Genomic DNA, 57671 nt, shown 5'->3' on the forward strand with positions numbered 1-57671 from the left:
CATTTGATTTTGACTTCAACCGTTCGAGTTTAGTTGAAAAAGGGTGAAAAAGCGAGCTTAAGATACACTCTGTCCAAAATTAAGGGGTTAATCCGCTGTCACTTGCAAGATACAATTTCAATACCACTATGGTTTCAACTAAACGATCGAAGTGGACGAGGACTTATACCAGGAGGACTGAATTTCAATACCACTATGGTTCCAACTAAACGATCGAAGTGGACGAGGACTTATACCAGGAGGACTGAATTTCAATACCACTATGGTTCCAACTAAACAATAGATGGGTCTTTTGTACTTGTCCGTACACTCGTATTTCAATACCACTATGGTTCCAACTAAACTGGTGCGTTCTGCGGTAGACGCGATCGCCCGCAACGCATTTCAATACCACTATGGTTCCAACTAAACCTGCTGTATAAGTCATCGACTTTGCATTCCAATAGTTCATTTCAATACCACTATGGTTCCAACTAAACCCGTATGTGAACGCCAGTCATCTCAAGCACTTTCATTATAGCAAAAGCCGAAAATGTCTGTGAACCTCTGATAATGCAAAAACCCCGGGAGGTTCACAGACTTTTTAGCGAGTGAAAGCGTCTCGGAGCTGCGACTCCATAACCATTTTCTCATTGCTCCACTTGTGCATCGACGCTCTACGGGAAAAGGCCGCCGCTTCATTCCCTCTTTAACAATACATTGTATATAAAAAGGGTTATCCAAGGCCTTATCTAAACAAATAAATAGACAGTTTCTAAGTGAGCAAACAAAGGTATATCCTATAAAAGAAATATTACAAAGACGACAAGGAGCGAAAACATGACAAATATCCGTTTACACTCAATTTCAAATCCAAACCCAGACAAAAACAAAAATGAAGATTTAGTGAGTTCTTTTCAGAATGTTTATTGGGTATTAGATGGTGCTTCTGTACCAAATGGACTTAAGGTTCCTAGTAAAATTGATACGAAGTGGTATGTTGAACAATTAGATAAAGGTATTAAAAAAGCACTAACCTCCTTTGCCGAACCTTATCATCTTAAAGAGATTCTTCACTATGCTATTCAATACGTACTTGATCATTCTAATCTAAGGGAGTATCGTTCAGTCGCCAATTTTGTTTTACCAAGTAGCACTGTCGCTATGGTTAAAATCAACAATAAACAGATGGAATACCTGGTGTTGGGGGACAGCTATATAGTTACAGATATAAGTGATTCAATTCGCTGTTTCACAGATAATCGTTTAGAAAAGGTCGGTGTGGAAATGAGAAGTGAAATCAACCACCTTTTACAAAGTGGCAATGGCTATCATTCAGACTCAATTAACAATATTAAAATGAATCTGGTAAAATTAGAAGTGTCATCCCGAAATCAAATAGATGGTTACTGGATTGCTTCAGAAAAACCCGACGCAGCTTATCATGCTATGACAGGAACATTGGCAATCAAAACAAAGGGTAAACACGTTTTATTGATGACTGACGGCTTTGCTAGGGCTGTAACAACATTAGACCTTTTCAAATCTTGGGGAGAATTACTCAAGTTCGTGAATAATTATGGGCTTGATAAATGCTTAGATTTGATCAGGAGCAAAGAATCAGCTGATCCTCAAGGACAAACATATCCACGTTTTAAACAATACGATGATGCCAGCGCATTGCTAATCAGCATCAACTAACCACCTACTGATAAAATGCCGGAGGATTGATTTTACTTGGAAAACTTGTTAGACAAACTGGATTTGATCCTCTCTCTGCTGATCAACTTACTACTTATAGGTAGTTGGATTTTCACACAACTCATGGAATGGAGTAAAAAAAGAGTAGTCGCTCGCTTTTTTGGGGCAGAACGTATCACTATCTACTTTCCAGGTAGAAATTTAGGGCGAACAATGCCTGTAATTGCAGCAGAGGATTTTTATGCTGCGTATCATTTGGCCGAATTTCTGCGCAATCATCGTATAGAAGTAAATCTAAAACATATTCCTGTTGACGCAAATATTAATTTCGAACCAGGTTCCATTGTCATCTGTGGTCCTAAATCCTCTCCTAGAACTAAAGAGATTCTTTCTACAGATCCCTATTACAAATTTAAAGAAGAAGGTGGGTTGTGGAAATTTATTGATACAACCACTAACAATGAGCTTCTATCCCCATCTGACAAGCAACCCGCCGAAAATATAGACATTGCCTATTTTGGTAGACTTCAGTTAGGTAAGAATGATCCCAACTTTGTCACAATGATTGCAGGATTGCATGCAATCGGAAGTTACGGAGTTGTCCATTATATAACCAACCTGAAAGTCTTAAAACAAATTGACAATGAAACCGGTAACCAGCGTTTCTCCACACTCATTTCAACATATTATGATCCTCAATCCATGAATATCCTCTCAAGTGGTTTACAAATGCCCTTAAAAAAGCATTAGTTCACCAAATTTGAATTTCTAATTTTTACAATTGTTGCAGAGTAGGATTCCCTATTCTGCAACAACTAACACCCATTTTCTGCAATCTATATCAATAGTAATCCAATCCGCAATCATTTTTCAATTATTTTCCTGATTTAAATTATTTAGGTTAAATTTATACAAAATCCAATACAATCGGGCTATTACTGATCAATCAAATTTCAGCGGCTCTCCTTCTTTTAAGCTACACCATTTAAATCACACGATGTTATTCCTTTTTATTCCAAACAACCTCACTTCGATATATAATGGTGGCAATTAAGGAGGGAGCAATGTATGACTGATTTGTCTCAAGATCTTATTCGCTATATCATAAAAAAGAGACGTAAAGAAAAAAATCTTCGTTTAGAAGATCTAAAAGATCGCAATATCTCTATTGCAACGATTAGTTTTATCGAAAATGGCGAACAAAGAGTTTCACAGGAAAAACTGCACTATTTACTAACAAAATTGAATATCGATCCAGCTTCTTTAAAACATTTGATTGCAGAAGAAGCAGAGAGAATCGAAGAGCTTCGGTTTCAGCTTGACTTTATTGAAGCCTTATTAGACAACAATGAAACAACAATAATTTATGACTTATTACTAGGTACAAAGTTAGAAGACTTTCATCCACTTGCACCACATTTTCACTACCTGATGGGATTGGCTCACTTAAAAAAACAAGAATGGCACAAAGCAGAGCATTTCTTTCAGCGAGCTATATTATTATGCCGACACCATTCACTCAATCCGTCGGATAACATCATTGCTCTATGCTTAAAAGAATTAAGCACTTGCGCGTATCATCAAAATGACTTGGACCAAGCATTGTCCTTTGTTAATCAAGGTTTAGAGGCCTTTCAAGCAGATAAAGAACGAAAAGAGGTTCGATATATTCTGTTAAGTAATAAAATTTTGTATCTGCTAAGAGCAGGACAAACAGAACAAGCGAGTCACTTATTAAACCAGATTTGGCCACTTATCCAAGAAATTGAGTTAACAAGGGTTACCTTGAACTTATATAAGTTCAGAGCCATCTTACTCAGAAAAAGCAAAATGTTCTCGGAAGCCATTGCCTGTTGCAAAGAGGGAATTCGGAAAGGGAAAAAGAACCTTTTCTTGAGTCGTACCTATGATTTGCTTAATGTGTTAGGTAGCATTTATCTACAGCAAAAAGCATATGGTAAAGCTGCTTACTATTTTGAGTTAGTGATTAATAATGACAAAGACGTAAAATTTCCCCGCAGACATATCGATGCTCATACATACCTAGCCATTTTACATGATGGTCAACAAAACTGGAACAAAGCAGAAAAACATTTAGAACAAGCCATCGAGTTAGGCAAAAAGCTAAATGATGCCTATCGTATAACCAAAGCCTACATTGTTCGTGGAAACAACCTTAAAAATCAACTCCATTATGATGATGCAGTTGCTTCATACAAACAAGCTATGATTTTGGCTCAAAATCACCATTACAAATCAATGGAAGCAAAAGCATTGTATTTAATGGCTGAATGTTATGATAAGATGAAAGAAGAAAAAGAATTTACTGATTCGACCAATCTTTTGTTCTTCCTGTTGAAAGAACTAAACTTTAAGGGGGACGAGGATGACATCTTTGACGTTTGCTAAATTTTCTAACAGCAGATACGGTGATGATGATACAGATACAGATTGAGTGAACCTGCACCAAGCAAGGGCTTGGTGCTTTTTATGTATAAAACTTGATCCAACCCCAACTATTTACAATGCACACACCCAAACAGAGACCATTTTATACTCGATAAATAATATCTTGCGACAAACCAACGAAATATAGGTTACAAAACGCACATTTTGTTACGTTGATAAATATAATCTTACATAACACCCATTCAATCACCTCATTAATGACATCCAAACCCCGCGAATCGATGGTCATCCAACTGACTATCAAAAAAAAATTACAGAACATGAGAAAGGTTTTTATAAACCTAAAGAAGAATAGTCCTTATGTGCAGACGGCCATCGGCGGAAACTCCTTTTCCCTACAAGTGAAGAGAATGGATAACAGCGTTGGTGCGCAGGCCCTTCAGCAAGCGGGTTGGGGGAATGGTTTGACTTCAAAATTTAAAAACAGCACAAAGAGCCAGGTCTTTTATGAATAAATACACACGTCAGCTCTACGATTATCATACCTGGGCTAATGCAAAGATGTTTGAACATTTGAAAGAGTTGCTCACTGACCTCTATCGCCGGGAGTTTGAGACGGGATTCTCTTCTCTGTCAAAGGTGTTGTCACACATGTATGCGGCGGATCAGATTTGGTTTGGCATCATGTCTGGCGGCGACATGATGGCGGTGTTGGCGATGGGGGAAACTTTTCAAGAGCAGGCTGAAGCGGCCAGCATGGCTGAGCTGGAAACGATGTTTGTGGCGTTGAGCCAGCAGTATCGCGCATTTTTTGAACGTCAAGGCGATCTGACTCAATCCATCGTGCTTGAACATGCTCATATCGGGAGAATGGAAACCCCACTCTATGAATTGGTGCAACATACTGTCAATCATGGCACCTATCACCGTGGCAACATCATGACCATGTTGCAACAATTGGGGCATCCATTCACCTCGATGGACTATATTTATTATCTGCATGCCAAAGCAACAAACGGATAGCGGCTTCTTCGCCACTATCCGTTTGTTTCACATCCAGGTAAATTTGTTTGGGTCCACTTGGGCCAAAAACGGGGAAACTTCTCCCTGCACATAGAGGAATAGCCGGTGCATGGCCCGTGTGCAAGCCGTGTACAAACGTTTCCGGTCGCTTTCTCTGCTGTAATTCTCCTGCGAAAAGTTGTAAATCACCACCGCGTCAAATTCAATGCCTTTGGCCAGGTACACCGGAAGGATCACCACGCCGGATGCCAACTCCTGGTCTTCTTTATCAACCAAAGTGATCGGCACATGCCCTTGCAGCCTAGCATACGTTTGCACGCATTCTTGATGGCTTTTGCAAATGACGGCCAGCGATTCATATCCCTCAGCTCGGATGGCTGCGATATCTTCATGCAGTTTGCGCGCTAAATCCTCCGGTGCTGCCAACTTTCGCACCACTGGCAACGGCCCTTCCCGATTAAACGGCGTCACGGGTTTAGCATCAGTCAGCAATTCACGGGTAAACGCGACGATTTGCGAAGTGGATCGATAACTACGGTTCATCTCGTATTGCTGGGCTTCTCCTTCAGCAAATAAGCTTGTCATCTGCTCCAAACCTGATTGACGCGTTTGGTGCGGCAAGATGGCTTGGTTCCAATCCCCCAAGACCGTCAGCTTGGCCATCGGAAACAGAGTCCGCATCACTTGCAATTGGAACGGCGAATAATCTTGCGCCTCATCGATCAGCACATACCGGATATCCATATACCGGCGGACGCCGTGAATCAATTCCTGCAAATACAAAAGAGGCGTGATATCCTCATAGGGAATGGTGCCTTCTTGAAAACGGCGTCGCGTATAAGCGCAAATTTCCAGCCAATCTGTAGGGATGTCCTCCCTTTTCGCAAACCGCTCCACCATGCCTTCTACAAAGAGCTGTTGATACACGCCATATACATCAACAAACGCGAGTTGCTTTACCTGTTTGCGAAGCGGCGCGAACCGCTGACGAACCACTTTCTTGCGCAAAGTCGACTCTGCTTTGTGGTGCTCTCCCGGATCAGCATCGCCCCAGATGCTGGACTTGTACGCCCGATAATAATCTTCCTTTTCGAGGAATTCGACTTCCTCTCCTACCCAATCGTCCCAGATGCATTGTTCCGCCAGCCGCTCCAATTCATCTAACAACCAGGCGCGCATCATCTGCACCCGGCTGGCTAATTTGGCATCGGGGGCATGTGTGTAAAATCGCTCTTCCATCTGTTCACGGGAAACCAGCACCCGGCCGTTTAGCATGATATCCCGAAATTGCATACCGTCTTGCTCCAACCATTGTTTGTACCCTTGCAACAAGTGGAAAAAGCAAATAGAAGACTTATACCGAATCCCACTCATGCGGGCGGGTAGCGCTGGATCAGATTCATGGGTGAGCACATGTTCCAGCTGGTCAAATGCGTCTTCGATGTGAAACGCATTTCCCAACCGGTGTTCCGCATACTTTTGAAACGTCGTCTGCTTGATATTTTCTTCACCCAACTCCGGCAAAACATTGGAGACATAGCTCATAAAGACCGGATTGGGCGAAAACAGAAGCACTTGCGAGTGGGACAGCCAAGAGCGGTGCTTATAGAGCAAATAAGCGATCCGTTGCAGGGCGACCGATGTTTTGCCGCTTCCCGCAGCCCCTTGCACAAACACCGCCTTGCTGCGGTCGTCGCGAATGATGCGGTTCTGCTCCGCCTGGATCGTCGCGACGATATTTTTCATCTGTGTGTCGGAGCGTTGACCCAACACTTCTTTGAGAATGGTATCGCCGATCACTGCGCCCATGTCAAATGCCGATAACAGCTTGCCGTCTTTAATCAGGTATTGCCGTTTTAAGTGCATGGTTCCCTGAACCGTCCCCATCGGCGTCTCATATTCAACCGGCCCCGGCATCCCGTCATAATACATGTTAGCAATTGGGGCCCGCCAATCGTAAACCAAATGGGCATCCGTCTTTTCATCAAAATACGAAGCGATGCCGATGTAAATCTCTTCCGTGTTGGTTTCTCCCGCTTCGGTGAAATCCACCCGGCCAAAATACGGCGATTTCACCATGCGCTTCAGCACATGAAAGCGGCGGCGATCCCGCTCTTGTCTTCGTTCTTGTTCAGACATCACCCGCGCTTGCTGGGTGATACTCGCCACCGTTTCCAAGGCGTCCTCCGCAGTGGCCATGTTTACGGTCACATCTTCCCAAAATTCCCCACGCCAGACGCGCAAATCTTCACCTTGGGTAGATAGCTGCTTGCTCAGCTCGGAGATCGCCTCATTCATTTCTGTGAGCACATGTTGTAAACGCCGTTCTTCCAATTGCCATTCCTCTTTGCCTATGGACATCCTATCCACCGCCTGTATTTGCCGAGGCGCATCTTTTCTCAACCCACTTTTCCAGACGCTCCCCGGTCTCAATCTACAAATCAAGGTTTTCACAACAAGTTCGCTAAAACCCATACGCTTCCTTCTAGTACTATAGTTGTAATTTTTTGAACTTAGTATAATATAAAGATAATGAATTCACTACAACTAGCTGATGAGGATTTTTTATGGACTTTCAAATGGATGAACAACTTGTTGAACATAATGGAATAGATGCTTTGAACTGGTCTGCTGAATTTGAAGCATTAGCCAACCGGATTGGTAAACAGTTTCCACGTGTGGAAGAGCGGCAACGTTGTCGCGCTTATCTATTGGGATTGCTGAGTTCTGTTGAACGAAAAAACGGTTGGCAATTAGCTGAGTATACGGGTGTCTCGACTCCATACGGCATTCAGCATTTGCTGGGAAGAGCGCGATGGGACGCTGAAGCCGTTCGCGATGACTTGCAACAATATATGTAAGAACATTTATCTCATCCTGAGGCGGTTGTAGTAATAGACGAAACGGGTTTTCTTAAAAAAGGTCAGAAGTCTGTAGGAGTTCAACGTCAATATAGCGGAACCGCTGGTCGGATTGAAAATTGTCAAATGGGAGTATGCTTAAGTTATGCCAGTCCAAAAGGAGCCACCTTGATTGACCGTAGTCTCTATCTTCCTAAAGCTTGGATAGAAGATCCACAACGTTGTGAAAAAACTGGGGTACCAAATCATACAGAATTTTATACCAAACCTCAACTTGCACGCCAGATGTTGCTCAGCTGTCCGTAGTGGCCCCGACCTGCAGCAAGATTACACGGAATGATACTTGAACAAAGCGCCAACATCATCGTTGGCGCGTTTGCTGGACTGAAAGACGGTGAATAACAATTATTTTTTTATGTTCCGCTTATGAGATTGGCGATTAAGTAGACCGCCACACCCCAGATGATCAGGGCGGAGATTTTGTTGATGACGCCCAAGACCCTGCCGGATGAATCCAACTGTCCAACCAGTTTCCCACACAGGGCCAGTCCAAAAAACCATATCCATGAAACGGCTACACAGGCGAGGCTAAACACCCATTTCTCCATACCCTCATATTGGATGGAACTGGTTCCAATGACCCCGATCGTATCAAGGATCGCATGGGGATTCAACAAGGAAACGGAAGCGGCAAAGGAGATTTGTTGCTTGGTGGACATCCGTTCCGCTTGGCCCCCGACTGGATTGGGTTTAGACTTCCATACGGTCCAACCCATATAGAGCAGGAACAGGATCCCCACCGAGAATAAAATGAGTTGGAGCCATTCGATGGTGAGAATGATGACAGAAACGCCCAACACCGCCAAAGAAATGAGCAACGTATCACAAATCGATGCGGTGAGGATGACTGGCAAGGCCCGGAAGAAGCGGGGTTGGGTTGCGCCTTGGTTAAATACGAACACGTTTTGCGCGCCCAACGGCAAAATAAGGCCGAACGCGAGAATCATGCCATGGATCAATGCTTGAATCATAGGTGAAAACCCTCCAGTTAATTTAAAAAGAACAGGTTGAACCTGTTTCTTCACATTCATCTAATGGAAGCATTAGGCTGGCCGATGGTTTGTGTTGGTCCAGTGAATACAGCGAAGAGCAGATCACACCGGAGCCGAGTAGGTCCGCCAATTGGCGCAGGGCCAGGGTGGCTCGGGATCGATCCTCGGCTTTTGCCCCATCCGCAAAGAAGATAGCGGTGCGGGTCGCCTCGGTTATCTTGGTCGCTTCTGCATCGCGATGATTCCAATAAGCGCAGAGGATGCGCTTTTTGTCGGCATACACCACGGCATCCGCATCCAGTGTGAGAGGAGTCTGCATGCCGATGCCATAAAACAACTCACCCCCCGCGCTCAACCGCAGGATGATTTCATCCCGCACCGTATCCAAATCATACGCGCCCATGCATAGTTGATAGGACAAGGAAATGGCATTGTACGCATCCACCACCGGATGGATCCCAAAGACCGGCTTTTGTTTCACCGCCCGTTTATAAAGGCTTTCAAACGAACACAGATATTTGCTGGGTTTGATGCCCATAGATTGATAAACGGCCCGCCAACCCGTACTCACTTCCTTAGCCCGGTCGTGGTCGATGCGAGTTTCCACCGTGGCGAGATAATCTCGAATCAATTCGTGGTTCACGCGATGCAGGTTGGATGCCAGCATAAAATGAACATTGGCGTCGGGATAGCGCTGGACTATTTTTTCATCCAATGATACATGAAAGGACTTCATTGCGGTTCAACTCCATCTTTCATAAGAGTATGATTGATGGCCGGAAACCCTTGTCCCCATGAGGGCCAACAATGAGCGAAACGCATGGGAACATTCGGATTTGGGGCCATCGGTTATTTGGTGCAAGGTTGCTTAATTCAATTTTGCAAAGCGGCCCCCGATGTCTTCAATGACGGAACGCACCCCCGGCAGCAATGACTTGAAGTATCCTGAACAATGGTGCGCTTCCCTGTATTCAGGCAATTCCATTAAAATCAAATGCGCCTTCCTCAAATTGTAGTGGGGAACGGCAGGAAACAAATGATGCACCAGATGATAATTGTCATGATGCGGATGAATGAGAAATCGTTCAATGGGGTTACCAAACGTATTTCTGCTGGATAAGAGTAAATTTGTGCTTTTTAAACCGGAATGTTCCGCCATTTCCGCCCAATACCGAAGCACCTGAAAGGTTGTTAACAGGGGGACAAACCAGAATAAAATCAAGTCCATCCAAAAGTCAAACAGAATGGAGCTTCCTATGATTACAATCCAGTAGAGAAAGCGACTCCATTTTTCCGTCAAGCTCTCATCTTTGGAAAAGAGGTTCACACAAATTGTCCCATATATGTATTTGGGCACATGAAGCAAAAAAATAGGTTTGACGACATGGGCAAACAAAAACTTCCATGGGTCTTCTTGGGGCTTGTCCAAACCAACTAGCTCATAGCGCTTAGTGTCAGGGTCTTTCTCGGTATCCCATAAATACTTGTGATGAGAGAAATGGGACTTGCAATAAGTGCTGTAAGAAGTGAATACGGGATAAGCGGCAAACAACGAACCGATCCAACGGTTAAGTACGCGGTTTTTAAACAGCAGGGCATGGCTTGCCTCATGCATTAAGTTATCAAACGCCCTCATTCTGCTACCAATGATGAGGATGGACAAGAAGTAGACCCAAACCGAGGGGAAAAGCTTATACATGATGATAGAAAGGGCAATGAGGCCCCAATCATAAGCCAACGCAAAAAAATTGTACCAATTGTTTCTCTCTTGAAGTTTTTGAATCCGTGTTCGAATTTCTTTGGGAAACTGCACTCTTTTGATAGCTAAATCTTCTTGGTCGTGAGCTAGCTTTATAGACCTCATTGTTATCATCTCCTTCAACCTTTAAATATATTATATATTTATAATTTAATAGATCAATGATTTAGACTTTAAAATCAAATTCAAATAATGTTTATTTTGTATTGATTGTCATAACAAACTCATGGATATACATTTTAATGATTTGGATTAAAATGCAACTGTAGTACTAGATTACCCGTTTCTCCGCATTCACAGCACAAAATGGATATGCCGAATGGGGTAGTTTCATTCCCCACATCCGTTACAGGGCCGGCCCTTGTGGCAACGAGATGCACTTGTCCGGTCAAAATCAGCGATTCTTGATATGAGTCTGATAAAGCGACTCCCATTTTGGGTAAGATGACATGAGAGCAACGCATTTGACATCCATTCTGGCAAACACGGAGGCGTTCGCATGAATAACTGCTATGATGTGATTATTGTGGGTGCTGGGCCCGCCGGAATCTTCACTTGCTACGAGTTGACATTGCGGTGCCCGGAAGCCAAGGTCTTGCTGATTGACAAAGGGCACGACATCCACCGTCGCAATTGCCCTATTTTGCAGAAAAAAATTCAGAAATGCCCGCCCGCCGCCGGAAAAAAAGATTTCGCCGGTTGTGTGCCGGCTTGCTCCATCACCAACGGCTTTGGCGGTGCCGGGGCCTACTCCGACGGAAAGTTCAACATCACCAGCGAATTCGGCGGCTGGATGACGGACTATCTGGATGCGGAAACGGTAGTTGAGTTGATTAAATATGTGGATCAAATCAATCTGAAACACGGAGCCAGCGATGTGCTGACTGATCCTCTGACTGAACGGGTGCGCGAGATCGAAAAGCGCGCATACTCTGCCGGACTCAAATTGCTCCGCGCCCAAGTACGACATTTGGGCACGGAACAAAACCTCAAGATTTTGACCAGCATCTATGAATACCTACAGGATAAAATTGAGATGCGCTATCAAACAGAAGTGGCCGATCTGGTGACGGAGAAAGCCGAAGGTGTGCATCATGCGTGCGGGGTCGAGCTTAAGGACGGCACCACCCTACTCGCTGATAAGGTGGTGATCGTCCCCGGACGAGATGGCTCGCATTGGCTAGGCAATCTGCTTAAAAAACGGCGCATCAAAATGAGTGCCAACCAAGTGGATATCGGGGTTCGGGTGGAAACCTCCAACCTGGTGATGGAAGAGATCAACGAACATCTGTATGAGGGCAAATTTATCTTCAACACTTCTGTCGGCACCAGAGTGCGCACATTTTGCTCCAATCCGTCCGGCCACGTAGTGGTTGAGAACCATTCAGGGATCATGCTGGCCAACGGACATGCTTACAAAAACCCCGAACTCGGCAGCAACAACACCAACTTCGCGCTGTTGGTCTCCCATCAGTTTGCCGATCCATTCGACCAACCGACCGAGTACGCCCACGCCATTTCCCGATTGGCTAACCAATTGTCCAATGGCGGGGTGATCGTGCAAAAATATGGTGACATCAAAAAAGGGCGCCGCTCCACTCCCAAACGGATCAAAGAAGGGTTTATCTCCCCGACATTGAAGGAAGCGGTGCCCGGCGACTTGGGACTGGTCCTACCCTACAACACCATGAAAAGTTTGATTGAAATGCTGGAAGCCTTGGATAAAGTCACCCCTGGTATCGCCGCAGAACACACTCTCTTCTACGGAGTCGAAGCAAAATTTTACTCCGCCCGCCCCAAACTAAACCGCCATTTCGAGTCGGAGATTGCCGGCTTGTATTTGGGCGGAGACGGAGCGGGCGTCACGCGAGGATTGGCCCAGGCTGGAGCGTGCGGGGTTTGGATCGCGCGCGATATCGCCAGCAAGTTAGGGTAAGATAAAGCTTTTTAGACCCATATACAAAAGGCCCCGATGAAGGGGCTTTTGTTTTTAAATTTAACCCCCTGATTGTCCTGCCGGCTGGGGAGCACCCCACCACTGCCGGATCACCCGCTCCCATGCCGGGGTATACACTACGTCAATGGAGCGGCAAAATTGTGCATCTCGCACGGGTTTGGTCACCAACGCGGGCATATGCAAATGCTCGGCCATCATCCGCGGCACAAACGAAATGCCAATGCCCCGCGCTACATACATGGGGATGGACTCATTCGCATCCAGCTCCAGTACCGTCTTTGGCGGAATTCCCCACCGTTCGCAACACCTGAGCCATGATTCCCGCATGTCGCACGGTTCTTTGTACACCACCAACGGCTCCGTCAAAAAATCTTGCGGCGCAAGCGACGGCAACTGAGCCAAGGGATGCGAAACAGGCAATACGGCGACATAAGGCTCTTCCAACAGGCGCCGGGACAACATCCCCGAACCGCCGGCAAAGTCCTGCACAAACACTACATCACACATTCCATCCCGCCACTTGGCAATCAACTGGTCGGTGGTATCCGCCACGGTCATCTCCACTGCTTGGCCGCGGGTATGGAGCTCATGGATAAACGAAGGGAGAAAATAGCTGACCAGGCTGGGCAGTCCTCCCATCCGTAGCGGCGCCTCCTCGGCAAACTGCCTCATTTCCCGCTCGATTTGTTCAATTTCCGCCAAAATGGCACGCGCCCGGCTATAAAAGTGCCGGCCCGCCTCTGTCAAGACCACTCCCGTCGTTTTCCGGATTAACAATCGGCATTGCAACTGTTCTTCCAATTGGCTCATCTGCTTGGTGAGAGCCGGTTGGGAAACGAATAACGCGTCGGCCGCTTTGTTCAAACTCCCTTTTTCCACCACGGTGGCAAAGGCATGCAATTGTCGCAACGTAAACACGATTCGCTCTCTCCTGCCTTGCATGAGTGAAGACAACAAAATCCTGATTGGACACGGTTGTCTTATGCACGGGATATAACTTGAGGTTATAACGGTATCTCTTTTTGATCATACCATGGGTTCCCGCTTCCTGATATCCTATTCCTCATCAACACACGAAAGCGGGGATCATCATGACTTGGATCACTTGGCTCGGCTACGCACTTATGTGCATCATCTACGGTACTTCCTTTCTAGCTATTAAACTGGGGCTTGGTGACGGCATGCCCCCCTTCTTGGCGGCCGGCCTGCGCTTTGCCATCGCTGGCGGCTTGCTCTGCCTATTCCTCGGTCTATCCAAACGCTGGCAATCCCTTAACTGGCGAACTTATTTGGAGTTAGCGTGGATCGGTTTCTGCATGACAACGGTTCCCTTCGCCGCGCTGTACTGGGCGGAGCAACATATTGATTCAGGGGAAGCCGCTCTATTGGTAGCGACATCTCCCCTCTTCAGCGCCATCCTCGCCCTGCTCTTCAGGCAGCTCAGTTTTACTTGGACGCTGGTAGTAGGCTTGCTTTTGAGCGGAGGCGGGATGGTGTTCGTCATCGGCGAGACCCCCTCGGCCTTCCAACTCGGCTCTCTCCCGTTTTATGGAAAATTGGCCATCGTCCTGTCCGAATTCATTCACGGACTCGGTGCCATTCACGCCAAACGGCTCATGAACAGGGTGTCACCCGCCACACTTAACGGATGGCAAATGATCTTCGCCAGTTTCGGTCTGTTCGCGCTTTCATTGCTGATAGAAAAAAACGCGCAAGTCGATTTCACGCCGGTTACTCTCCTGTCCCTGCTCCACTTGAGCATCGTGGTCTCCATTGTCGCCTCTGGCCTGTTTTATTGGTTAATGCGCGAAACCAATCCGCTGTTCCCTGTCACGTGGACCTATGTGTCACCGGTGATCGCTGTAGTTGTGGGGGCTCTGTTCCTGAATGAACGCGTCACGCTCGCCCACATCATCGGCGGCGCGTGCGTCCTGATCGGCATCATCGTGATGAATCTCAAAACCAAACAACCCGCATCTGACTCCTCAACCGCATCTCTGTCAAACGCAAACAAGCCGACCAGCGTCTAGGTCGGCTTGTTTTTGCAATGCGGGGCAAAACTCGATTTTAATGCCACCAGGTATTTGGCGCTTACATGCTGACAACAGCAGTGCCACGCTTGGCTTACAACTCCGGTTTGGCCGATGGGCGGGGGGCATGCTTTCGGTTGGACAGATAACTATGGAAAATCATGCCAATCACTACTAGGCCCATGCCCGCCCAAGACCACAGTGACGGCAGTTCCGCTTGCAACCAAACCACTTCCATCAACACAGCAAACAGCACCTCAGCTGATTGCGTCGCCTCGACGGCGGCCAATTGTTGCATATCTCCCTTCACCATATCCGTCGCCTGGAAAAACAGCACCGTGGCCACCACTCCCGAACACATCGCTACCAATAGCGACTGGAAAAGTTGGCTTTCGCTCGGCGCTCCAACCGTCAACCCGCCATAAATGGACAGCACCAACCAAAACGGGAGACTCGCCAGCGTCATGCCCAACACCCGCTGATATGCGTCCAATTTCCCTTCGCAAACCTCCATCATTTTCCGATTGCCCAATGGATAAGCAAATGAGGCCACCAGCACTGGGAGGATTCCCCCGACGATCTCTGTGAGGGAGAGTTGGCGAGCATACTCTAGCTGCATCAGCGCGATCCCCACGACGATCAACATGGAGACACCCAGAGCTAGCCACGGAATCGATTGGCGGACTTTCCGCACGCCCGTCGGCGTCTGCACTTTCTCCCAAAAGAAGGGCGCCAACAAGGTACCAGATATAATCGTCACCTGCCATGTACCGGCGATCAACCAGCCGGGGCCGTATGCCGCCGCAAAGCACATCGGGGCGTAAAACAAACCAAACCCCACCATGCTCCATCCCAGCCAAGGGAGGGGATGAGCCCGCATATGGGCGAAGAGCGGCTTCACATTTCGACGCAAGCCCACGATCAGGAACAAAAAGGGCACCATAAACCAATATCGCAACGACGCACTCCAAATCCAGCTCCCTCCGGACAATTCCATCGCCCGATTCAACACAAAAGTAAACGCAAAAAAGAATGCCGCGATCACACCTAACAGTATCGGCCGCATCTTGCCATCCTCTCCCATCCAAACAAGGTCGCAATCTATTAAAACCAAATGATATAACTCTTTTTTACACAAAAACATTCTACCACACACCTGTGGTAGAATGCCCTATTAAAAAACATTTATAGAAGAAACTGATATAAGAGGACTTAGCTTGATGTCGACGTCGTCGGCAACGGTTGCCGTTTCAAGGCGCCATGTAACAAAAACACCAGCCCGAAGCTAGGAATCGTCAACGCCGCCATCAGCAAGAAAGGCAATTGCGGCGACACAGCGTAGGCATATCCGCACAAGATCGTCAATAGCCCCGTGCCAAGCCCCATCGCCAAGGAAGCGTATGTTCCCTGCGCGGAAGGGATGTATGCATTGGGTACCCATTGATTGACGAATCTCATATAAGCAAAATGAGTCAAGCCGAACGTAATTGCATGCAACACTTGCGTGATGATGAACACCGTTGCATCGGGAAACAGGTAAATCGCTCCCCAACGAACGACGGACGACACCGCAGCAATGAAAAACATCACCGCAATCGGCACGTTGGCCATAAACCGGTCAGCAACATAGAAGAACCCGATCTCAGCGACAACTGCCACAATCATGATCAAGCCAATCTGGGAGTTATCAATCCCCAGCTTCTGCAGATAAACGACACCATAGCTGTTATATGCGGCATGTGCCCCTTGCAGCAAAATGCATATCAACAGGCACCAAATGAAAGCACGTGACTTGAATAGCTTGCGCATGGACACGTTGTCCCTGGTGGACGCTTTTGTGGCGAACTGGTTGGACACCCCGACAAAAGAGTGCAGATATACAATGATTAGTCCAATAAACAAAACATATAGGGTGCTAGCATCCCCCAGCCGGGATGTAATCCAGCCCGTCACATACAGGCCGACGATGTATCCCACCGAACCCCACAAACGGCTTCGTCCATAATCAATCTGTTTCTCTTTGGCCAACATGTTGGCGATCGTTTCATTCATCGGCAATAACACCGGATATGTCCAAGCAAACAACACGGTCAGAACCAAGATGGGCACAAAGCCTTGAAATGGAATAAATCCGAGCAAGATGACCGCCGACAAGAAAGGAAGCCATCGCGCCAGCTGAGACAAAGGGGCCACGCGGCATAAGGCTGGATAACCATACAACGTGGACACAGACCGCACAATCAGACTGAGAGAGACAAACCAACCGGCTTCTTCAATCGAAAAGCCTTTCGTCTTAAGCCAAGCTGTCCAATATGGAATAAAGACACCCCAGGTGAAAAAAAACAAATAAAATTGCACTGACATGCCTGCTTGTTTATTCATTCCTCCAACTCCCCAAACAGATAAAGCCGACCCAACATATTGGGTCGGTTGTTTTATATATTATGATCTGTCATCAGACCACATCTGTTATTTTGGTGATACTGAATAATACTCTTCCAAGACAATGCCTCTGCTCTTGATCTCTTGGGCTATTTCCTTGCCGACATAGCGAATGTGCCAAGGTTCGTATCCATAGCCGGTCACATCTTCTTTCCCTTTAGCATAGCGAATGATAAAACCAAATTCGTGCGCATGGTCCGCCAACCAACGTCCTTCCGCTGTTGCGGCGAACGACTCGACCAAGCGGAGTCCCACACTGCGGGCCGACACGTCCATCGCCAAGCCAGTTTGGTGCTCGCTATGACCAGGCACAGCGTTATATTTGGCTGTGCTCTCTTTCCCTTTTCTCCTTAACGCCGACTCATAAGTCGCTTGTTGCCTTTCATAAGAACGGTACCCTGATACGGCAACCAACTCAATCCCTTGTTTTTTTGCCGCGGCGAACAATTGCTCCAGCGCTTGGGCTGCCTCTTTGCGCATCAACTTCTTCTCGTCCTTGCCCCATGAGGAAAACGGCACATCGGGCTGCACCAAGTCGGCGGGCTTATACCCCGACGGCAAAGCGCGTTGTTTATTGACCAACACCGCCAGCGAAGCCGGGTCAGACGGAATCGCAATCACCTGTTTGGCTGGCGGTTTGGACACAGGTTGATCTTCCGGTTTGGCTTGTTTGGTTGCCGTCTCTTTGGAAGGGGTTGGCGTCGAATCGTTAGCAGCCAGTGATCCCCCGCAACCGCCCAAAAGAAGAGCCGCTCCTAACATCAAAGTAGCCAGGTGAATCGATTTTTTTGTCTTGCGCACTCTCTCCCCTCCTACGTAACGCATATTATCTCAATCAATGTAAACCTCTCTTACCTCTCTCTGGAGAACATGGCTAAGGTAGAGCGAAACTCATCTTCCATACCCTTCATGCGCCAAGCGCGTGCATGCGGAAAAATTGGCTCCGCTCATCAACAGCATTAAAAAAAACAATTTCGTTCTAAGCTATTTCAAAACCATCTTATGGACAAAAATAACGAGAGGACCGTGTTTTAACACGTTTCCCCATTCGCTTCTCGTCCATCGACGATCGAGACGACATTTGAAAAACACGACGCAAAACATGCCTGTGATTCTCCAATATAAAATAATAACTTAAAATGAGCAGAGATATAAGGGGCAATCCCCAACGTTAGCAAAATAACCATATCTTCGGAAAAGCGAAAGCTATCTTGTTTGCCCATTAAGATTGTAGAAAGAACTTGAAGCAATCGGAAATATTTGCCACCAACAGCTGGATAAGACCTGGTCCGAACAGGCCCACCCACATTCCGAACAACATGTATCCATTCATCATTTATTTGGTTCATTTCAACATATAAACCCAATAAAACCTTTTTATAACAAATTCATGCTTACGGGACCAAATGCCCATACTTATGAAGAAAGAAAAAATATTTTGTCCACCTGGCATAAACACAATGAAAAAAATATGTTAAAGTAATGGTGTAAACCGCGTCATGACAGCGCTTGCATGCGATTCATTTGTCCATTCACCATGGACAAATGTTTACGAACAAAAGAATACCCGGGACTTTGGAGGGATTTTATCGTGTCAAGCAAGGTATTATCACAATTCTTACAGGAAAATTTACAAGAACTGAAAGAAAAAGGACTTTATAATGTGATCGATCCTCTGGAAAGCGCCAACGGACCTGTGATCAAGATTGATGGACGGGAATTGATCAACCTCTCTTCCAACAACTATCTGGGTCTGGCCACCGATCCGCGGCTTAAAGAAGCGGCCATCAACGCGATCGAAACATACGGGGTCGGTGCTGGTGCCGTTCGGACCATCAATGGTACCCTCCAACTTCACGTCGAGCTGGAAGAAACCCTTGCTGCTTTCAAAAAGACGGAAGCAGCCATTGCCTACCAATCTGGATTCAACTGCAACATGGCAGCGATTTCAGCTGTAATGGACAAAAACGACGCCATCTTGTCTGACGAGTTGAACCATGCTTCGATCATTGATGGTTGCCGCCTCTCCAAAGCGAAAATCATCCGTTTCAACCACTCCGACATGGATGACCTGCGCCAAAAAGCGAAAGAAGCAAAAGAATCCGGCCTTTACAACAAAATCATGGTCATTACCGACGGTGTCTTTTCTATGGATGGGGATATCGCCAAACTTCCGGAAATCGTGGAGATTGCCGAAGAATACGATCTCATCACCTATGTGGATGACGCACACGGCTCCGGCGTGTTGGGTGGTGGCGCTGGTACAGTCAAACACTTCGGCCTGTCTGACAAAGTGGATTTCCAAATCGGCACCTTGTCCAAAGCAATTGGCGTAGTCGGGGGATATGTGGCTGGGAAACGAGAACTGATCGATTGGCTCAAGGTACGCAGCCGTCCGTTCCTGTTCTCCACTGCCTTGACGCCAGGTGATGTGGCCGCGGCGAAAAAAGCGATTGAAATCCTGATGGACAGCACCGAACTGCAGCAAAAACTGTGGGATAACGCCAATTACCTGAAACAAGGCCTGAAGGAGCTGGGCTTTAACATCGGCGACAGTGAAACACCGATCACGCCTTGCATCATCGGGGGCGAAGTGGAAACGCAGGCATTTAGCAAACGCCTGAACGAAGAAGGCGTTTACGCTAAAGCAATCGTGTTCCCAACCGTACCACGCGGAACCGGACGGGTGCGCAACATGCCTACTGCCGCACACACCAAAGAGATGCTGGATCGCGTCTTGGAGATCTACGCCAAAGTGGGTAAAGAAATGGGAATCATTTAATGGTTTCACAACGCAGCAATCCTTAGCACTTCATTAGATGCAAGTCACCTGATGACAAATCGTTCCATTTGGTTGGAGGAAGACTTATGAAAAGAATCCTTGTTACTGGAGCCTTGGGGCAAATCGGATCAGAACTCGTTATGCGTTTGCGGGAAATCTATGGCGCAAGCCATGTCATCGCCACTGACATCCGGCGGACGGATAGTCCCGTTGTGGAGTCAGGCCCCTTTGAGATATTGGATGTCACTGATGCCGAAGCGATGTACGCCGTCGCCAAAAAACGGCAGGTGGACACCATCATCCATCTGGCAGCATTGCTGTCAGCAACCGCCGAAGCCAAACCCCTCTTGGCTTGGAATCTAAACATGGGCGGATTGGTCAACGCCCTCGAAGTAGCTCGTGAGCTGGATTGCCAATTTTTTACCCCCAGCTCGATCGGCGCCTTTGGCCCTTCCACGCCCAAAGACAACACTCCGCAGGACACCATTCAGCGTCCTACCACCATGTATGGGGTCAACAAAGTATCTGGCGAATTGTTGTGTGACTATTACTACCATAAATTCGGGGTGGATACCCGTGGCCTCCGCTTTCCGGGACTGATATCTTATGTGGCTCCCCCCGGCGGCGGCACGACCGATTATGCGGTGGAAATCTATTATGAAGCGATCAAGCAGGGCCGGTACACTTCTTACATCGCACAAGGCACATACATGGACATGATGTATATGCCCGACGCCTTGAACGCCATCATCACCTTGATGGAAGCCGACGCCGCCAAGCTGAAACACCGCAACGCCTTCAATGTGACGGCGATGTCCTTTGAACCGGAAGAGATTGCCGCGGCCATCCGCAAGCATATCCCCTCCTTCACCTTGGACTATGACGTCGATCCAGTGCGCCAAGGAATCGCCGAAAGCTGGCCCAATTCCATCGACGCCACGGCGGCCAAGGAGGAATGGGGCTTCAAAGCAGCTTATGATTTGGACAAAATGACAGCGGACATGTTGCAAAAGCTGAGTGAAAAACTCACTCCCGCCAACTTGCACCCGTCACGGTGACATCAGAAACAGCAAAAAACGTCTCCCCAGATAGATGGGGAGACGTTTTTGTTATGATTGCATTCCCAGCGGAATGATATAAGCGACCATCATGGCAAAGTGGACACCGGAACCGGCAGAGATAAACAGATGGAAAATCTCATGAAACCCAAATTTTTGGGGAAAGAAGTCAAATATCTTGGTGGCATAAATGATAGAGCCGATGGTGTACAACACACCGCCCACGATCATCAAGATGATTGCCCCTAGCGGTAGCACTTCCACCAGTTTAACAAAAGGAATCACCGCGATCCACCCAAGTGTGACATAAAACGCAGTCGACACGTAACGCGGAAGGTGGATGAAGGTAATTTTCAAGACAATGCCTATGACGCACATCACCCAGATCACCGTTAACATGACCGTTCGCCACAGCCCGTCCAACCCATGGTAAAACACCGGAGTGTAGGAACCGGCAATCAGCAGGTAAATGGCGCAGTGGTCGATCTTCTTCAGGATCAGTTCCTTTTTCGGCGTCGTTTTCACCCAATGATAAATCGAACTGGCAGCATACAGCAAAATGAGGCTAACTCCGTAGATGGTCATGGTGATCAAGGTGGAGATGTTTTCCCGGCTCAACAAGATCAGGTAAACCAAGCCGACAACCGCCGCCAAACAGGTGACAAAGTGGGTCCAGGTATTGACGGGTTCTTTCATTTTCAACGCATTCCACATATTCGAATCTCTCCTTGTAAAGGACGTGCCTGGCAACTCAGGTTGACGGGTAGAGGTAGCAGAAAAACCATGTCCTGATACGCGGCCGCCACTACCAGTCCCTTTTCTTTTGGCGCGCCGACAAGAAACGATAGCCGGAGACGGCCGTTTCCAACGCGAGGCGCCGGGCAGGTGCTTCCCAATCATCCCCCAGCATGGCAGCGATTTGTTCCAGGCGGTAGTACAAGGTTTGCCTGTGGATGAACAAAGATTTGGCCGTCTGCTGTTTTTGCAGGCCAGTTTGAAAGTACACTTCCAAGGTGCGCACTAAGTTCGTCTTATTTCTAGCGTCGTATTGCAACAACGGGCCCAAGTGAAGGTCGACAAAAGATTGCACCGCCGCCGTGTCCATATGCAAAAACAGTTGCCACGCCCGCAACTTCTCATAATGGATCAGCGTATGCGTACCCATGACGGCGCTCCCTTCCTCATCACCCTGGAGATCATCTTGAGGCACTTCGTCCATGGACAAAGCCAAACAGGCCTCTTCCCACGCCTTAGCCATCCGGTCAAGATGGTCAAGCCGATGGCTGACCCCCACTTTCCATCGGGTCGTCAAACGCGGATGAAGTCGACGGAATTGTGCGAACAGCATGTCAAACCCTTTGTCAACGCGAGCGATAAAGGGATCAGCAGCAAATGTTTGCTGTTCGGCGAGGATGATCGCCAAGCGGTTCTCCACTGGAGCCACCCAGACTTTGATCCCTTTCTGCTCAAACACATGCTGCATCATGCGGATCAGTTGCACCAAAAACACTCGCCCCAGTCCACTCTCATCCGCAAACGTCCACTCGTCTTGGCTCAGCGCGCACAGCACGCAATTTTTCCGTTTCTCAAACACCCCGAGCAGGCTCGACGGCACCTCGCCCCGCTTGCCGCCTACCAAATCGACCATCCACCGCTTGCCTTCTTCCAGCTCCCACTCTTCGGACAAAAATTGGCGCAAATACTCTTGGGCGATGGCGATCATCACGCGATCGATGATCAGGTTCAAATACTCCGTCAGCTTGCGGGTGGTTTTGATGTAAAGTTCGCCGATGTTCACTTCTAACACCGTGATCGGGCGGCGAAGCGTGTTTTTCTTTATCGGCTTTTCTGTTTCGGGGTAGATGAACGTCTTGCCCAGATAATCTTCAATCCAGACCACAAAGCCGGTTTCCTTGTGCAGTAGTTGCAGGATTTTTCTCAACCCCTGCGGTTGCAAAGTCAATTGCAAAAATTGGGTCGAGATGCGCTCCAGCGACAACAGCTGGTCTTGATGCCGCGCGATCAGCCAAGTGTGGATGTCCTGCGTGATTTCCACGAATGAGACTGGCTCCTCAAAGATGATGATGGGAAACTGGCGCTCATCGGCAAAGCGCTTGACCGCCTCCGGAATGACGACGAATTGGTGGATCATCTCAATCGACAATGCGGCCACTTTGCTTTCAACGAGCTCACGGACATAATCTAGCTTCAACTCTTTCTCCTCTCCTAGCCCTACCCCAGTCATCAGCACCAACTCCCCGCCTTTGACATAGGAAGAGCCGTCAAGGATCTCCAACACATGAACCCAGCGAACGGCGCGGTTAAGCCCGCCTTGCCCGGCAATGACCTTTGCCTTTTGAAACAAGGGGCGTTTTAACATTTCTGCTACGGTGAAAGAATCGAGGATATTCATCTTATCTCACCCCCTTGCCACTTGATTATTTCCGTCATAAACCCAATAACCCTATTGTAAAGAACTTTGCTGTGAAATGATAGTGATGACCGGCAACTCCATCACCTTTTCCCATCGCTTCTCGCAAGGCAGAGGCGCACACCGGCAAATCACAAAAAAACAAGAGAGGCGGCATGTTCGCCACCTCTCTTGTTTATCTGCATGTGGTGTTTTAGGAGTGAATCGGTTTTTCATTAATGCAAGACGGATTCTTTGCGCAGGAATTCTGCCAACTCTTGGAAAGGCAGTCCATGAGCTTCTGCTACCGCGCGGCAAGTCAACACGCCATCCAGTATGTTTACCCCTTTGGCGAGGGCTTTGTTTTCGGAAACTGCCTGTACTACCCCTTTATTAGCGAGCTGCAATCCGTATGGTACCGTTACGTTGGACAGGGCCAGCGTGGAAGTGCGGGCGACCGATCCCGGAATGTTGGCCACCGCATAATGCAAGACGCCGTGTTTCACATAAGTTGGGTTGCTGTGTGTGGTAATGCGATCAACCGTTTCAATGGAACCACCTTGGTCGATGGCCACGTCCACGATCACCGATCCTTCTTCCATGCTTTTCACCATGTCTTCCGTCACCAACCGCGGTGCGCGCGCACCAGGGATCAGCACGGCGCCGATCAGCAGATCCGCTTTTTTGACTGCATTGGCCAAGTTGTAAGGATTGGACATCAACGTTTTGACCCGTCCTTGGAACAGATCGTCCAATTGGCGCAGACGCTCAGCGCTGATATCGAGGATGGTTACACTTGCGCCGAGGCCCACTGCCATTTTCGCAGCGTTGGTACCTACAATACCGCCACCAACAATCACTACTTCCGCAGGCAACACGCCGGGCACGCCGCCGAGCAGAACTCCTTTGCCGCCTTTCGCTTTCTCCAGGAATTGGGCACCGATTTGGATCGACATCCGTCCTGCCACTTCACTCATCGGAGTCAACAGCGGCAATGAACCGTTGTCCAGCTGGATCGTTTCATAAGCGATCGCCGCCACTTTGTTGTCGATCAGCGCTTTCGTCAACTCCGGTTCCGCCGCCAGGTGCAGGTAGGTGTAAAGAATGAGGCCTTCACGGAAATAACCGTACTCTTCCTTCAACGGCTCTTTCACTTTCATCACCATTTCAGCCGACCATGCCTCTTTGGCGCTGGAAACGATTTTCGCACCCGCTTCCTTGTACGCTTCATCGCTGAATCCGCTTCCCAGACCAGCGCCTGTTTCCACCCACACTTCATGACCTTGGCCGATAAAGGCTGCTACGCCGCCCGGGGTCAAACCAACCCGGTTTTCGTTGTTTTTTATTTCTTTAGGTACACCAATGATCATCGCCATCACCTTTACATTCAGTATGATAAAATAAAGTATAAAACCAAAGGAAAACGATTACATTAGACAACATGTATAAACTCAAGCCATTTCCCTTCAACATCCTGCCAACGTCACCCATTTGACGCGCAAACCTGCTATGATAGAGTTGGTTTATTCATACCAACCAATGTCCATTCCATTTCTATCAATGCACCCGCGCTGCCCGGACGGTGACTAGGGCGTGTCTGATGAATTGGGCAACGGCTCCAAAAACCATTTTCTTATTCGCTTCACTTGTTCTCGAGAAAAGGTTTTTCCGCCACTTCTTCCCCACCAACTTGATTTGCCAGACACATCCTAGCCAGTGGCCGCGCTTGGAATGGGCATCGACTCTTGTAACACGCACCATAGGTCATTATCATCGTTGTTACGCATCTTAGGAGGAGACCTACATGAAGGTACTAGGTGTTGTCTTTAAAGATCGGATCGATCTGAAACTCTTTTTCGTCGTCATGGAAAACCAAGTTCATCTGGAAGTGTGGGACATTCTACACAACTATCACTTTGAGGCGTTGGATGTCTGCCATACCCTGCATGAACCCCTGACGTTTGATCAAATGCACGAGATGTTGCAGGACATGTCGCACAAATTTGATGAACTTTATCCCGACTATCTTGAAAAATTGGCGGCGTTGTAGTAGCGAGAATAAGAGAGGCTAGCTTTTGGGGTGAAGAGAGGTGGCCGGGCATCAAAAACCATTTCCCAGCCGCTCACGGAGAGGTTATCCATCAAAAAACCGGCTCGCAAGACAAACGTCCGAAAGCCGGTCAGTTACAAACGGATTCTTATTTTTTGAACATCGATTTCAACACAAACGCGACATTGGCCGGACGCTCGGCCAAGCGGCGCATGAAGTAGCCGTACCAGTCGTTGCCATAAGGCACATACACCCGCATCGTGTATCCTTCTTTAGCGAGTTCCAGCTGTCTTTGCACCCGGATGCCATACAGCATTTGGAATTCAAACTGCGAGAAGGGTATATTGTGCTCTTTCACAAACTTTTTGACGTGTTCAATCACGTTATCATCATGAGTGGCGATAGCTGCGTAATTCCCGTAAAGAAGGTGTTTCTCGATGATCTTGATGAAATTGCGATCCACATCTTCTTTGGCCGGGAAAGCCACTTCTGGAGATTCTTTGTACGCACCTTTCACCAAGCGCAGGTTTGGCTTAAACTTGTTCAACTCATCGATGTCCTGCTCTACTTTGTACAAATATGCTTGCACGACCAAGCCCACGGTTTCACCGTATTCTTCCCGCAACTCACTAAAAATGTCCATGGTGATTTGATTGTGTTCGTAATCTTCCATGTCGATCCGCACAAAGTTGTTGAGGCGTTTGGCGCAATCAAGAATGCGGCGCATGTTTTTCATGCACAGTTCTTTCGAAATGTCCAAACCCAACTGCGTCATTTTTAATGACAGATTGGACTTTACACCCGCTTCTGCAATCGCTTCCAAAGTACGGATGCAATAATCAGCCGATTCGATTGCTTCTTCTTCACTAAATACGAATTCGCCTAAATGGTCCAACGTCGCAACAATGCCTTTTTCATTCAGCTCTTTGACTGTGGAGATCGCCGCTTTGATGGTTTCACCGGCCACGAATCGGTTCGCCCCAAACCGAAGCCCCCATTTTTTAGCCGCTTTATTGGCTACTTTGTTTTTTGACAAGAATAAAAACATATCCCGCATCAATTGTTCCATCATAATCTCCCCTTGTGCCTTTCCTGTTTTAGTAATAAACAATCTAGCAAAAATCATACCAACTTATTTTCACAGGATTTGGCGGCCATTTATTCACTAAATGTACACAAAGGTGTTCAATCACTTGCACATCTATGTTTAATCGATTACACTTTTGTTCATGATTATCAACCCGGCACTGGGTAGGAGGAAACGCCATTGTTACACGCGGAAACGATTTTAAACACCTTGTTGGACATGGTCAGCGAAGCGATCACCATTGTCGACACAGACGGGACGGTGCTTCACTGGAACAAAGCCGCAGAACAGCTGTATGACATTCCCGCGGCAAAGATCGTCGGCAAAAACATATCGGACTTCAGCTGGAATTCCCTCATGATTTCACGCATGTTGGAAGAAGGGCAACCAATTCAGGAGGCCTACCATGAACCACGCCCCGGCGTGTACGTCTTGGTGAACACATCCCCTATTTTCCGAAACGGCACCATGATCGGAGCCATTTCTTGCGAACAGGATGTGACCAAATTGGTCCGCTTGGGGAATGAATTGTTTTCCACCACTTCCCAGCTCCACACTCTGGAAGAAAAAATCAGCCAACTGGCCTCTGCCCCGGACCCTTTCCACCGCATCAAAGGAAACGGCCCGGCCATTTTGCAAGCGGTGCAAGTGGCTCGCCGCGTCGCACCAACCGACGCGACCGTGCTCATCACCGGCGAATCGGGGGTCGGCAAAGAGTTGTTCGCCCATGCCATTCATCATGGTAGCCAACGGGCCAAACACCCCTTTGTCGCCATCAATTGCGGAGCGATCCCGGCTTCCCTATTTGAAAGCGAGCTGTTCGGCTACCAGGGGGGCGCCTTCACAGGCGCGGATCGAACAGGAAAAGCGGGCAAGCTGGAGTTGGCACATAAAGGAACCCTGTTTTTGGATGAGATCGGCGAACTTCCCTTGGACATGCAAGTAAAATTGTTGCGCGTGTTACAAGAGAAACAATTTTACCGCGTGGGAGGAACCGAACCCGTCAAAGTGGACATCCGCATCATCGCCGCCACCAACCGGAATTTGGAAGAGCGCGTCAACGCGGGCGCTTTTCGTGAAGATCTCTTCTACCGCCTCAATGTGGTGTCAATCGAAGTGCCTCCCCTCCGCGATCGGATCGAGGACATTCCCGAATTAATCCAATTGTTCGCCAGAGAAATCGCTGTGCAATACGGCAAGCCCAATCCTGAATTCAGCCCGGAAGTACTGGTTACCTTAATGAACTACAATTGGCCCGGAAATATCCGTGAGCTTCGTAACATCATCGAACGGCTGGTAATCCTGACCGAAGATGGACCGATCAGCCGTGAGCATTTGCCAACCGCCGTGCAAGTACCCCGTCTCCATGCTGAAGCACCACTCCCCCCTACTCTCCCCAGCGGCATGGGGGAAGAAACCTCCGAATATCACGCGATACAAAATGCACTACGCACCACTTACGGAAACAAAGCGGCTGCCGCCAAGTTGTTAGGCATTTCCCGGGGAACGCTCTACAACAAAATGAAAAAGTACGGGTTGCGATGAGGCTTGTCCATCACCGCACAAAAACCAGCCGCCCGCTTCATTCCGGACGGCTGGTTGCCTTTTGTCAAAATGAAAGAGACATATCCATAGAAATATCGAATATATAGAAAGAAATATCGGTGCTTAGAGGTGAGTTCACTTTCATGATCCGATCGACCAACGAAAGGCGTCAGTCAGGGCAGGCCAGTTGGACTGCTGAATTTGCCGCTTGGTTCCGCGCATTGGAAAAAAGCTTCCCTAAAGAGCGTCGTCTGTTTGAAGACCCTTTTGCTGTGCGGTTTATTTGCACCCCTTTGCAAGCGGCCACCCAGTTTGCCCGCCTACCCTTCATTGGCAGAATTGTGCCGATGTTGCTGGATCGCTTTGGCCCCGGTGCTCGAACCTCAGGGGTGGCTCGCACCCGCTTGATCGATGATCACCTGACCCATGCCTTGGAACAGGGCATAAACCAAGTGGTGATCTTAGGATCTGGCTTCGATAGCCGTGCTTACCGCATCCCGCGCATGCGAAACGTGCGGGTGTTTGAAGTGGATCAACCGCACACGCTCTCCGCCAAGCGAAAAAAGCTGGCCGGCTTGCTCGGCCAATTGCCCACAAGCGTGACGTTTGTCGAAACCGACCTCAATGTGCAGCAATTGGAACGAACCTTGAGCGCCGCCGGCTTTGATCCGTCCCAACCCGCTTTTTTTATCTGGGAAGGCGTGACCCAATACCTGACTGAACAAGCGGTTGACAGCACTCTGCGCTTTATCGGCACCACCGCGCCCGGCAGTTTTCTGCTGTTCACCTATGTGCACCAACACGCCATCAAGCAGTTGGCAGCAGACAAAAAAACACGGCGCATCCACCGGTTGTTGGAACGTATCGGAGAACCGTGGACATTTGGGATGCTTCCCGAACAGTTGCCTGCTTATCTGGAGGCACGCGGATTGGTTTTGGTAGAGGATGTCAATGCCGTCACCTACCGGCGGAGATATCTAAACCCCGAAGGCCCTCATCTGGCGGGTTACCCGTTTTACCGCGCTGCCTTGGTACAAGTGAAGCAACGGGAAGCAGAGCCGCAGATCCGTTTTTTCCGCACCTATTTCTCTTAGCTCCTCGCACCCGGCATCACCCTTATCACTTCCACCTCCGCCTGCGCCAATCTCTCCTGCCACTCCTCGGGCACATCGTCGGCAATCAGGACATCGATTTGTTCCAACGGGCACACTTTGAAAAATAGTTTTTTGTTAAACTTGGTGCGATCCACCAACACAATCACTTGTTCTGACTGAGCAATCATTTGCCGCACCACTTGCCCATCATCTTCACTCGGAAAATAAATGCCGTCCTCGGCCACTCCGCCCCCTCCCATAAAACACTTGTTAACATGGTATTCCTGCAACTTTTTTACCGTGCCCACCCCGTACAAATAGCGGCTGTGCGCATGGAACACGCCCCCGAGCAAATGAACGGTCACTCGCTCTTTCGTCGATAGAATATCGGCGATGTCAATGGAATTGGTCACCACGGTCACCTCTTCCGCCTGCAACGCTTGAGCGGCGTGTTGAACGGTGGTGGAGGTATCCATCAGCACCACATCCCCATCTTTGATGTGGCGGGCCGCCTCCGCCCCGATCCGACTCTTTACTTCACTCTTCAAATCGAGCCGTTCCTTGTAGCTTTCGATCTCCTTTTGCACCACGGGTAATACCGCTCCACCCCGTGTCCGGATGATGGCGTTTTGTTCGCTTAATTTCACCAAATCGCGGCGGGCCGTATCGCGTGAAACACCAAACCGTTCACAAATCTCCTGCACACTCATACGCTGATGTTCTTTGAGATACCGCATGATGGCGACCAATCTTTCTTCTTGGTACATGAAATCCTCCCGCTCGATCAGTATTCTTACGTAAATATAAGCATATTTAAGTTATATGGTCAAATATATTATAATTTCACTTACAATTACTTATAAAGCGTTTTGCTTGACCGCTTTCGCTCGGGGTATAGTGGTACAAAGAGAGAGACGGAAATTGATGAACGGGGCGATAGCGTTACTCCAGCATGCGGGAGGCGTGATATCGCCGCCGTTCATCCCTATGTCATCTGCTGTGGCGCCTGACTTATTGCGCGTTCAGCGGATTTTTTATTGAGTCTTGATCAACCGCGCCAATTCAGCATAAATGGCCACGATCTCATCCAACTTCATGCGGACCAACCCGCTGGAAGAAGGGGCCACAAACTCCTGCACCCCTGGAATGACGGATGATTCCTGCAATCCCCATGCGGCGCTTTTCTTGCCGCTATATTGGAGGTACACGCCTTTGCCCACGAAGCAGACCACTCGAGGGCGCCAGTCCGCAATCTTCTGCATCAGCCGAAGTCGCCCGACGCGGTATTCCTCTTTCGTAATCTGGTCCGCACGCTGGGTCGGACGCTCAACGATGTTGGTAAAGCCATAACCCAGCTTTAACAACTCCCTGTCTTCTTCCGCACGGTACAACCGCGGGGTTAATCCCGACAAGTGCAAGATTTTCCAAAATCGGTTGTGCGGATTCGCATAATGATGCCCGGTTTCCCCCGATTTAAGACTGGGGTTGAACCCGACGAACAAAATATCCAAATCGGGAGCCAAGTGGTCAGGAATAGCGGTTGGCAATCCCGCTCACCTCCGTTAGCGTGTTTCTTCGCGCTTGGCTCAGCTGTTTTTAGCGAACTGGCTCCCGCGCGCACTCATATTATGGCACAACCGTCAGTCACCGACAAAAACCCCGCCGCGGCGCAATGGAAAGGTGATACACCGAAACGAACCACCCGATTTCGTAATTTCCGTGATGTCGATTTCATACACTTCCAACCCCGCTTTCCCCAACTCTTCATTGACACGTCTGTTTTGCGGCAAGCTGATGATACGTCCCTCACCTAGCGACAGCACATTGGTCGCCAGCCGAAACTGCTCTTCTTCAGTCACCTCGATCAATCGATAAAACCGGCGCAACGTTGCCAAGGACTCGATATCAAAGGCATCCACATACACCAATGCCACCCCTGGCGCAACCACATTCAAAATGCAGTCCAAATGCAGATACCGTGGTCGCACGGCAATAGCCGAAACCTGGTGGTGGGGAAACCATGCCTGCAACTCGTCCACCACCTCGGGGGACGTGCGATTGCCAACGCCAACCCAGATCTGGTGGCCGTCTATCATAATGTCTCCCCCTTCCAAGCTTCCACTCTGTACTTTGGTAAATGGGATGACCTGTTTGCGAAGCCAAGCTTCTAACGCTTTCTCCTCCCCCCGCCGAATGGATTGCTCCATCCTTGACAAAATAAGGCGATTCCCAATCACCACGCCGATATCCCGAGTAAACACTTGTTCAGGAAGGGTGGGTACAGGCGACAACAACTCCACCCGGATGGACATATTAACCAAAAATTCAATAAATTCGTTAAATTGCTTGGTTGCCCGCGCCACATCAATGTTTTCCCGGAAATAATGTTGTTGCGTATGATTGATCACTTCTTTAATGGACATATAAGCAGGCGGACACATCAGCACCTCCTGCAATCGGTCATACTCGCTTTCACAATATACAGACCGCTCGATAAAATCACCCTCACGTTGTCTGCTTTTTGTGGTCGCCATCGGCGGTGTTCACTCCTTTCCGCTTCTTTGAACAGCCAACCATCCATCCCACCGGCCGCTCGCTTAACAGACGCACAACCGCATCGGCTGAACCTCTGTACTAGGTTCAGTTCCCACTTCATTTGCCTTTCAAACAGCCTGTCCCGTGTGATAGGCAAGGAGTGGTGCCCCTGCGCAAAACAGCCCTTGCGCCGGTATCGATACCAAACGCAAGGGCTGTGTTGGTCAGACGTTCAAACGGTAACCGGCCCCCCACACGGTTTCAATCAACTGCGGGCGGGAAGGGTTGGCTTCAATTTTTTCACGCAATCGGTGCACGTGCACCGTCACGGTGGACAGATCAGCAGTCGCATCCACGCCCCACAGCCGGTCGAACAAATTCTCTTTGCTAAACACCTGGTTGGGATGGTTGGCAAAGAAGCACAACAGCTCAAATTCTTTGCTCGTCAGAAACACTTCCCGCCCCCTGACATAAACGCGGTGTGACGATTGGTTGATGACCACATCGCGCAGGTGAATTTCCTGCTGCTGTTCTTCCCGTTTGGCCAAAAGGCGTTCATAACGCGCCAGATGCGCTTTCACCCTGGCGACGAACTCACCGGGGCTAAACGGCTTAGTAATATAATCGTCGGCACCGAGGCTAAAGCCTTTAATCTTGTCGATATCCTCATTGCGAGCGGTCACCAACAAGATGCAAACGTCTTTTTCCGCCCGAATCCGACGGCACACTTCGAACCCGTCGATGTTGGGCAACATCAGATCCAGCACAATCAAGTCATAATCGGCGCCCAGTGCGGCCTGCAACCCCTTGTGCCCCGAATGCTCCACCTCCACCTGAAAGCCGTTCACCTCTAAATAATCTTTTTGAAATTGCGCAATGCTGGTGTCATCTTCAATGATTAACACTCGTTTCACCATGTTCACCTGCCATCGGTAGGGTGAAGAAAATGCTTGTTCCCTTGGATTTTTCACTCACAGCCCAAATCCGCCCGCCATGCCCCTCCACGATCTGTTTGGCGATCGCCAATCCCAATCCGCTCCCCCCGGTCTGGGAGCTACGGGAAGGCTCAGCACGATAAAAGCGTTCAAACACCCGAGACAGACTAGGCAGCTCGATGCCCGCGCCATTGTCCTTCATTTCAATGGTCGCCTTACTGTCTCCACAAGTGACGTTGATGGCCAACCACTTCTCTTCTTTGTCCCCATACTTCACACTGTTGTCCAGCACATTGCCCAGCACCCGGGCTAGTTTTTCCGGATCGGCCCACACGTAGATTGGTTCCGACGACCAGTCATGGCGCACGACAAACCCCGCTTTGGCCAAATCAACCGCCCGTTCTTCCAGCACATCCCGCAAATAAGCTTGCAGATGAATCGATTGAAATGAAAACGGGGTTTGCTTTAAATCCAATTTGGAAAATAACGCCAATTCATCAATCATGCGATCCATGTAGCGTGCTTTGGAGGCGATCGTCGCCAAATATTGTTCCACTTTGTCAGGCGAATTGGCCACTCCGTCTCGAATACCTTCCACATAGCCGATGATGGAGGTGATGGGGGTTTTCAAATCGTGAGAAATGGACGAAACCATTTCCTTACGGCTTTGTTCAGTCTGCACTTGTTGTTCGACTGAATCTTTGAGTTTCGATCTCATCTCTTCAAAAGCGCTGGCCACCCTGCCAATCTCGTCCCGGGCCATGGGCGCGATGCGAAAGTCCAATTCCCCTTCCTTGATCCGGTTGGCAGCCTGCTCCAAATGATTGAGCGGACGGATGACACTGCGAGAAACCAGGTAATACACATACCCATTGCTACCGACAAACAAAATCAGCAATATCACCAAAAAGAATGGCAGACATTTGCGAACCAACTCGGTGAAAGGATTGACTTTCTTCAGCAGATACAAACTGCCGTCTCCTTGATCGGGACAATCATAATCAAATTTGACAAATGAATAATATTGCCCGTTCACTTCCAAGGTATCGCGCACCTTGAGATTGGCCGGTTCGTATGGTGGCAAGACCTGGGCGACCTGTTTGTCTTTCAATGTGGGCGACTGGTACAAAACGGTTTGCCCTTTGCGTACAACCAAAGCCATCTTCACCGAAGCCAGCCGTTTTTTCTCCAAATTGTGCCATACCTGCTTTTTTTCGAGCAGATCTGGCTGTTTCTTGGCCATGTATTTTAAGTCGAGATACAGATTTTCCTCTTGAGCGCTGAGCGGTTTTTGCGCGATGTAGTGGGTGTAAAAATGGCTCACACCGGTGATGTCCCCGGCCAACGCCACCATGCTCACCAAGACGCCGGACACGAGCAGCACCAAGGAAAGGATGAATATGGATGTGAAAGTGAGCAAAAACCGGAGGCGCAGTGAGGTGTTCTTCAACTTCCCCTTCCCCCTTTTGCGACGGACAAGGTCTTTATCCGCGACTTGGTTATTTCCCTGCCATCATACCCGCGCATGGATAAAAAACAACAGAAAACATTGTACAAATGCCCATATCATTGTGTCGAAAAGATGAACAAATGAGGTTGCCAGATGGTGCGGCTCGATCACGTAACCATCGGCTTCATTGACTATCCCAAAGCGAATCTCTAAAATAGCCAGTGAGAGTATTCGTGTCAGTCGGAATGACGCATGACCAAGCGAACCCCTACCACAGCCAAGCTGCCAGGGAGTCGCTTTCGTCTACAAATTCATCATTATATCGCACGCACAGATTGGTGGGAAGTGAAATGAAAGTGAAAACAGACAATTACACCCCCTGGATTGTCGGCATTACCATCCTGCTCAATTCCGTCATTGCCCTGCTTTTTTTTATGCCTAAGTATGATGGGCTCTCCCATTTGGATTTGACGTTTTTACCCGCGCTTAACGCCGTCTTCAACAGCTTCACCACGTTGTTTCTGTTGGGGGCGCTGATCTTCATCAAGCGGAAAAACATCACCATGCATCGTCGCTTCATCTTCGCGGCGTTCACCAGCACCTTTTTGTTTTTGATCACTTATGTGTTCTATCATCTCAATGCCGAATCGACCCCCTTTGGCGGCGAAGGCGTAATCAAGGTGATCTACTACATCGTGCTGATCAGCCATATCGTGCTGGCCGCGCCAACCGTGTTCTTGGCGCTGTACACGGCGGTGTTCGGTTATAAGATGGATGTAGAAAAACACCGCAAAATCGCCCGCTACACCATGCCGATTTGGTTATATGTGAGCATCACCGGCGTGCTCGTCTATCTGATGATCTCTCCATATTATTGATGCAATTAAACCCGCCTTCCCATCTCGTCAGAAGGCGGGCTTTCCTTATTCCATCCCTGTCGGTACAATCCACTGTGCCACGTCATCCCAAACGCGCTCCGGCGACGGCCCCACAGCCAAAGCGATGTGCCCATCGGGGCGGATCAACAGTGCACCCCCTTGCTCCAGACCAGCCATGGCGTGGATCACGCCTCCGCCATCATGTACGGTGCATGAGCTTGAGCCATCCCAGCCAATCACCTGCACACGAACCTTGTCCCCATAGCAGTCCACTATGTTTCTCTCCAATTCCACCCACTGCTTCTCCAGCACGTCCCCCGATTGATTCCCCGCAAACAAGAGAAGGGTGTAACCGGTATCATGCAAGAGATCCCAGAGGCGCACCTGCACGCCATTCACATTCAGCCACCCGGCAGGCAAGCGATCTCCGGCTCTCAGGCTGCCATCGCTTCGGTCTGGCCGTCGGTCGCGCACGATCGGGCTGTTTCGGTAAGAGTGGGAAAGTTGCGCCAGCCCGTTAGCCATCTTCTCTTGCCGCTTTCGACTGGCAGCTGCAAGCGGTACCAACCAGTCGCGTATCCCCCTGGCCACGGGGTTTTGAACAAGCATCGCCCGCGTCGCTAGCGCCGTCAACTGCACAATCCGTTTGCCGATCGGCTCCCGCTCCGCCTCATAACTGTCCAATAATGACACTGGTGCCTCTTTCTTCACCACCATCGCCAGTTTCCAAGCCAAATTAAAGGCGTCTTGGATGCCCGTATTCATTCCTTGCCCACCGATGGGCGAGTGGATGTGGGCCGCATCCCCGGCCAAAAACACCCGTCCTTGGCGATAATGTTTCGTTTTCCGTTGATTGATACTAAACCGCGACAGCCATGTGGGTTCAAACACCCGCGCCCGCCCGAGGCCACATCGCGCTAAAGCATGTTCCACTTCCGATAAGGTCACCTCTTCCTCCGCTGATGGCAGGTCGAACACCAAGCGGTACCGACTCTCCTCTCGCATCGGGAAAATGCCGACAAATCCCCCTTGCACCCAAAAGGCATGTAATTCATCCCGGGGCAGATCAACATCCAGACCGACATCGGCCAAGGCGAACCGCCGTGCAAAAGCACTCCCATCAAACGACATACCTAACTGGTGGCGCACCGTACTATGCGCACCATCACAACCGATCACCCAATTGGCGATCACTCGCTCCTCCTTACCGTTTCCCGACCGCAACGTGGCCTCCACATGCTCCTCATCTGTAGATAACGCCACCAGCTCGACTCCGCGCTCCACCCTGATTCCCCACCGAACCAATCGCTCCAACAGTGCGATTTCTGTCACCGACTGCGGCACAATCAACAGAAACGGGTATTCACTGTGAAAAAGCGGCGCCAGCTCTAGATGAACAAGGCGTTTTTCCCGACTAAATACATTTACCCCTCTTACTTTGTTCCCTTGGTCTACAAGCGATTGGCTTATTCCAAACTTCTCGAGTAGCTCCAACGTCCTGGGCACCACACCCAGCGCTTTGGAATGAATGGAAGGCGCCAGGGCGCGATCAATGATCCGGCAATGCACCCCTTGCCGAGCCAGTTCATTGGCTAACGTCAAACCAGTAGGGCCAGCACCGACAACCAGTACCTCAGTGACATGTGCGGATACCGCTTCTGCCATTCCCCTCATCCTCTCTTTGGGTGAAAATGCTTTTTCCCTTCAGACACATTCCACCGCCATCGCTTTCATCGCCAAATCGACAACCGCTTCGATCTGTTGCGATGATGGGGCCTGTGGCTGAGTAGCAGGCGCAAACAGCCCATCAAGCAACACATACGTAAGTAAGGGACCGACGAACATCCGCGCCGCACTCTCTGCATCAGGAAATTGGGCCAAGCCCCGCTCCTTCGCTTGCCGCATCAAGCTGGAAACCCGTTTCAACATCTGCTCAGGTACCGTGGTTCGAAACAATTGGCCCAAACGTGGAAACCTTGGAGATTCGGAAATGATGACCCGCACCAGCGCCAAATACTCAACCTGCATCAGACTGGTCACCACTGCTTCGGCGATCTGTTTCAATGCTTCCCGAAGTTGCGTACGATCCGCCAATGGCTCTGGCAGCGCAAAGAATCGCTCCTGCCCCAGATTTTGAATAAGTTGCTCTAACACATCGACGAGCAATGCCTCTTTGCCGTCATAATAACCGTATAGCGTCTGCTTAGAGACACCCGCTTCTCTGCTGACGGCATCCATGCTTGTAGCGGCAAAGCCCAACTCCAAAAACAGCTTTTTGGCCGCTTCACAAATCTGATTTTTCTTTGCTTGGGCGCGCGGACTGAGTGGACGTTCCATGAGGCACCTCCAATCAAACTAGACTGTACAGTTTTATTATACGATAATTCTCAACATTACGCACCTCTATTACAACATCCGCAACCGTAGCATTGACAACGATCGATTTACGTAATAAAATATTTTTACGTAATACAATTGTTTTGAGATGGTGATCCTTTGAAACAACCAATTCGCGAAACCTATGTAGTTGAATCTCCTGAGCAAGCCTCTGCGCTGATGAACCCGCTACGAGCCGAAATCCTGTCTCATCTGAAGGAACCTGCATCTGCGACAGAGGTGGCAAAGCTTCTCCGCGAAACCCCACAACGCATCAACTACCACTTGAAAGCATTGGAAAAAGTCGGTTTGGTTCAACGCATGGGCACCCGGCAGGTGCGCAATTTGGTGGAAGTGCTTTATCAAAGCGTGGCCCGCACTTTTATATTGTCCGAAGCATTGTCCTATGGAAAAAACACCCTAAAAAAAATGAAAGATCAAGGTTCCCTGCTTCATTTGATCCACACTTCGGAACGGATCAAAAAAGATGCTTTGGCCTTGATGGAGCAAGTTGACCAAGATGAAACCGTCCCCAGCGCCTCCATGCACATGCAAGTCTATTTGCAAGACGAAGCGGAGCGTCAACAGTTTGTGCAAGATTATGTGGAGCTGGTCAAGCAATTGATCAGCAAATACCAGACCAAAGCGTCGGGTTCTCACCCTTACCAAGTGTTGCTGGCGGTGTACCCCGACCTTGACCCCGGGAGTGATAAAAGTGAATAAAGCACAGGAGCAAACATCTCCGCACCAAGCGGAAGAAAAGCGCGACGCAACCATCGTTTGGGAACATCGCGCAACCGGCACCAACGGGCAACAAGTTGTCCCCTTTCCCATCCAAAGAGAAGCGCTCCATGAAGAGCGGACCATTCGGCAAGCAGATGCAGTCGCTACCATCCGCATCGTCTCTTCTGGGTTTGGGGGCGTGCGCGCTTCCGCCTCCCCCCGCGCGATGCTATCCGCAGCTTAAAGCGCCCCTGTACCGACAAACTCCGCATGGATATCATTCCATGCCATCCCCATGCTTAGAAAGGCGGAAAAATCATGCACATTCCATATGTGGTTGAACAGACGAAAGTGGGAGAGCGGTCTTATGACATTTATTCACGGATGTTAAAAGACCGGATTGTATTCATCGGTTCAGTCATTGATGATGCATTGGCCAATGCCGTCATTGCCCAGTTGCTGTTTCTAGCCGCCGAAGACCCCGACAAAGACATCCATATGTATATCAACTCCCCCGGCGGTTCCGTCTCAGCCGGCCTCGCTATCTATGACACAATGCAATACATCAAACCGGATGTATCCACCATCGCCATCGGATTCGCCGCCTCGATGGGCACAACCATTTTGGTCGGCGGGGCACCGGGGAAACGGATGGCTTTGCCCCACACCGAAATCATGATCCACCAGCCTTGGGTGCAACAGATTCAAGGGCCAGCATCAGACATTGAAATTCGGGCCAAACACATCTTGCACAGTCGGGCTGTGCTCAACGGAATTTATGCCGAGCGTTGCGGCAAGACACTTGAAGAAATCGAACGGGATACCGATCGCGACAACTACATGACCGCAGATGAAGCCTTGCAGTATGGAATCATTGACAAAGTGATTCAACCAGGGAGCATGAAGTCGGCTTGATCCTGCGCAACCAAAAAACCCTACGGTCACCTATGCCGCAGGGTTTTTCTCTTCGTTGCCCCCAAAAGCCACATCGTCTCGTCCCGTCCTCAATTTGCGGATAGGATGGGAGCGACGTCACCAACCACATTTGGCGCCTGCCCAGCTTTCTCTCCCATCAGCAATGCACTGGCAGAAGCCTCACAGAGATACACTTTCTCCGTGTAACAGCGCAAATGCGAACGCCAATGAGCCAAAGCATGCTCCCAAGCGCGCTTCGCAAATGGATCATCGGCCATGAGCGCAAGTGGAATACATAAGTTCAGCAGGCGCCCTTCGATCAAGAAGCGGGTAACCCCGGCCGGATACACTTCTTTACGCATCACCGTTTTCATCACGTCTTCCAGATCACAGACGGCATGCCGTATGCAAACCATCTTTTCATCTGGATACACCCCTGTCCCGTAAGGCAAACGGATCACTTTAAACCGGCGGCTGTAGTTTTCCACCAAGCTCCGCCACAGGGACAAACGCTTCCCCGCCGCATTCTCACCCGCAGGCAACAGCAGGGCATAAGGCTTGCGCTGGCGAATCAGCGTGACCACCACTTCCTCGTTGGCCGCTTCCATTTCCGGCACGCATCGCACCTTGGCCTCGTTCATCCAGTCATCAAGCCACTCTCCGTCAGGTACCACATGATCCCATGCGGAAAGGGAAAGATGTTCCCGCTCGATGATTTGCACCGGTGCATAAACACAACCGAGACGGCGCAACGAAGCCAAGCGGTGTGCCCCGTCCAAGACCAGGTATCCCCCGGCCATCGGAGTGGCCAGAATAGGATGGCGCAGCATCCCTTCTTGGCGGATGCTGTCGCATGTCTTTTGCAATCGCCCCGGTTCATGTGCTTCATGAAGATGCAAATCTTGGATCGGAATGCGCTCTAACGCGGCTATGATGTCCATACTTCCCCCACCTTTCCCGTCACGCTCCACTCGTTCTCTGACGGACGAACCCAGACATGAGCGGGATGGGGATGGCTGAGGAAATCGTGGTGGGAAATCGACCAACTATAAGCACCCGTATATTGAAATGCGATCCAATCCCCAATCCGGATACGGCTCACTGGCACTTTTCTGGCCATCACATCTTTAGGCGTACACAATTGGCCTACCACCGTCACATCCACCGCTTCCCACTCCTTTCTGGCAAATGGGTATACCCACTGCTCCACAGGCACGATCTCAAAGGGATGGTTATGCTGCCAGGACGAAGGCAAACGGAAGTGATGCGTCCCCCCGCGGACGACAGCGTAACGTTCGCCATGGTTTTCTTTCAAATCCAGCACTTCAGTTACATAATAACCACAGGAAGCTGTCAAAAACCGCCCGCACTCAAACATCAACTTCCAATTTTCCGGCACTTCGCGCTCTACGAACTCTGCCAATAGCGACACGAACAAAGACCAATCGAATTGCTCTTCCAGCGCTTGGTAGTTGACCCCGATGCCGCCACCCACATTTAGCCTCGTGATCTCCAATCCGTAATCTTCCGCCCACTGTTTGGCCTTTTGCACATAGATACGCAACAGAGAGATATGATTCGATTCATGCAAGTGATTGGAGATGGAGTGGAAGTGGAACCCTTCCAGCCGCACATGCTCGCACCGGGCCAACTGCTTCATGACTTCCGGCACTTCCCGCTCATTGATTCCAAACTGGGTAGGGCGGCCAGCCATATGCAATGTGGCCGCATCTGGAAACGGGCCCGCCAAGTTGATGCGCAATAAGATGGACACCGTCGCAATCATCTGTCCCGCCAGATGTTCCAAACGCATCAGCTCATGCATGCTCTCCACATGGACCAGCTTCACGCCAGCTTGTATCGCCTCCACCAACTCTGCATCCGTCTTGCCCGGCCCGCCGAAGATGATCGGAATCTGGCCATCCACTTGTCGTGCCTTTTTCACTTCACCTGCCGATGCCACTTCAAATCCCCGTACCAATGGCGCCAACTCCTCCAAAATAGGGCGTTCGGAATTGGCTTTCATCGCATAATACATCTCACATCGTTCAGGGAGTTGCGACACCACCCCGCTCACATGCGCCCGCAAACGATCCAAGTCATACAAATACGCGCACACCGGTTGGCCGCTGGTCTCTTTCAGCTGCGTGAGAATCGCTTCCATCTGCTTATTCATTGCTTTTCCACCTGCACTTGATCAACATATTCACTGAGCTGCGCTTTCAAAGCCCGGTAAAAGATCCCCCGGTCGTCGCCCACTACGAACACGCGAACCCCTTTGTCCCACCATCCCTGCCGATCAGCCTTGTTCCTTGGTATGGCGCCATACGGAACCCCGTGGTGAACGGCCCGTTCATGCAATGTCCGCAATGCTTCCTTCACCTCTGGATGCTGGGTTTGCCACGGCACTCCCAAAGAACCCGACAAATCAGCGGCCCCTTCCAGCACGAAGTCGATGCCTTCCACTGATAAGATCTCATCCAAGTGTTCCAAAGCTTCCTTGTCTTCAATCATTGGGACAAACATCACTTCCCGGTTGGCTCGCTCCATCACCTCACGCAGATCATCCGCGCCAAAGCGCGCATTTCTGCCTCCGTTCAAACTGCGCTTGCCTTTGGGCGTGTAGTAACAGGATTCCATGGCCTCCATCAGTTCCGCCCGGTTTCTGACATGGGGAACAACCACCCCTTGGGCGCCAGCGTCAAGCACTTGCAGGATGACACCCGGCGAACGCTCAGGAACGCGCACCAAGGGCGTAATCTCAAACACCTCCGCAGCGCGGATCATATGTTGAATCGTCTCCGGATTGGTCAAGGTATGCTCCATATCAATGATTACAAAATCATATCCAGCCGCTGCGATCATCTCCACAGTCAGCGGCGAAGGGTTGGAACAAAACAAACCGTACACGGGCTCGCCACGAGCAATTTTCTGTTTGGTGCGGTTAATGAATCGCATGGTTTTCCTCCTGTCGGCGAATGTCCGCCAGTGGATTGGGCACAGCGTGGACACGCAATTCTGTGTCAGGATAAAGCCGTCTTTTGGTTAACTGCTCCACTTCGATCGTCTCTGTGTAAAGATCAAACAAGCGGTATCGCTCTGCTTGGTCGGGAAACGACTGCATATACGCTTGAATGGTCTGGTGAACCAAGCCCCAGAACGCCTCCTCCGCCAACCCGTAATGCTTGTCCAGGAACAGCGCCAGCTCACCCAAGTTAATGAAGAAAAAGGCATCCAGCATAAAATCTCGTACCTGCAACACATCATCGGTTTCAATGAAAGAGTTGCGGTTGACGCGAGCATGGTATTCAGGGGTTCCCTGCAATGCGGGACACCGCTCGGGTTCGGTCAAATGCTGGCGCGAAAAGCGAAGGCCGTCATGGAAATCCTTTAAGGCCAACCGCTCCGGCATACCATCTTTTAAGACCAGCACAATGTTTTGCGCGTGGGATTCCATCGCAATTCCATGGGCATACAACAGATGAACCAGCGGCAACACACTGGTGTGGAGAAGTTTTTTCACCCACGCTACCAGTCCAGACTGCAGAATATAAATATCGATAAACGGTTTGCCATCCACATCCAACGCCGTCAACGCGTTGAACGGAATAGCTCGTTCACCCGGAAGTAGTTTGAACTCCAAGCTCTCCCGCCAAATACAACCGATCACACCATAAGTGTCAGCCTGCAACAATTCCGGCGCAGGTGGATGATAAGAGAGCCCCGCCACTTCCTTTAGCAAAATCAAGCGGTGTTCATCACGCAAATATGGATCTCGGCTGACAATCCCTTCCAGCCACAAGGAGATCGGCGCAGCGTTTTGCACCGTGTGTGGGGCCAAAATTCGCCCGGTGGAGGTGTTTACGATGCTGAGCGCCAACTTGACATATGGCTTCTCCGGATGTGTCCGGTTGGCCAGGGTGCGGATGGACTGTTGCGCCCCGTATTCTTCCGTCGATTCGCCCAAATACAGAATAGACCCGGCCGCAAGATAATCTTGAAGATGATGCACGATGTGCTTCTCCCATTGCCACGGATGCACTGGCACCATGATGTATTCCTCAGGTCGCCGCCCTTTGGCCCGGATCTGCGCCTGCATCTCTGCAAAACGCTCTTCTCCCACCTGCTCCATCATAAATTGGTCTGGATCAGCCTCTCCAAATGACAGAAGCGCCTCCTCCCGCTTCACGGCCAGCCACACCAGTCGGATGCCTTCAGCAAACTCCGGCCCGTACCGCATATTGTCATCAAAGTCAAACCCGATACGCGACTTGTAGGACGGGTGATACGGGTGGCCATCCATAATCCGGTGTTCCAAGCGATTGTAATCCGATCCTGCCAAAACCAGCCCATCCCGGTGCCGGACGAATTGGGCCACACTGTCCTTTAGCCACGTCTGTTCCAACTCACGGATGAATTGCACCAGTTTGCTTTCGTCTACTTCTTTCAAGATCGGGCGCAAATCAAGTAAAAACTGGCGCAAAGAAACGGCTTCCCCTTCCTCTTCACCTAGACGGCGGCGCACAGAGCCAGAGGTCATGCGGATGCGCCCAAATGTTTTTGTCCGCATACCCCGAAACTGATAGCTCACCTCTTGCCCGTCTTCCTGCTTTGTCTCAATCACATATAACCGTTCTTCTCCTTGGAGCCGTTCGCTACGGCAGGGAATCACCTTTTCATAGACCAGCGACTCCACCAGCTGCCGGAAGATGCGGCGGCGTACCTCGGTGGCTAGCGGCGATTGCAACGCTTCGTCCAACCAGGCATAGGATACATTTTTCATTTCGCCTTCACCTCGCTGTGCATGGGGTTGATCAAATCCAGATAAACGGCCGAGTCGGACCGGTTTTGGAACCGGCTGAGCAGATTCGCTTTGGCCCGAATGACAGGCGCTCCCAACAATCTCTCCAGCACTTGGCGCATAAGCGGGGAAGCAACCTCTTTCTCCCGTTCCAGGCGACCGCGCACCACCGCCCACGCTTCTCGTTCACACCAGCGTCCATAGTACGCGATAACATGCAAAAGATGGCCCAAGTGATTGGTGATCAAATAATATTGCAGTCGCTCCCATGCCTGCTCTCCGGAGTAGAGAACGGGGCTGTCTGGGGCAATCGCACCATCGTAATACCCTTTGGTCTCAGCCAAGTCCCGGTTGATGCTGATCCCTTCCATATCCCGCACATAAAAATGATCGGGCCATCCCTGTTCCAAATGAAGCAATGAATTCTGCACGTGGGCTTCCAGGCTAACCCCTTCATTGGCAAACAGATCTAGCGCCGGAAGGAACACCACTTCCACATACTTTCTCAGCCAGGTTGCCAGATGCTCCGACGGGATCGGCCCTTCCGACACCCCAACCGCCTGCCGAATCGCCTGCAAGAGCGGCGGTTCACTTTGGTTGGGCCAACATTCCAGCAGGGAAGCCACCACCAACGGCGTGCGCCCTTTGGCCAAATCAGGATTTTCCCGCAATAGCACATTGAAGCTGGCTGGCGAATACTCTCCTCCCAAGTCTGCCGGAGGGTTGAACCGGATCGCACCCGCCTCAGCCAACACGGACATGGACGCATGTGGCCACGCTTGGCGCAACACGGCCATCACGCGACTGGCATCAAGGGATCGCTTCACTTGTTCCGCCGTGTTTTCCCTCACAAAATGGGTGATACGCACATGAAGCGGCAATTTGAACGAATAAGGATAGCGGGCGCTCCACACCGTCCGCACTGACGAGGTAGGATACACCTCCGGTCCCAGCTGGCCTAAATCGATAATAAAACCTTGTTCCAGTCCCGTGCGCCAAGCTAAAAACCGCCGCACATATGCTGCCTGCCATGGATGCATCGGCAACAGACGGTAGCCCTCCGGAATGGCACGAGCGGTGCGCTCAGCCACATCCGGCGGCAAGATGGACGCCTTGGCCGGAGCTGTTCCCTCCGTCCACTCTTCATCGATCCAGTCCGGGTGGAGCGCGAAAAAGTGCAACGGAAAGGACGCTTGCAATTCAGGGGCGAATCGCCGCAAATCTTCCGTACTGAACCCTTCTGAGCTTTTGGGCGTGGGGTGAAAAGGATGTCCGCTCAACAGGCGCTGTTCCATCCATTTCAGCCTTTCTTCCGGGTGCAAATCCCATCCGTCCCGCACCCCATGTGCCAACGCGTGTTCAAGATAGAGAGCCGTTTTTTCGATGCTGTTTTGAATCTGGGCCAACAGTTCGGCAACAGGCTCCGCCTCATCCTCTCCGGCCAGCTCCTCCACCAACCAAGTGATTAATTGGGTGGCGGATGGTACGGGAGTCACGCGCTGATCTGCGTCCGCAATCCAAAACTGCTTTCCATACCGGTGGTGGCCAAACACCGATGAATATGTAACGATTCCCAACAATTTCGCCCGCCGTTTCGGCAGAGGCAAACTCAGCCACGTCGCTCCCGGCTCCTGTGCGTCAATCCAACGAACAAGTGCGTCATCGCTCTCAGCGAAAAGGGACGCATCGCCCCGTTCCCGGATGAAGGCGTTCAAAATGCGTTCCACTGTTTGATGTTCTGCAATCTGATACAGATTTGGTTCCATCTCCGTCTACCTTTCTATTGATGATGCGATCAGCTCACCTGATCATTGCGCGATACAAAGGGCAGATGGAAAGTCCGGTCCGAGTTTGTCGGTCTGCCGCCTGCAACCACGCACGCGCCCAACACAAACAAGCTTCCCATACAAAAAAGCACCGTCGGCAAAGATAGAAATCCGGTTAGCCCGGCCCCGGCCAATGAGCCCATGACTTGCCCTCCGACCAAGCAGCTGTTCGTCAACCCGATGTTCATCCCTTGGTCTTGGCGGCGGGATGAACGGCTCACTTGAAAATATACGGAAGGAAGCAGTGCCGCAAAGCAGAGCCCCTGCACCATTCTGAGTGGGATCAACCACGCCGCAGAAGTGGGTAGCAGCTGGAGCCAAATGCTGATCCCGCAACCCAACGCAGCGACAAAGAAGTTGAGCCGCACCGGTTTGTGATCGTTTTGTTTCCCCCACCACGGTGAGGCTACCATCGTCGCCAACCACATCACCGCCTGCAACACGCCCACCCATGTCGCGGCGCGCTCCCCTCCATCGGTCATGCTTTGTACATAAGGCGCAAAGATCACCGTCAAACCATAGATGCCGGATTGCACGCAAATCCCGGCCACAATAAAGGCTCGCGTTTCTTTCTTCTGCACAAGCGATCGCAATGCGGCGAAGAGAGGGAGACGAGGCTCTGCTTGATTGGCGGTAGACGCGCCCTTGCTCTCGCGCAAGAGCCAAGCCGCTACCAGAGCGCTGACACCGGTCAAAGCCGCCATCGCTACAAACAGGGTCCGATAACCGAACGTATCAGCCAGAACCCCTCCCAACAGCGGGCCCAGAAAAGAGCCGGCCGCGGTCGCCCCCTGCAAGCTTCCCAGCGTCTTCCCGTTTTTTCCTTGCGGCGCCTCCGCACTGGCAAAAGCCGCCGAAGCGTCCACCACGCCGCCAAACGCTCCTTGCAACAGCCGACATAAAAAGAGTTGCAAAGGCGTCTGCGCAAACCCCATGAGCAGAAGACTGAAAGCCAGTCCCATCAACGCCCGAACCACCATCATTTTACGGCCGATCCGATCGCCGATCCGCCCCCAGAGCGGGGAAAAGATAAACATGGTTAGCGCCGGCGCCGCCAAGCATAGCCCCATCCAGCCATGCTGGGCGCCGGTATGTCCACCCAGTTCTCCCAGATAAAAGGGGAGCAGGGGCACCATCACCGTCAAGCCGGCGGTGGAGACGAACTGTCCGGTCCACAACGTGACAAAGTTGCGCTTCCAGGCAAGTCCGTTCATTCCATCACCCCTCCCACCGCAATGGGTTGGCAATTCTTCCTTGGCCTGACGGCATGCTTCCGCCGCCGGTGCCCTCCCGGCGCAACAGGGGAGCGATAATCTCCTTGACCGGCCAATGTTCGGCTTCCAACAACACTTCAGCCATCTCCGCCATCACCCCGGCCGGCGCTTCCTGTTTGATAGCCCGCTCCAATTCCTGCCGGATCATGAGCCACCCTTCATCCTCGGACAGCCATCCGCACGCGGCAAATGCCTGCAAGATCGACGCCAGATTTACTTGGATGCCTAACGTCTGCAAATAGGATAAAAAGTCGGCCGCTGTACCCAGGATCAGCGTGTTTCGCGTGTTGGGCTTCACCGTGTATGGAACAGGCGGCAGGCCGGCGTGCTCCATCCATTCGGGATAGACGCGTACCGTGTCATGATCCCGCAACAACAGTTGCTTAAGCTGTCCCTGTTCAAACAGGAGAATGACATTTTGCCCGTGCATCTCCGGCAGGACGCCCACCTTGGCAAACCACACTGCACGCCCGATGAAAGCTTGACAGATGTCACGGAACAAGGCTCGCCCGTCCGTCTCTTCCCGTTGATGCAATAAATGCTCGATCAGTGGAGCCTCTCCCCGCTTCGTGAACACCGCGAGTGCAGACATCGGACAAACCACATCCGCTTCCAGCATCGTTTGCGGATACCGCCGCACCAAACAGCCGAGATGACCCGGTTTGTCAGCAAACAGATCTTCACCGGGAGCAGTATATGCCACCCAGCTTTCCTCATCGCAGACGGCCACGGAAGGGGTCGCTTGCGCCTCGCCCGCGCAAAGCCGCTCCACCATTTTCTGCCCTTTCACCCCGTTTTCCAAATAGCGCGGCGGCATGATCCGAATGGCACCCAACGCATACACACCTAACGGCACTTTGACGTGCACAGTCGGATTGTGTAGCGGAATCAAGCTGCGCACCGAAGAACTCGGCGTGAACTGCCCTAGCCCAGACGCCACTGGAATGATAACCTGCTCCGCCAGCTCATGTTCAAACACGCGAGGAAGCACATGCTTCATCTGCCAAGGGTGGACGGGCATCAAACAATAGTCCGCGGGGGACAGCCCTTTCGCTTGGAGGGAACGAAGCAAACGCTCTTGTTCGTCCGCAGTCAACAGCTCGGTGTAAAGCGGGGCTTTCCCTCCATCCCCCAGGAGCACCCGGTCGTTGCGAACAGCGACCCAGTCCAACCCGAACACCTGCCCAAACTCCGACCCATACAGGGAATAATCGTCTTTGTCCCACCCGTTTTTCACTCGGGAAGTAGGGTGGAAAGGGCGATCCCGCAAGGAAGCGTAACGTTCAGACTCCCGCAAGCTCACGATTCCCCTCGTCGTCTCCAGTGCCGTCGAAGCTTGTGAAGAAAGGATGGTCTGCTCAACTGCCAATTTCAATTCGTCACAAAATCCAGCCAGATTGGGGAAGGGATCATCCTCCGCTTCCTCGGCCAAAAGCCACACGTATTCATCCATTTCTAGCAAGCGAACGCCGGTTTCCCCTTCTTCCGGCCCCGCCAACAGAATGGGCGGACGGCTGAAACGGTAAGATTGAAAACGGCTGTCTGGAATTACGCGAAAATGCAAGGTTCGGCCATCTCGAAGCGGAAACGCAAGCAAGCCCTCCGCTTCAGCTAAAGTCAGACCAGCCTGATCCAGCACTTCCTGTGGATCGCGAAGTAGCACGCTTCGACTCCTCATCCCCATGAAATCCTCATAGATCAGGGCATTTACCAAGTCGGTAAACACTTGTTCCTCCGCATCGGCTTTTCGTGCAGCATGGGGGGTATCTGAAAGCTTCATTGCCTCTACGTCCTTTCCCGTCCAATCATGTTGTCATTTCGTTTGCTATCCTAAAAACGTCCCCGGTTGCGTCCAGAACAGCCCGTCAACCGGGGAAACGGCGAAAAATCTTGCTTTGATGAGCGCCTCGCCGCATGCACGCTTACCAAGCGTCTAGTAAAGGCTCAATTTGGTACCGATCTGCTTTTTGACTGCCTCATGATAAATTTGTTCTGCGCAGGCGATATCCTCAATGGCCATCCCCATCGGATTGAGCAGGATGATCTCATCGTCGCTCTCCCGTCCGGGCTTTCTCCCCACCACGATTTCACCCAATTCTGCATGCAATTGTTCACGAGAGAAGCGCCCTTCCAACACGAGCTGATTGATCACTTTTTTCTCTCGGTTGCTTTGCTCCCAATCGTCCACAACCACTTTGTCCGCTTGCAAATAAACTTCTTTATGCACATCCATGATGGAGACGTTGCTGATAAACGCCCCTTTTTGAATCCAAGCAAACGGAATGTAAGGCTTGTCCGCCACGGTGCAAGTGATCACCACTTCCCCTTGCTTGACTGCCGCTTCCACCGTGTCGCAACATTTGACTTCCACTTCCGGTGCTTTCTGCCGAATCGCCTCGGACAATTTCACCGCGGCCTCTGGGAATACATCATAAAGATGGATGGTTTTGATTTGGGGGAACTGTTCGATCATCGAGAACAATTGCATTTTTGCGATGACGCCGCATCCAATGCTCGTCACATGGGTAAAGCCTGGCTTGGCCAAATGTTTGGAAGCAACAACTGTCACGGCCGCCGTTCTCATCCCGCTAATCAGGCTTCCCTCCATCACGGCGATGGGGTAGTTGGTTTCGGGATCATTGAGGATCACCAACGCACTGGCCCGTTCCAAGCCGCGTTTTTTGGGGTTGTCGTGCTTGCTTCCAACCCACTTCAACCCGGAGATACCCGGATTTCCGATGTGCGCCGGCATGGCGATGATACGGTCAGCGATATGACCGTCAGCACCCTGTGAGCGAAGATATGGCTTTAGCGGTTGCACGAAGTTCTTTTCCGCATGCAGGGTGAGAGCCCGTTCAATCGCCTCTACATACAGATTGGAATGGTCTCCGCCCAGCTCTACAATGTCTCGCTTGGACAGATACAGCAGTTCAGGATGTTGCGCATGTGTCATGTTGAAACACCTCTTATGTTTTATTGGTTTAAGTGGTTGGCAAACGGTCAACCCAGTCCTCGTCGTACACCATGTCCAGATACCGGTCTCCCCGGTCGGGCAAAATCGTGCAGATGCGGTATGGTTTGGGCACAGTGGGAATCAGCTTCTTAATCGCGGCGATCACTGAGCCAGAAGATCCCCCTGCAAAAATACCTTCATGGTACAACAAGTCCCGGCACCCCTCGACCGACTCCCGGTCATTGACATGGATCACATCGTCAATTTCTTCCCTGACCAGTATCTCAGGAACGCGGCTGGAGCCGATACCCGGTAACTCGCGGCGCTTCGGCGGCGTACCGAAGATGACAGAACCAACTGCATCCACGGCGATCACTTTGACATCGGGATACGTTTCTCTCAGCCGTCTAGCGCACCCCAAGATGCTACCGCTCGTGCTCACCGCCGCAATCAGGCAGTCCGGCGCTTGAGGCAGCTGTTCCGCCATCTCGCTTCCCGTTCCATAATAATGGGCCTGCCAATTCCGTTCATTGGCATACTGATTCATCCATACCGCATTCGGAATACTATGTAACAACTCTTGCACGCGACGGATTCGCGTCTTGAGATAACCGCCCTGATCATCAGCTTCTGTCACCATCTCGATCTTGGCGCCCAACTGACTTAAGATTTTGAGATTGCTTGGCGCCGTTTTGGGATCGACGACACAAGTGAATGGCAAACCGTACACGCGAGCCACCATCGCGATCGCCACACCTAGATTGCCAGAACTGCTTTCGATAATGTGCGAATCGGCGGTGATGGTGCCGTCGCGCAACCCTTGTTCAATCATGAAGCGGGCGGGACGGTCTTTCATGCTTCCTCCCGGATTCATGTATTCCAGTTTGGCAAATACCTCCACACTGGTTCCCGCAAAGAGCCGCCGCAAACTAACCAACGGCGTATTCCCCACGCACTCGATGATTGACGAAGGGAGAGCCTTGTTCTCATCCTGTTTATGGATGGAGACGGGCATGTGTCTCACCCTTTCTGAGATGATAATGATTTTCAATAACAATACTAAATGATAATCATTATCAGGTCAATCCATTTTGTAAGAATTAATCGCATTATTTTATATTCCTGGCAACGACCCAGTTGGCGCCGCTTTCCTCCGCTTCCCTACATACGACCGGCGCCCGTATATGCATCGGACGCCGGTTGTTATACCGCGCTTACTCCTCTATCAGTTCGGCCACCCCATTCACATTGAGGTAGACCTCTTGCGCAAAATCTTTCCGTACCTGCCGCATCAAGTCCAGCAAGCCCGGAATTTGAGTGAGCGAGCGGAGCGCCACGGTGAATTTTTCATTTTCATCTTGGTAAAGACGGTTCTCTCCACCGCCATATTGGTTAAAACCGATGACCTTCTGAACAAAAGTCTGCGCAATCTGCGGCATAAGCCGCTCTTTTTTGTTGTTAAGCGTGAAGTAGGAGAACAAGCGACCATATCGAAGTTGTAATATAGCATGTATGCGATAAATTGTATGACTAATTATGGCGCAAGTGAGGTATACTATGAATAAGGAGTATCAGATCAAGTTTCATTACGTCGAACATCCAGACGGTTCGGTGCCGACCGTTCAACTGATTCGGGACATCGTCCATTTAGGGAAAGAAGACCCCTTGTTTGCTCGGTTAGCCAGACATTTCCGGTATGCGCTATCCACGATCGAACTACGCGGGGTGCCCGATTGGAACATCCAAAACTTTTCCTATGAGTGGACGATCCCAACAAAGAATGGTTGGACGGTTCGAGTGGATCCCTTAGTCAAACGCTTGAACCATGCGTACCCACTCTATGAACTCAGAATCAATGAGTGGCGGCACCGAGGACAGGAAATCCTTATCCAACACATTTATTTCGTGAATGGCATGATTAAACGAGAAAAGTCACCGGCGCGATTCGAGGAGCTGATCGCAGAAGCGTTACAAATATATGAGTCATTTAAAACCAATTGGAGTAAGGGGGAATAAGCATGAAAGTCAGTGACATGAAACATGAAGACCTGATGCGGGAACTGGATGAAGTACCTGGCGTGAAAGAGTTCATGGAGAGTTTCCCTGTATTAATAGCCCACCAAATCATAGCCCGCCGCATCGACTTAGGCTGGACACAAGAAGAATTGGCCAAACAGGTGAAGATAGTAACAGGTGATTCCATGCCGCAATCTACCATCTCCAGAGTAGAAGGAGCATCTCCTGGTATCAAAGCGGAAACGTATGAAAAAATCTTACGTACCTTGGGGATGAAAAAACTGATGATCGAGTTTGAAGATTGCCCGGATGCAGCCCAAAATGAAATTCATATCCGGTCTGGCTCATTTGCATAGCGCGCATACGACTTTTTTTGTATGTAAAAAACGGCCTTGATGTAGGCCGTTTTGTCTTCTATTATCAATCCTTTAACCCCAACTTTTTTAACAACAATTCATGTTCATTAGGGTATCTGGCTTTTATAAATTCGATTAACAATTCATCCTACCGATGACGGGCACAATCCTCAGAGCAGGTACGCCCCATCATCGTCGCTTCTATATCCGGAAAAGAGGTAAACCTATAATATCCGGCTTCTTCTTTACTGGACACCTTTTTATTGCACCAGTCACATTTAAATGACCATTCTTCTTTTCGATCTAAGCCAAATTCCGTGTAGTAGTAAACAAGCGAACCGTGCCGATTATAACGGTTACTAAAATCGAATCCGTCATATGAGAAATCTAGAACTAAATTATGCTGACTAATGATCTCGTCTACATCGTCCAGTTCATAGAACTCAAGTAATTTCTGAATGATCTCTAGTGCCTGCTCTTTTCCGATAATGTAGCGTCGATCAGTCATGAAAACGTCTGAACCCTTTATCTCAATAAAAATGGGCCTCTCTGGTTGCTTCCACTTCTGCGACAAATAATCACCCCCATTTGATTTTATTAGAAACATACGTCAATATCACGTGACAATTAGGAAAATAGAATCAAGGTATGCGCTACATGCAACTTTGCACTAGTTCGTTTATGTGCGTCCAAAAATGGTTAAATCTCATGTCAGTCAGATAGTTGACATAAAAGAAGAGACTTCTATGAGTCTCTTTGTTTTGCATATGTAACTGAATGATTGCTTAAGATATTGTATTTTTCAATCAGAATTGGATCGAATGCTCATTTCCTTGGAAGGGCTTTTAGATATGATGTTGAACAGGAGGAATATGGAAATACCCTCTGAAAGGATGAGAAAAGTGACAATACACCTAGACGAAATGAATCTGCTCAGTCCTCCATTCCGTAACGATTTAACAAGGATCACGAACAGCCTAACGAAAAGGCGTATTATTTGGAACTGGCCCAAAGACAAAAAGCGCCTTCAACGTCAGCTGTACAAACATGATGTATGCACTGATAAAGAGTTTATGATCCATCTAGCCTCTTATTTCAATGAAATCAAGCCCCTTCTTCTACAATCCTATCAAGAAGAATACCCAGGTGAACATCCAACTCCATCCCAACTAATCAACTGGATGAGGGATTGCATGATTGTCTCCAAGCTTCTTGGAAGAAAAAAAGAACTGAAGACATGGATTGAAATCATCGATATGTGTGAATGGCTACAAGAAGATAAATTAATGAAAATTTAAAAAAGGTTGGGGTTGATCATTGGCTCTCGAAAACATAGCCCGTCTGGTAAAACTTGTGGATTGTACCATATAGTGGTGGGACGATTGACAAATGGCCTGTATCTGATCGCCCCATGTAAAAGTGACAAAAGAAACCTCATCCGATCTTAAAAGAAGCAACATTTCCTATGAGCTAATAAAAGTAAAAGAACCGTCGCAAAGACCGTTCTTTTACTTTTGTTTTCTTCGATTGTTCCCAGGCACCACTGTCCCGAATAGCTGGCTTGCTCAGCTGATCGGCACCAAGTGCCACGTCAACGGCTCTGTTGACAGATGAACCCATTTCCTGTGTGAATGGGGTGGTTGGAGCCAATTCCAATATCCCAAGCAGCCTGAAATGACGTACAGATTGTCCCCTTTCTGCTCAAAGTGCCAAACCGTTGACTCCCGTTCCTTGTCAAGAACCAACCAACGCTTCAATCCCCTGACCCAAGTCACCGACTCTTCCTTGTCCAACATTAGCGCTTGGATGCGATATCTGGTATCATCAAACCGATGAAGCCTGATCGGCGTCCCCCCAACGGATCAGACGCGTAATTCAGCAACACCGCTTGCTCCCAGCCAGACATTCTTTCAAAAGTCAACGGCCTTTGGCCATTGTTTCCAGGGACCAATTTATACATTTTGCTTGTGTCAATCCCATTCGACGACCCATTCATTTGTTTGTTCTCCACTAATTGCAATGACATTGGTCAACTCACCTCAAATTCCGTTAATACAGATAAGTTCTTCATCATCTCAATATATCATCCATCTTTTTCCATTAATTTGTTACCAATTTATTTCATTTCTGGTTTGTGACACGATCTGGATCAGGGCTTAGAACGAAAAAAGTATTGGACACTCGTGACAAACGCTTTCATATCAGCTAGGCGCATGTCGATACTAATAACGGAAGTCTGTGCAGCAAACAAATTTACATTTCAAATAAAAATACATGTTTTAACTCCAGCAAACATACGATTCGCAACGTCATGTAAGTCAATGGCAATGAAATCAGCCTTTCCCCTTTTATTCATCTCAACGTTAGGAGTATAATATTTACAAATAGTATGATAAAATTTGAAAGGAGGGAGGGATGTGACGATTCGAGCCAAACATCGGAAACGGTATAAGCTCGTCCCGTGCGCGATGGCCCCCGATGGGCAAATCATCTCGCCCGAAGAAGCGGTGCGCGGCAACCTGTACCGGTGCCCCGAATGCAAAAAAGCATTGAGCCTGCGCTTTAGCAAATTGCAAAACCCCTATTTCGCGCACACGAACAAAATCAAGTGCAAACTGGAGCATTCGTCAGTCGTCCTGGCCAAACATGTTCTCCATTTGGTGTTGACCCGTTGGATGAAGGGAAGCGGTGATCCTGTAGAAGTGCAACCCTTCTGCGAAAAACGTTACGAACTCCCACGGGAAGAGATCCATCAAATCAAACTGAATCACGGCATTCGCATCCACCCCAAACGGACGCTCCACTCCCATCTCTCCCTGCTTGATCAGCACGGTTATCCCATCTTGCACATCGAAATCCGGGATAAGCCCAGAACCCGGCACATCAAACATCCCTCTTGGCTGGAAGTCTCCGCGGAAGAAGTCTTATCTAATCCCTACCTACTTTCATCACTCAACCCATATACGAACTTTTCAACATCCATTCCAACCCAATTGAACTTATTTGATTTCGCTCCGCCCTATCCTTCATTGCCTAGCCACCACTAAACACGACTTTGCCTTTCTATTAGAGGAGTGCCGTGTCATCGGCTCATTATTTTGATCGATTCTGGTGAAGGAGGTGATGCAGCAAGCAGGTGAACCTACGAGTGATTTCGCAAGTCATCGGCAAATGGAACATCCTTTTCCCAATGGGCAATCGTTGTCGCGTGCGCATAACACGGTTAGGAGGGCTTGCTTGGAAGAAATCAGCAAACGAACCAATGCATCACTAGGGTGTGTCTGATGAATAGGTCAGCGGCTCCAAAACCATTTTCTCATTCGCTTCACTTGTGCATCGGCGCTCCTCGAGAAAAGGTTTTTCCGCCGCTTCTTCCCCACCAACTTGATTTTCCAGACACGCCCTAGACAAAAAGAAAATACATGCAAAAACATCGATGAAAAAAACATGGCTTCATACCATAACGAATGGGGAGATTTTCATGAATAGAAAAATGAAATCATTTGCAATCACAACAGCGGCAACCATCATTTTCTCTGTTGGCATGTGTCACACCGATGTTGCCTTGGCATCCGCAAGCAAAACAAGCATCGAACGGCAAACGCAAGCCCTTAATCAAGTAGAAGTAAGTGCTTATTACGAATCGATCTGGATTGCTGGTGGCAAGCTTCTCCGTTTTACTGGCAATCCAGACAGCCGGATTGACGGCACGCTTTATTTGATTGACAACCCTGACCTTCCACAACAGCCAGGCGGCAAATATATCGCTGTTCAGTTTTATGACAAAACCGGCAAGCTGGCGTACGAATTCAGACATGATGTGACCGACATCCCCGACACCGGGAAAGAGCGGTATGTCCACTATTACGAAAAAGTGAAAGGCAACTACAAAGTGAAGGTTGTCGCGCACAACTTGGGCTTTGACGGTGTGCTCGCCCATTAAGTTCCGCTACACTGAAACAGCAGAAATAAAAAACCCTTAAAAGCATTCAATCCCTTGCTTTTAAGGGTTTTATTATGCCCGCAGCTACATTGGGCGCTTGCTCTGCCGCGGATTAACTTATTTTCTGCTGATGCTTTTCAACGATCTGCACCAATTTCGTATAAAAAGCCTGACATGGGCAAAGCCTGCTATTATGCGCTCTGGTCGCACTAAGATAAAGGATGGGGGATGGCATGCGAACCCGCGTTGTTAACTTGGAAGGAAGACTCTGCACTAGGGTGTGCCTGGCAAATCAAGTTGGTGGGGAAGAAGCGGCGGAAAAACCTTTTCTCGAGGAGCGCCGATGCACAAGTGAAGCGAATGAGAAAATGGTTTTGGAGCCGCTGGCCTATTCATCAGACACGCCCTAATCGAAGAACTCAGCCAAATCGGTATTCTGATGACAGTGGTCTTGGTCGGCCTAAAAACCAGCATCGGCAAAGGGAACCGGGAGTCGCGATGAACTCATTTTGACCGCCGCAACCCCCTAGCAGTCGGCACAGGGATGATGAAATCGGCACTTTGGCGCGGATCGTTTATCTCCAGCGGCAAGACGGGTGCCAAGGGTTTTCACGACAGAAGCGACGACGGTCACGGCGGCAAGACGGATGCCAGGGGTTTTGGCGGCAGAACCAGCTTTGGTATTGATCGATGTTGGCTTCCTCTTCCAACATCGCTTCTAACTCTTCCCATTCACCCATCTCTTCGTCATTCAGCATATCTGGATAGAAATCCAACAAATCCATGTTTTATCCCTCACTTTTTGTCATTGTGTAATTGTCATGAAAAATATATGTGGCACTTTCCTATTCCTCTCTGGGTGAATCAACCATTTACTCTATATTCAGGCCGATGCCCTACCGAACCCACATGTTCCGGAAACATTCACAGACCTCGTCCGATTCACCCGCATCCATTGCATATGATGAGATTGGAACACGTTCATGATCAAAGGAAGTGGCAACCCAACATGGAATATGAAACGCTTTATGAAACTTACAAACCCTTGCTGATCTCAGTCGCTTACCGGATGGTCGGCACGCTCGCGGACGCCGAAGATTTGGTTCATGATGTGTTTGTGAACATCCAGCGCAACGATGTCGGACTGATCCGCCATCCGCAGGCTTATCTCATCAAGTTGATCACCAACCGCTGTTTGAACTTCTTAACATCCGCGCGCCAAAAAAGGGAGACCTATGTAGGGCCATGGTTGCCTGAACCCCTGCAAAGCCCAGGCGACCACACAGACCCGGCGACGGAAGTGATCCAGCAGGAAACCATGGCCTACGGCTTGCTGGTGATGATGGAGCGGCTCTCGCCCGTAGAACGAGCCGTGTTCGTGTTACGGGAAGCGCTTGGTTATACTCATGCCGAAATCGCCCGTGTCTTGGGCAAATCAGAAGCCAATTGCC

The 57671-nt window shown here is 49.8% G+C and carries 55 protein-coding genes, 1 pseudogene and 1 CRISPR repeat array (1 of these 57 running past the window's edge); of the genes and pseudogenes, 23 read left to right on the forward strand and 33 right to left on the reverse strand.

The annotated features are described in order from the left end of the window. Positions 1–114 precede the first annotated feature (114 nt). A CRISPR array of direct repeats spans positions 115–479; the repeat unit is 30 nt; unit sequence ATTTCAATACCACTATGGTTCCAACTAAAC. Between the two features lie 340 nt (positions 480–819). The 4 genes from CLV36_RS15290 (at position 820) to CLV36_RS15310 (ending at position 5112) form a co-directional block, all read left to right on the forward strand. Beyond that, the gene (locus CLV36_RS15290) at positions 820–1680 is read left to right on the forward strand and encodes a protein phosphatase 2C domain-containing protein (protein WP_022738368.1); all 861 of its coding nucleotides are present in this window, start codon (positions 820–822) and stop codon (positions 1678–1680) included. 36 nt (positions 1681–1716) lie between these two features. Next, the gene (locus tag CLV36_RS15295; protein WP_022738367.1) at positions 1717–2430 is read left to right on the forward strand and encodes a hypothetical protein; all 714 of its coding nucleotides are present in this window, start codon (positions 1717–1719) and stop codon (positions 2428–2430) included. 318 nt (positions 2431–2748) lie between these two features. Next, a complete protein-coding gene (locus CLV36_RS15300) occupies positions 2749–4089 on the forward strand; it encodes a helix-turn-helix domain-containing protein (protein WP_106343248.1) in 1341 nt (446 codons plus the stop codon). A gap of 507 nt (positions 4090–4596) precedes the next feature. Continuing rightward, positions 4597–5112, forward strand: coding sequence for a DinB family protein (locus CLV36_RS15310; RefSeq protein WP_106343250.1), 516 nt, complete (start codon positions 4597–4599; stop codon positions 5110–5112). 27 nt (positions 5113–5139) lie between these two features. Here CLV36_RS15310 and helD read toward each other — a convergent pair whose 3' ends face one another. Next, complete coding sequence (gene helD, locus CLV36_RS15315; protein ID WP_106343251.1) at positions 5140–7473, reverse strand: RNA polymerase recycling motor HelD; 2334 nt, start codon at positions 7471–7473, stop codon at positions 5140–5142. A 206-nt stretch (positions 7474–7679) separates the two neighbouring features. Between helD and CLV36_RS17745 the strand changes: the two are divergent. Continuing rightward, positions 7680–8264: pseudogene (locus CLV36_RS17745) on the forward strand (IS701 family transposase); the annotation flags it as partial. A 122-nt stretch (positions 8265–8386) separates the two neighbouring features. Here CLV36_RS17745 and CLV36_RS15330 read toward each other — a convergent pair. From CLV36_RS15330 to CLV36_RS15340, 3 genes are all read right to left on the reverse strand, one after another. Continuing rightward, on the reverse strand, positions 8387–9004 hold the full coding sequence (locus CLV36_RS15330) for a LysE/ArgO family amino acid transporter (protein WP_022738361.1): 618 nt from the start codon (positions 9002–9004) through the stop codon (positions 8387–8389). Between the two features lie 22 nt (positions 9005–9026). Continuing rightward, entirely contained in the window at positions 9027–9761 is a 735-nt protein-coding gene (locus CLV36_RS15335; protein WP_022738359.1) for a B3/B4 domain-containing protein, read from the reverse strand. Between the two features lie 132 nt (positions 9762–9893). Continuing rightward, positions 9894–10889: a fatty acid desaturase family protein gene (locus tag CLV36_RS15340; protein ID WP_054096117.1), complete on the reverse strand. Its 996-nt coding sequence runs from the start codon at positions 10887–10889 to the stop codon at positions 9894–9896. Between the two features lie 394 nt (positions 10890–11283). Here CLV36_RS15340 and CLV36_RS15345 point away from each other — a divergent pair, with 394 nt between their 5' ends. Continuing rightward, positions 11284–12720, forward strand: a complete 1437-nt coding sequence (locus tag CLV36_RS15345; RefSeq protein ID WP_106343252.1) for an NAD(P)/FAD-dependent oxidoreductase — start codon at positions 11284–11286, stop codon at positions 12718–12720. A gap of 60 nt (positions 12721–12780) precedes the next feature. Here CLV36_RS15345 and CLV36_RS15350 read toward each other — a convergent pair whose 3' ends face one another. Further along, positions 12781–13659: a LysR family transcriptional regulator gene (locus tag CLV36_RS15350; protein ID WP_181353101.1), complete on the reverse strand. Its 879-nt coding sequence runs from the start codon at positions 13657–13659 to the stop codon at positions 12781–12783. Between the two features lie 173 nt (positions 13660–13832). On the opposite strand from CLV36_RS15350, the gene CLV36_RS15355 reads away from it, so the two are divergent. Next, positions 13833–14771, forward strand: coding sequence for a DMT family transporter (locus CLV36_RS15355; protein WP_106343254.1), 939 nt, complete (start codon positions 13833–13835; stop codon positions 14769–14771). A gap of 94 nt (positions 14772–14865) precedes the next feature. Here CLV36_RS15355 and CLV36_RS15360 read toward each other — a convergent pair whose 3' ends face one another. The 3 genes from CLV36_RS15360 to CLV36_RS15370 all read right to left on the reverse strand — a co-directional run bounded on the left by CLV36_RS15360 (position 14866) and on the right by CLV36_RS15370 (position 17975). Then, the gene (locus tag CLV36_RS15360) at positions 14866–15837 is read right to left on the reverse strand and encodes a DMT family transporter (RefSeq protein ID WP_106343283.1); all 972 of its coding nucleotides are present in this window, start codon (positions 15835–15837) and stop codon (positions 14866–14868) included. A 146-nt stretch (positions 15838–15983) separates the two neighbouring features. Further along, positions 15984–17153, reverse strand: a complete 1170-nt coding sequence (locus tag CLV36_RS15365) for an MFS transporter (protein ID WP_106343255.1) — start codon at positions 17151–17153, stop codon at positions 15984–15986. An 87-nt stretch (positions 17154–17240) separates the two neighbouring features. Continuing rightward, positions 17241–17975, reverse strand: coding sequence for a M15 family metallopeptidase (locus CLV36_RS15370; protein WP_425436590.1), 735 nt, complete (start codon positions 17973–17975; stop codon positions 17241–17243). Positions 17976–18804: 829 nt separating this feature from the next. Between CLV36_RS15370 and CLV36_RS15375 the strand changes: the two genes are divergently transcribed. Both CLV36_RS15375 and CLV36_RS15380 read left to right on the forward strand, forming a co-directional pair. Further along, positions 18805–19995 (forward strand): glycine C-acetyltransferase, encoded by a 1191-nt coding sequence (locus CLV36_RS15375; protein ID WP_022738349.1) that lies wholly within the window; start codon positions 18805–18807, stop codon positions 19993–19995. Between the two features lie 86 nt (positions 19996–20081). Next, positions 20082–21053: an L-threonine 3-dehydrogenase gene (locus CLV36_RS15380; RefSeq protein ID WP_102991775.1), complete on the forward strand. Its 972-nt coding sequence runs from the start codon at positions 20082–20084 to the stop codon at positions 21051–21053. A 51-nt stretch (positions 21054–21104) separates the two neighbouring features. On the opposite strand, the gene trhA is transcribed toward CLV36_RS15380, so the two are convergent. The 3 genes from trhA to ald form a co-directional block, all read right to left on the reverse strand. After that, positions 21105–21767 carry a PAQR family membrane homeostasis protein TrhA gene (trhA, locus tag CLV36_RS15385; RefSeq protein WP_245888390.1) on the reverse strand — a complete coding sequence of 221 codons (663 nt, stop codon included), beginning with the start codon at positions 21765–21767 and terminating at the stop codon, positions 21105–21107. 91 nt (positions 21768–21858) lie between these two features. After that, positions 21859–23466: a PucR family transcriptional regulator gene (locus tag CLV36_RS15390; protein WP_106343257.1), complete on the reverse strand. Its 1608-nt coding sequence runs from the start codon at positions 23464–23466 to the stop codon at positions 21859–21861. A gap of 233 nt (positions 23467–23699) precedes the next feature. Then, positions 23700–24833, reverse strand: a complete 1134-nt coding sequence (ald, locus tag CLV36_RS15395) for an alanine dehydrogenase (RefSeq protein WP_106343258.1) — start codon at positions 24831–24833, stop codon at positions 23700–23702. 434 nt (positions 24834–25267) lie between these two features. On the opposite strand from ald, the gene CLV36_RS15400 reads away from it, so the two are divergent. Further along, on the forward strand, positions 25268–25513 hold the full coding sequence (locus tag CLV36_RS15400; protein ID WP_106343259.1) for a hypothetical protein: 246 nt from the start codon (positions 25268–25270) through the stop codon (positions 25511–25513). A gap of 148 nt (positions 25514–25661) precedes the next feature. On the opposite strand, the gene CLV36_RS15405 is transcribed toward CLV36_RS15400, so the two are convergent. Further along, on the reverse strand, positions 25662–26582 hold the full coding sequence (locus CLV36_RS15405) for a proline dehydrogenase family protein (protein ID WP_102991771.1): 921 nt from the start codon (positions 26580–26582) through the stop codon (positions 25662–25664). A 198-nt stretch (positions 26583–26780) separates the two neighbouring features. Here CLV36_RS15405 and CLV36_RS15410 point away from each other — a divergent pair, with 198 nt between their 5' ends. Further along, a complete protein-coding gene (locus CLV36_RS15410; protein ID WP_022738340.1) occupies positions 26781–28145 on the forward strand; it encodes a sigma-54 interaction domain-containing protein in 1365 nt (454 codons plus the stop codon). A 143-nt stretch (positions 28146–28288) separates the two neighbouring features. Then, positions 28289–29239 (forward strand): class I SAM-dependent methyltransferase, encoded by a 951-nt coding sequence (locus CLV36_RS15415; RefSeq protein WP_106343260.1) that lies wholly within the window; start codon positions 28289–28291, stop codon positions 29237–29239. On the opposite strand, the gene CLV36_RS15420 is transcribed toward CLV36_RS15415, so the two are convergent. From CLV36_RS15420 to CLV36_RS15440, 5 genes are all read right to left on the reverse strand, one after another. Beyond that, positions 29236–30006 carry a DeoR/GlpR family DNA-binding transcription regulator gene (locus tag CLV36_RS15420; RefSeq protein ID WP_022738338.1) on the reverse strand — a complete coding sequence of 257 codons (771 nt, stop codon included), beginning with the start codon at positions 30004–30006 and terminating at the stop codon, positions 29236–29238. The genes CLV36_RS15415 and CLV36_RS15420 overlap by 4 nt on opposite strands. A gap of 267 nt (positions 30007–30273) precedes the next feature. Beyond that, positions 30274–30786: a mismatch-specific DNA-glycosylase gene (locus CLV36_RS15425; protein ID WP_022738337.1), complete on the reverse strand. Its 513-nt coding sequence runs from the start codon at positions 30784–30786 to the stop codon at positions 30274–30276. 93 nt (positions 30787–30879) lie between these two features. Continuing rightward, a complete protein-coding gene (locus CLV36_RS15430) occupies positions 30880–31773 on the reverse strand; it encodes a dimethylarginine dimethylaminohydrolase family protein (RefSeq protein WP_106343261.1) in 894 nt (297 codons plus the stop codon). Between the two features lie 225 nt (positions 31774–31998). After that, positions 31999–32688 (reverse strand): response regulator transcription factor, encoded by a 690-nt coding sequence (locus CLV36_RS15435; protein WP_181353102.1) that lies wholly within the window; start codon positions 32686–32688, stop codon positions 31999–32001. Beyond that, positions 32666–34159: a sensor histidine kinase gene (locus CLV36_RS15440; protein ID WP_022738333.1), complete on the reverse strand. Its 1494-nt coding sequence runs from the start codon at positions 34157–34159 to the stop codon at positions 32666–32668. Before CLV36_RS15440 ends, CLV36_RS15435 begins: the two co-directional genes overlap by 23 nt. A gap of 350 nt (positions 34160–34509) precedes the next feature. Between CLV36_RS15440 and CLV36_RS15445 the strand changes: the two genes are divergently transcribed. Further along, entirely contained in the window at positions 34510–35037 is a 528-nt protein-coding gene (locus CLV36_RS15445) for a DUF420 domain-containing protein (RefSeq protein ID WP_022738331.1), read from the forward strand. Positions 35038–35082: 45 nt separating this feature from the next. Here CLV36_RS15445 and CLV36_RS15450 read toward each other — a convergent pair whose 3' ends face one another. Further along, positions 35083–36702, reverse strand: coding sequence for an FAD-dependent monooxygenase (locus CLV36_RS15450; protein ID WP_181353103.1), 1620 nt, complete (start codon positions 36700–36702; stop codon positions 35083–35085). 39 nt (positions 36703–36741) lie between these two features. Next, complete coding sequence (locus CLV36_RS15455) at positions 36742–37374, reverse strand: TetR/AcrR family transcriptional regulator (RefSeq protein ID WP_106343264.1); 633 nt, start codon at positions 37372–37374, stop codon at positions 36742–36744. Positions 37375–37533: 159 nt separating this feature from the next. Here CLV36_RS15455 and CLV36_RS15460 point away from each other — a divergent pair, with 159 nt between their 5' ends. The 3 genes from CLV36_RS15460 (at position 37534) to CLV36_RS15470 (ending at position 39051) form a co-directional block, all read left to right on the forward strand. Then, complete coding sequence (locus tag CLV36_RS15460; RefSeq protein ID WP_106343265.1) at positions 37534–38136, forward strand: ArsR/SmtB family transcription factor; 603 nt, start codon at positions 37534–37536, stop codon at positions 38134–38136. Next, on the forward strand, positions 38129–38380 hold the full coding sequence (locus tag CLV36_RS15465) for a hypothetical protein (protein ID WP_106343266.1): 252 nt from the start codon (positions 38129–38131) through the stop codon (positions 38378–38380). The genes CLV36_RS15460 and CLV36_RS15465 overlap by 8 nt, the downstream gene beginning before the upstream one ends. Before the next feature lie 74 nt (positions 38381–38454). Continuing rightward, positions 38455–39051 carry an ATP-dependent Clp protease proteolytic subunit gene (locus CLV36_RS15470; protein WP_181353104.1) on the forward strand — a complete coding sequence of 199 codons (597 nt, stop codon included), beginning with the start codon at positions 38455–38457 and terminating at the stop codon, positions 39049–39051. A gap of 89 nt (positions 39052–39140) precedes the next feature. Here the strand turns inward: CLV36_RS15470 and CLV36_RS15475 are convergent, their stop codons facing one another. The 10 genes from CLV36_RS15475 to CLV36_RS15520 form a co-directional block, all read right to left on the reverse strand. Beyond that, positions 39141–39992 carry a ParB N-terminal domain-containing protein gene (locus CLV36_RS15475; protein ID WP_106343268.1) on the reverse strand — a complete coding sequence of 284 codons (852 nt, stop codon included), beginning with the start codon at positions 39990–39992 and terminating at the stop codon, positions 39141–39143. Continuing rightward, positions 39980–41215 carry a type III PLP-dependent enzyme gene (locus tag CLV36_RS15480; protein WP_106343285.1) on the reverse strand — a complete coding sequence of 412 codons (1236 nt, stop codon included), beginning with the start codon at positions 41213–41215 and terminating at the stop codon, positions 39980–39982. The genes CLV36_RS15475 and CLV36_RS15480 overlap by 13 nt, the downstream gene beginning before the upstream one ends. An 8-nt stretch (positions 41216–41223) precedes the next feature. Further along, a complete protein-coding gene (locus tag CLV36_RS15485; protein WP_022738320.1) occupies positions 41224–42009 on the reverse strand; it encodes an HpcH/HpaI aldolase family protein in 786 nt (261 codons plus the stop codon). Continuing rightward, positions 41996–43834: an IucA/IucC family protein gene (locus tag CLV36_RS15490; protein WP_106343269.1), complete on the reverse strand. Its 1839-nt coding sequence runs from the start codon at positions 43832–43834 to the stop codon at positions 41996–41998. The genes CLV36_RS15485 and CLV36_RS15490 overlap by 14 nt, the downstream gene beginning before the upstream one ends. After that, the gene (locus CLV36_RS15495; protein ID WP_106343270.1) at positions 43831–45618 is read right to left on the reverse strand and encodes an IucA/IucC family protein; all 1788 of its coding nucleotides are present in this window, start codon (positions 45616–45618) and stop codon (positions 43831–43833) included. Before CLV36_RS15495 ends, CLV36_RS15490 begins: the two co-directional genes overlap by 4 nt. Before the next feature lie 29 nt (positions 45619–45647). Continuing rightward, positions 45648–46892 (reverse strand): MFS transporter, encoded by a 1245-nt coding sequence (locus CLV36_RS15500; protein WP_022738316.1) that lies wholly within the window; start codon positions 46890–46892, stop codon positions 45648–45650. A gap of 4 nt (positions 46893–46896) precedes the next feature. Further along, entirely contained in the window at positions 46897–48732 is a 1836-nt protein-coding gene (locus CLV36_RS15505) for an IucA/IucC family protein (protein WP_106343271.1), read from the reverse strand. 153 nt (positions 48733–48885) lie between these two features. Beyond that, positions 48886–49905 (reverse strand): 2,3-diaminopropionate biosynthesis protein SbnB, encoded by a 1020-nt coding sequence (gene sbnB / locus CLV36_RS15510; RefSeq protein WP_106343272.1) that lies wholly within the window; start codon positions 49903–49905, stop codon positions 48886–48888. 28 nt (positions 49906–49933) lie between these two features. Further along, positions 49934–50920 (reverse strand): 2,3-diaminopropionate biosynthesis protein SbnA, encoded by a 987-nt coding sequence (sbnA, locus tag CLV36_RS15515; protein ID WP_106343273.1) that lies wholly within the window; start codon positions 50918–50920, stop codon positions 49934–49936. A 199-nt stretch (positions 50921–51119) separates the two neighbouring features. Next, a complete protein-coding gene (locus CLV36_RS15520; protein ID WP_102991750.1) occupies positions 51120–51344 on the reverse strand; it encodes a hypothetical protein in 225 nt (74 codons plus the stop codon). Positions 51345–51462: 118 nt separating this feature from the next. Between CLV36_RS15520 and CLV36_RS15525 the strand changes: the two genes are divergently transcribed. Further along, positions 51463–51921 (forward strand): hypothetical protein, encoded by a 459-nt coding sequence (locus CLV36_RS15525; protein WP_106343274.1) that lies wholly within the window; start codon positions 51463–51465, stop codon positions 51919–51921. A gap of 2 nt (positions 51922–51923) precedes the next feature. Continuing rightward, positions 51924–52277, forward strand: a complete 354-nt coding sequence (locus CLV36_RS15530) for a helix-turn-helix domain-containing protein (RefSeq protein ID WP_102991748.1) — start codon at positions 51924–51926, stop codon at positions 52275–52277. A 148-nt stretch (positions 52278–52425) separates the two neighbouring features. On the opposite strand, the gene CLV36_RS15535 is transcribed toward CLV36_RS15530, so the two are convergent. Further along, a complete protein-coding gene (locus CLV36_RS15535) occupies positions 52426–52851 on the reverse strand; it encodes a hypothetical protein (protein WP_106343275.1) in 426 nt (141 codons plus the stop codon). Between the two features lie 328 nt (positions 52852–53179). Between CLV36_RS15535 and CLV36_RS15540 the strand changes: the two genes are divergently transcribed. Beyond that, a complete protein-coding gene (locus tag CLV36_RS15540) occupies positions 53180–53575 on the forward strand; it encodes a hypothetical protein (protein WP_146130657.1) in 396 nt (131 codons plus the stop codon). Between the two features lie 267 nt (positions 53576–53842). Here CLV36_RS15540 and CLV36_RS17035 read toward each other — a convergent pair whose 3' ends face one another. Together CLV36_RS17035 and CLV36_RS15545 are read right to left on the reverse strand one after the other, a co-directional pair. Further along, entirely contained in the window at positions 53843–54052 is a 210-nt protein-coding gene (locus CLV36_RS17035; RefSeq protein WP_146130658.1) for a hypothetical protein, read from the reverse strand. Between the two features lie 20 nt (positions 54053–54072). Further along, positions 54073–54303 carry a hypothetical protein gene (locus CLV36_RS15545; protein WP_106343277.1) on the reverse strand — a complete coding sequence of 77 codons (231 nt, stop codon included), beginning with the start codon at positions 54301–54303 and terminating at the stop codon, positions 54073–54075. 391 nt (positions 54304–54694) lie between these two features. Between CLV36_RS15545 and CLV36_RS15550 the strand changes: the two genes are divergently transcribed. The 3 genes from CLV36_RS15550 (at position 54695) to CLV36_RS17470 (ending at position 56630) form a co-directional block, all read left to right on the forward strand. After that, positions 54695–55324 (forward strand): competence protein CoiA family protein, encoded by a 630-nt coding sequence (locus tag CLV36_RS15550; RefSeq protein WP_106343278.1) that lies wholly within the window; start codon positions 54695–54697, stop codon positions 55322–55324. A 434-nt stretch (positions 55325–55758) separates the two neighbouring features. Continuing rightward, complete coding sequence (locus CLV36_RS15555; protein WP_106343279.1) at positions 55759–56220, forward strand: hypothetical protein; 462 nt, start codon at positions 55759–55761, stop codon at positions 56218–56220. 233 nt (positions 56221–56453) lie between these two features. Then, a complete protein-coding gene (locus tag CLV36_RS17470; RefSeq protein WP_181353105.1) occupies positions 56454–56630 on the forward strand; it encodes a hypothetical protein in 177 nt (58 codons plus the stop codon). A gap of 165 nt (positions 56631–56795) precedes the next feature. Here CLV36_RS17470 and CLV36_RS15560 read toward each other — a convergent pair whose 3' ends face one another. Continuing rightward, positions 56796–57005 (reverse strand): hypothetical protein, encoded by a 210-nt coding sequence (locus CLV36_RS15560; protein ID WP_106343280.1) that lies wholly within the window; start codon positions 57003–57005, stop codon positions 56796–56798. Between the two features lie 224 nt (positions 57006–57229). Between CLV36_RS15560 and sigJ the strand changes: the two genes are divergently transcribed. Then, positions 57230–57671: the 5' portion of an RNA polymerase sigma factor SigJ gene (gene sigJ / locus CLV36_RS15565; protein ID WP_106343281.1), read on the forward strand. It continues 458 nt past the right edge of the window; 442 of the gene's 900 nt are visible here — the first part of the coding sequence; the start codon lies at positions 57230–57232; its stop codon lies beyond the right edge, outside the window.

It is taken from the genome of Laceyella sediminis, from assembly GCF_003003125.1.
Lineage (GTDB): Bacteria > Bacillota > Bacilli > Thermoactinomycetales > Thermoactinomycetaceae > Laceyella > Laceyella tengchongensis.

What these genes read in the sequence shown, in the direction of transcription:
- helD (WP_106343251.1), bottom strand. Translation starts at nt 7,473, where the DNA reads ATGTCCATAGGCAAAGAGGAATGGCAATTGGAAGAACGGCGTTTACAA.
- CLV36_RS15400 (WP_106343259.1), top strand. Translation starts at nt 25,268, where the DNA reads ATGAAGGTACTAGGTGTTGTCTTTAAAGATCGGATCGATCTGAAACTC.
- CLV36_RS15490 (WP_106343269.1), bottom strand. Translation starts at nt 43,834, where the DNA reads ATGAAAAATGTATCCTATGCCTGGTTGGACGAAGCGTTGCAATCGCCG.
- CLV36_RS15290 (WP_022738368.1), top strand. Translation starts at nt 820, where the DNA reads ATGACAAATATCCGTTTACACTCAATTTCAAATCCAAACCCAGACAAA.
- CLV36_RS15420 (WP_022738338.1), bottom strand. Translation starts at nt 30,006, where the DNA reads ATGTACCAAGAAGAAAGATTGGTCGCCATCATGCGGTATCTCAAAGAA.
- CLV36_RS15560 (WP_106343280.1), bottom strand. Translation starts at nt 57,005, where the DNA reads ATGGATTTGTTGGATTTCTATCCAGATATGCTGAATGACGAAGAGATG.
- CLV36_RS15415 (WP_106343260.1), top strand. Translation starts at nt 28,289, where the DNA reads ATGATCCGATCGACCAACGAAAGGCGTCAGTCAGGGCAGGCCAGTTGG.
- CLV36_RS15390 (WP_106343257.1), bottom strand. Translation starts at nt 23,466, where the DNA reads ATGAATATCCTCGATTCTTTCACCGTAGCAGAAATGTTAAAACGCCCC.
- CLV36_RS15330 (WP_022738361.1), bottom strand. Translation starts at nt 9,004, where the DNA reads ATGATTCAAGCATTGATCCATGGCATGATTCTCGCGTTCGGCCTTATT.
- CLV36_RS15475 (WP_106343268.1), bottom strand. Translation starts at nt 39,992, where the DNA reads ATGGACATCATAGCCGCGTTAGAGCGCATTCCGATCCAAGATTTGCAT.
- CLV36_RS15430 (WP_106343261.1), bottom strand. Translation starts at nt 31,773, where the DNA reads ATGGCGACCACAAAAAGCAGACAACGTGAGGGTGATTTTATCGAGCGG.
- CLV36_RS15520 (WP_102991750.1), bottom strand. Translation starts at nt 51,344, where the DNA reads ATGCCGCAGATTGCGCAGACTTTTGTTCAGAAGGTCATCGGTTTTAAC.
- CLV36_RS15380 (WP_102991775.1), top strand. Translation starts at nt 20,082, where the DNA reads ATGAAAAGAATCCTTGTTACTGGAGCCTTGGGGCAAATCGGATCAGAA.
- CLV36_RS15455 (WP_106343264.1), bottom strand. Translation starts at nt 37,374, where the DNA reads ATGGAACGTCCACTCAGTCCGCGCGCCCAAGCAAAGAAAAATCAGATT.
- sbnB (WP_106343272.1), bottom strand. Translation starts at nt 49,905, where the DNA reads ATGACACATGCGCAACATCCTGAACTGCTGTATCTGTCCAAGCGAGAC.
- CLV36_RS15355 (WP_106343254.1), top strand. Translation starts at nt 13,833, where the DNA reads ATGACTTGGATCACTTGGCTCGGCTACGCACTTATGTGCATCATCTAC.
- CLV36_RS15360 (WP_106343283.1), bottom strand. Translation starts at nt 15,837, where the DNA reads ATGCGGCCGATACTGTTAGGTGTGATCGCGGCATTCTTTTTTGCGTTT.
- trhA (WP_245888390.1), bottom strand. Translation starts at nt 21,767, where the DNA reads ATGTGGAATGCGTTGAAAATGAAAGAACCCGTCAATACCTGGACCCAC.
- CLV36_RS15525 (WP_106343274.1), top strand. Translation starts at nt 51,463, where the DNA reads ATGAATAAGGAGTATCAGATCAAGTTTCATTACGTCGAACATCCAGAC.
- CLV36_RS15365 (WP_106343255.1), bottom strand. Translation starts at nt 17,153, where the DNA reads ATGAATAAACAAGCAGGCATGTCAGTGCAATTTTATTTGTTTTTTTTC.
- CLV36_RS15370 (WP_425436590.1), bottom strand. Translation starts at nt 17,975, where the DNA reads ATGTTAGGAGCGGCTCTTCTTTTGGGCGGTTGCGGGGGATCACTGGCT.
- CLV36_RS15545 (WP_106343277.1), bottom strand. Translation starts at nt 54,303, where the DNA reads ATGTCATTGCAATTAGTGGAGAACAAACAAATGAATGGGTCGTCGAAT.
- CLV36_RS15495 (WP_106343270.1), bottom strand. Translation starts at nt 45,618, where the DNA reads ATGGAACCAAATCTGTATCAGATTGCAGAACATCAAACAGTGGAACGC.
- CLV36_RS15530 (WP_102991748.1), top strand. Translation starts at nt 51,924, where the DNA reads ATGAAAGTCAGTGACATGAAACATGAAGACCTGATGCGGGAACTGGAT.
- CLV36_RS15335 (WP_022738359.1), bottom strand. Translation starts at nt 9,761, where the DNA reads ATGAAGTCCTTTCATGTATCATTGGATGAAAAAATAGTCCAGCGCTAT.
- CLV36_RS15340 (WP_054096117.1), bottom strand. Translation starts at nt 10,889, where the DNA reads ATGAGGTCTATAAAGCTAGCTCACGACCAAGAAGATTTAGCTATCAAA.
- CLV36_RS15310 (WP_106343250.1), top strand. Translation starts at nt 4,597, where the DNA reads ATGAATAAATACACACGTCAGCTCTACGATTATCATACCTGGGCTAAT.
- CLV36_RS15405 (WP_102991771.1), bottom strand. Translation starts at nt 26,582, where the DNA reads ATGGAACAATTGATGCGGGATATGTTTTTATTCTTGTCAAAAAACAAA.
- CLV36_RS17470 (WP_181353105.1), top strand. Translation starts at nt 56,454, where the DNA reads ATGCGAACCCGCGTTGTTAACTTGGAAGGAAGACTCTGCACTAGGGTG.
- CLV36_RS15500 (WP_022738316.1), bottom strand. Translation starts at nt 46,892, where the DNA reads ATGAACGGACTTGCCTGGAAGCGCAACTTTGTCACGTTGTGGACCGGA.
- CLV36_RS15445 (WP_022738331.1), top strand. Translation starts at nt 34,510, where the DNA reads ATGAAAGTGAAAACAGACAATTACACCCCCTGGATTGTCGGCATTACC.
- CLV36_RS15470 (WP_181353104.1), top strand. Translation starts at nt 38,455, where the DNA reads ATGCACATTCCATATGTGGTTGAACAGACGAAAGTGGGAGAGCGGTCT.
- sbnA (WP_106343273.1), bottom strand. Translation starts at nt 50,920, where the DNA reads ATGCCCGTCTCCATCCATAAACAGGATGAGAACAAGGCTCTCCCTTCG.
- ald (WP_106343258.1), bottom strand. Translation starts at nt 24,833, where the DNA reads ATGATCATTGGTGTACCTAAAGAAATAAAAAACAACGAAAACCGGGTT.
- CLV36_RS15300 (WP_106343248.1), top strand. Translation starts at nt 2,749, where the DNA reads ATGACTGATTTGTCTCAAGATCTTATTCGCTATATCATAAAAAAGAGA.
- CLV36_RS15480 (WP_106343285.1), bottom strand. Translation starts at nt 41,215, where the DNA reads ATGGAAGCGATTCTCACGCAGCTGAAAGAGACCAGCGGCCAACCGGTG.
- CLV36_RS15450 (WP_181353103.1), bottom strand. Translation starts at nt 36,702, where the DNA reads ATGGCAGAAGCGGTATCCGCACATGTCACTGAGGTACTGGTTGTCGGT.
- CLV36_RS15485 (WP_022738320.1), bottom strand. Translation starts at nt 42,009, where the DNA reads ATGCGATTCATTAACCGCACCAAACAGAAAATTGCTCGTGGCGAGCCC.
- CLV36_RS15505 (WP_106343271.1), bottom strand. Translation starts at nt 48,732, where the DNA reads ATGAAGCTTTCAGATACCCCCCATGCTGCACGAAAAGCCGATGCGGAG.
- CLV36_RS15345 (WP_106343252.1), top strand. Translation starts at nt 11,284, where the DNA reads ATGAATAACTGCTATGATGTGATTATTGTGGGTGCTGGGCCCGCCGGA.
- CLV36_RS15555 (WP_106343279.1), top strand. Translation starts at nt 55,759, where the DNA reads ATGAATAGAAAAATGAAATCATTTGCAATCACAACAGCGGCAACCATC.